82 protein-coding genes and 1 pseudogene are annotated in these 52,722 nt (G+C 35.4%); 69 read left to right on the forward strand and 14 right to left on the reverse strand.

Annotated features, from left to right (window positions below; translation table 11 throughout):
• The 16 genes and pseudogenes from AC3WVA_RS27690 to AC3WVA_RS27765 form a co-directional block, all read left to right on the forward strand.
• Positions 1 to 185 (forward strand): annotated as a pseudogene (locus AC3WVA_RS27690) (dUTP diphosphatase); the annotation flags it as partial.
• A 38-nt stretch (positions 186 to 223) separates the two neighbouring features.
• A complete protein-coding gene (locus tag AC3WVA_RS27695; RefSeq protein ID WP_492322342.1) occupies positions 224 to 454 on the forward strand; it encodes a hypothetical protein in 231 nt (76 codons plus the stop codon).
• Positions 455 to 491: 37 nt separating this feature from the next.
• The gene (locus AC3WVA_RS27700; RefSeq protein ID WP_492322343.1) at positions 492 to 908 is read left to right on the forward strand and encodes a hypothetical protein; all 417 of its coding nucleotides are present in this window, start codon (positions 492 to 494) and stop codon (positions 906 to 908) included.
• 54 nt (positions 909 to 962) lie between these two features.
• Positions 963 to 1,205: a hypothetical protein gene (locus AC3WVA_RS27705; RefSeq protein ID WP_492322344.1), complete on the forward strand. Its 243-nt coding sequence runs from the start codon at positions 963 to 965 to the stop codon at positions 1,203 to 1,205.
• A gap of 36 nt (positions 1,206 to 1,241) precedes the next feature.
• Positions 1,242 to 1,433, forward strand: a complete 192-nt coding sequence (locus AC3WVA_RS27710) for a DUF6877 family protein (RefSeq protein WP_492322345.1) — start codon at positions 1,242 to 1,244, stop codon at positions 1,431 to 1,433.
• Between the two features lie 74 nt (positions 1,434 to 1,507).
• Entirely contained in the window at positions 1,508 to 1,717 is a 210-nt protein-coding gene (locus AC3WVA_RS27715) for a hypothetical protein (RefSeq protein WP_492322346.1), read from the forward strand.
• A gap of 44 nt (positions 1,718 to 1,761) precedes the next feature.
• The gene (locus tag AC3WVA_RS27720; protein ID WP_492322347.1) at positions 1,762 to 1,938 is read left to right on the forward strand and encodes a hypothetical protein; all 177 of its coding nucleotides are present in this window, start codon (positions 1,762 to 1,764) and stop codon (positions 1,936 to 1,938) included.
• 1 nt (position 1,939) lies between these two features.
• The gene (locus AC3WVA_RS27725; RefSeq protein WP_492322348.1) at positions 1,940 to 2,356 is read left to right on the forward strand and encodes a RusA family crossover junction endodeoxyribonuclease; all 417 of its coding nucleotides are present in this window, start codon (positions 1,940 to 1,942) and stop codon (positions 2,354 to 2,356) included.
• Positions 2,357 to 2,593: 237 nt separating this feature from the next.
• Complete coding sequence (locus tag AC3WVA_RS27730) at positions 2,594 to 2,965, forward strand: ArpU family phage packaging/lysis transcriptional regulator (RefSeq protein ID WP_000441079.1); 372 nt, start codon at positions 2,594 to 2,596, stop codon at positions 2,963 to 2,965.
• 921 nt (positions 2,966 to 3,886) lie between these two features.
• The gene (locus AC3WVA_RS27735; RefSeq protein ID WP_000475602.1) at positions 3,887 to 4,087 is read left to right on the forward strand and encodes a hypothetical protein; all 201 of its coding nucleotides are present in this window, start codon (positions 3,887 to 3,889) and stop codon (positions 4,085 to 4,087) included.
• Positions 4,088 to 4,182: 95 nt separating this feature from the next.
• Complete coding sequence (locus AC3WVA_RS27740; RefSeq protein WP_021729068.1) at positions 4,183 to 4,440, forward strand: DUF2829 domain-containing protein; 258 nt, start codon at positions 4,183 to 4,185, stop codon at positions 4,438 to 4,440.
• A gap of 82 nt (positions 4,441 to 4,522) precedes the next feature.
• Entirely contained in the window at positions 4,523 to 4,762 is a 240-nt protein-coding gene (locus tag AC3WVA_RS27745; RefSeq protein ID WP_492322349.1) for a hypothetical protein, read from the forward strand.
• Between the two features lie 31 nt (positions 4,763 to 4,793).
• Positions 4,794 to 4,994, forward strand: a complete 201-nt coding sequence (locus AC3WVA_RS27750) for a hypothetical protein (protein WP_492322350.1) — start codon at positions 4,794 to 4,796, stop codon at positions 4,992 to 4,994.
• Between the two features lie 6 nt (positions 4,995 to 5,000).
• The gene (locus AC3WVA_RS27755; protein WP_492322351.1) at positions 5,001 to 5,204 is read left to right on the forward strand and encodes a hypothetical protein; all 204 of its coding nucleotides are present in this window, start codon (positions 5,001 to 5,003) and stop codon (positions 5,202 to 5,204) included.
• A 44-nt stretch (positions 5,205 to 5,248) separates the two neighbouring features.
• Entirely contained in the window at positions 5,249 to 5,485 is a 237-nt protein-coding gene (locus tag AC3WVA_RS27760; RefSeq protein WP_492322352.1) for a DNA translocase FtsK, read from the forward strand.
• Between the two features lie 208 nt (positions 5,486 to 5,693).
• A complete protein-coding gene (locus AC3WVA_RS27765; protein WP_492322353.1) occupies positions 5,694 to 5,942 on the forward strand; it encodes a hypothetical protein in 249 nt (82 codons plus the stop codon).
• A gap of 47 nt (positions 5,943 to 5,989) precedes the next feature.
• Here the strand turns inward: AC3WVA_RS27765 and AC3WVA_RS27770 are convergent, their stop codons facing one another.
• Positions 5,990 to 6,169, reverse strand: a complete 180-nt coding sequence (locus AC3WVA_RS27770) for a DUF8096 family protein (protein ID WP_492322354.1) — start codon at positions 6,167 to 6,169, stop codon at positions 5,990 to 5,992.
• 368 nt (positions 6,170 to 6,537) lie between these two features.
• Here AC3WVA_RS27770 and AC3WVA_RS27775 point away from each other — a divergent pair, with 368 nt between their 5' ends.
• The 27 genes from AC3WVA_RS27775 (at position 6,538) to AC3WVA_RS27905 (ending at position 29,583) form a co-directional block, all read left to right on the forward strand.
• Positions 6,538 to 6,852: a hypothetical protein gene (locus AC3WVA_RS27775; protein WP_492322355.1), complete on the forward strand. Its 315-nt coding sequence runs from the start codon at positions 6,538 to 6,540 to the stop codon at positions 6,850 to 6,852.
• Positions 6,842 to 7,195 carry an HNH endonuclease gene (locus AC3WVA_RS27780; RefSeq protein ID WP_492322356.1) on the forward strand — a complete coding sequence of 118 codons (354 nt, stop codon included), beginning with the start codon at positions 6,842 to 6,844 and terminating at the stop codon, positions 7,193 to 7,195. Before AC3WVA_RS27775 ends, AC3WVA_RS27780 begins: the two co-directional genes overlap by 11 nt.
• Positions 7,196 to 7,199: 4 nt before the next feature.
• Complete coding sequence (locus AC3WVA_RS27785) at positions 7,200 to 7,427, forward strand: hypothetical protein (RefSeq protein WP_492322357.1); 228 nt, start codon at positions 7,200 to 7,202, stop codon at positions 7,425 to 7,427.
• 160 nt (positions 7,428 to 7,587) lie between these two features.
• A complete protein-coding gene (locus AC3WVA_RS27790; protein ID WP_492322358.1) occupies positions 7,588 to 8,121 on the forward strand; it encodes a phage terminase small subunit P27 family in 534 nt (177 codons plus the stop codon).
• 9 nt (positions 8,122 to 8,130) lie between these two features.
• Positions 8,131 to 9,837: a terminase large subunit gene (locus AC3WVA_RS27795; protein WP_492322359.1), complete on the forward strand. Its 1,707-nt coding sequence runs from the start codon at positions 8,131 to 8,133 to the stop codon at positions 9,835 to 9,837.
• A gap of 11 nt (positions 9,838 to 9,848) precedes the next feature.
• A complete protein-coding gene (locus AC3WVA_RS27800; RefSeq protein WP_492322360.1) occupies positions 9,849 to 11,072 on the forward strand; it encodes a phage portal protein in 1,224 nt (407 codons plus the stop codon).
• Complete coding sequence (locus AC3WVA_RS27805; RefSeq protein WP_492322361.1) at positions 11,059 to 11,805, forward strand: head maturation protease, ClpP-related; 747 nt, start codon at positions 11,059 to 11,061, stop codon at positions 11,803 to 11,805. Before AC3WVA_RS27800 ends, AC3WVA_RS27805 begins: the two co-directional genes overlap by 14 nt.
• On the forward strand, positions 11,806 to 12,948 hold the full coding sequence (locus AC3WVA_RS27810; protein ID WP_492322362.1) for a phage major capsid protein: 1,143 nt from the start codon (positions 11,806 to 11,808) through the stop codon (positions 12,946 to 12,948).
• On the forward strand, positions 12,923 to 13,225 hold the full coding sequence (locus AC3WVA_RS27815; protein ID WP_492322363.1) for a fibronectin type III domain-containing protein: 303 nt from the start codon (positions 12,923 to 12,925) through the stop codon (positions 13,223 to 13,225). The genes AC3WVA_RS27810 and AC3WVA_RS27815 overlap by 26 nt, the downstream gene beginning before the upstream one ends.
• Before the next feature lie 14 nt (positions 13,226 to 13,239).
• A complete protein-coding gene (locus tag AC3WVA_RS27820; protein ID WP_492322364.1) occupies positions 13,240 to 13,500 on the forward strand; it encodes a head-tail connector protein in 261 nt (86 codons plus the stop codon).
• Complete coding sequence (locus tag AC3WVA_RS27825; protein WP_492322365.1) at positions 13,497 to 13,820, forward strand: phage head closure protein; 324 nt, start codon at positions 13,497 to 13,499, stop codon at positions 13,818 to 13,820. The genes AC3WVA_RS27820 and AC3WVA_RS27825 overlap by 4 nt, the downstream gene beginning before the upstream one ends.
• Positions 13,813 to 14,247, forward strand: a complete 435-nt coding sequence (locus tag AC3WVA_RS27830) for an HK97-gp10 family putative phage morphogenesis protein (RefSeq protein ID WP_492322366.1) — start codon at positions 13,813 to 13,815, stop codon at positions 14,245 to 14,247. Before AC3WVA_RS27825 ends, AC3WVA_RS27830 begins: the two co-directional genes overlap by 8 nt.
• Positions 14,244 to 14,603, forward strand: coding sequence for a tail completion protein gp17 (gene gp17, locus AC3WVA_RS27835; RefSeq protein ID WP_492322367.1), 360 nt, complete (start codon positions 14,244 to 14,246; stop codon positions 14,601 to 14,603). Before AC3WVA_RS27830 ends, gp17 begins: the two co-directional genes overlap by 4 nt.
• A gap of 2 nt (positions 14,604 to 14,605) precedes the next feature.
• Entirely contained in the window at positions 14,606 to 15,190 is a 585-nt protein-coding gene (locus tag AC3WVA_RS27840; protein ID WP_440032924.1) for a major tail protein, read from the forward strand.
• A 57-nt stretch (positions 15,191 to 15,247) separates the two neighbouring features.
• Positions 15,248 to 15,595, forward strand: coding sequence for a phage tail assembly chaperone G (gene gpG / locus AC3WVA_RS27845; protein ID WP_440032923.1), 348 nt, complete (start codon positions 15,248 to 15,250; stop codon positions 15,593 to 15,595).
• A 191-nt stretch (positions 15,596 to 15,786) separates the two neighbouring features.
• Positions 15,787 to 20,778, forward strand: coding sequence for a phage tail tape measure protein (locus AC3WVA_RS27850; protein ID WP_492322368.1), 4,992 nt, complete (start codon positions 15,787 to 15,789; stop codon positions 20,776 to 20,778).
• Entirely contained in the window at positions 20,775 to 21,614 is an 840-nt protein-coding gene (locus AC3WVA_RS27855; RefSeq protein WP_492322369.1) for a phage tail family protein, read from the forward strand. Before AC3WVA_RS27850 ends, AC3WVA_RS27855 begins: the two co-directional genes overlap by 4 nt.
• Before the next feature lie 12 nt (positions 21,615 to 21,626).
• Positions 21,627 to 23,270: a phage tail protein gene (locus AC3WVA_RS27860; protein WP_492322370.1), complete on the forward strand. Its 1,644-nt coding sequence runs from the start codon at positions 21,627 to 21,629 to the stop codon at positions 23,268 to 23,270.
• Between the two features lie 54 nt (positions 23,271 to 23,324).
• The gene (locus AC3WVA_RS27865; protein WP_492322371.1) at positions 23,325 to 25,172 is read left to right on the forward strand and encodes a hypothetical protein; all 1,848 of its coding nucleotides are present in this window, start codon (positions 23,325 to 23,327) and stop codon (positions 25,170 to 25,172) included.
• A gap of 10 nt (positions 25,173 to 25,182) precedes the next feature.
• Positions 25,183 to 25,509 carry a hypothetical protein gene (locus AC3WVA_RS27870; protein WP_492322372.1) on the forward strand — a complete coding sequence of 109 codons (327 nt, stop codon included), beginning with the start codon at positions 25,183 to 25,185 and terminating at the stop codon, positions 25,507 to 25,509.
• A gap of 2 nt (positions 25,510 to 25,511) precedes the next feature.
• Positions 25,512 to 25,646: a hypothetical protein gene (locus AC3WVA_RS27875; protein WP_375868484.1), complete on the forward strand. Its 135-nt coding sequence runs from the start codon at positions 25,512 to 25,514 to the stop codon at positions 25,644 to 25,646.
• Positions 25,647 to 25,713: 67 nt separating this feature from the next.
• On the forward strand, positions 25,714 to 25,884 hold the full coding sequence (locus AC3WVA_RS27880; RefSeq protein WP_492322373.1) for a hypothetical protein: 171 nt from the start codon (positions 25,714 to 25,716) through the stop codon (positions 25,882 to 25,884).
• Positions 25,885 to 25,955: 71 nt separating this feature from the next.
• Positions 25,956 to 26,720: a hypothetical protein gene (locus tag AC3WVA_RS27885; RefSeq protein ID WP_492322374.1), complete on the forward strand. Its 765-nt coding sequence runs from the start codon at positions 25,956 to 25,958 to the stop codon at positions 26,718 to 26,720.
• A gap of 358 nt (positions 26,721 to 27,078) precedes the next feature.
• Positions 27,079 to 28,035, forward strand: a complete 957-nt coding sequence (locus tag AC3WVA_RS27890) for a tyrosine-type recombinase/integrase (protein WP_492322375.1) — start codon at positions 27,079 to 27,081, stop codon at positions 28,033 to 28,035.
• 44 nt (positions 28,036 to 28,079) lie between these two features.
• Positions 28,080 to 28,568 (forward strand): phage holin family protein, encoded by a 489-nt coding sequence (locus AC3WVA_RS27895; RefSeq protein ID WP_492322376.1) that lies wholly within the window; start codon positions 28,080 to 28,082, stop codon positions 28,566 to 28,568.
• Positions 28,569 to 28,570: 2 nt separating this feature from the next.
• Positions 28,571 to 28,783: a hypothetical protein gene (locus AC3WVA_RS27900; RefSeq protein ID WP_098823172.1), complete on the forward strand. Its 213-nt coding sequence runs from the start codon at positions 28,571 to 28,573 to the stop codon at positions 28,781 to 28,783.
• A complete protein-coding gene (locus AC3WVA_RS27905; RefSeq protein ID WP_492322377.1) occupies positions 28,783 to 29,583 on the forward strand; it encodes a GH25 family lysozyme in 801 nt (266 codons plus the stop codon). The genes AC3WVA_RS27900 and AC3WVA_RS27905 overlap by 1 nt, the downstream gene beginning before the upstream one ends.
• A 38-nt stretch (positions 29,584 to 29,621) precedes the next feature.
• On the opposite strand, the gene AC3WVA_RS27910 is transcribed toward AC3WVA_RS27905, so the two are convergent.
• Both AC3WVA_RS27910 and AC3WVA_RS27915 read right to left on the reverse strand, forming a co-directional pair.
• Positions 29,622 to 29,978, reverse strand: a complete 357-nt coding sequence (locus tag AC3WVA_RS27910; protein WP_492322378.1) for a YolD-like family protein — start codon at positions 29,976 to 29,978, stop codon at positions 29,622 to 29,624.
• A 94-nt stretch (positions 29,979 to 30,072) separates the two neighbouring features.
• Positions 30,073 to 30,294: a helix-turn-helix domain-containing protein gene (locus AC3WVA_RS27915; RefSeq protein WP_000467326.1), complete on the reverse strand. Its 222-nt coding sequence runs from the start codon at positions 30,292 to 30,294 to the stop codon at positions 30,073 to 30,075.
• A 299-nt stretch (positions 30,295 to 30,593) separates the two neighbouring features.
• Between AC3WVA_RS27915 and AC3WVA_RS27920 the strand changes: the two genes are divergently transcribed.
• The 4 genes from AC3WVA_RS27920 (at position 30,594) to AC3WVA_RS27935 (ending at position 33,840) form a co-directional block, all read left to right on the forward strand.
• Entirely contained in the window at positions 30,594 to 31,889 is a 1,296-nt protein-coding gene (locus tag AC3WVA_RS27920) for an FtsK/SpoIIIE domain-containing protein (protein ID WP_492322379.1), read from the forward strand.
• On the forward strand, positions 31,861 to 32,406 hold the full coding sequence (locus AC3WVA_RS27925) for a replication-relaxation family protein (RefSeq protein WP_492322403.1): 546 nt from the start codon (positions 31,861 to 31,863) through the stop codon (positions 32,404 to 32,406). Before AC3WVA_RS27920 ends, AC3WVA_RS27925 begins: the two co-directional genes overlap by 29 nt.
• Before the next feature lie 19 nt (positions 32,407 to 32,425).
• Positions 32,426 to 32,914 carry a hypothetical protein gene (locus tag AC3WVA_RS27930; RefSeq protein WP_317461009.1) on the forward strand — a complete coding sequence of 163 codons (489 nt, stop codon included), beginning with the start codon at positions 32,426 to 32,428 and terminating at the stop codon, positions 32,912 to 32,914.
• A gap of 335 nt (positions 32,915 to 33,249) precedes the next feature.
• Positions 33,250 to 33,840: a DUF3967 domain-containing protein gene (locus tag AC3WVA_RS27935; protein ID WP_492322380.1), complete on the forward strand. Its 591-nt coding sequence runs from the start codon at positions 33,250 to 33,252 to the stop codon at positions 33,838 to 33,840.
• Between the two features lie 112 nt (positions 33,841 to 33,952).
• On the opposite strand, the gene AC3WVA_RS27940 is transcribed toward AC3WVA_RS27935, so the two are convergent.
• The 5 genes from AC3WVA_RS27940 to AC3WVA_RS27960 form a co-directional block, all read right to left on the reverse strand.
• The gene (locus AC3WVA_RS27940; RefSeq protein ID WP_492322381.1) at positions 33,953 to 34,510 is read right to left on the reverse strand and encodes a DUF4652 domain-containing protein; all 558 of its coding nucleotides are present in this window, start codon (positions 34,508 to 34,510) and stop codon (positions 33,953 to 33,955) included.
• Complete coding sequence (locus AC3WVA_RS27945; RefSeq protein WP_492322382.1) at positions 34,500 to 34,985, reverse strand: restriction endonuclease; 486 nt, start codon at positions 34,983 to 34,985, stop codon at positions 34,500 to 34,502. Before AC3WVA_RS27945 ends, AC3WVA_RS27940 begins: the two co-directional genes overlap by 11 nt.
• Positions 34,986 to 35,117: 132 nt before the next feature.
• On the reverse strand, positions 35,118 to 35,402 hold the full coding sequence (locus tag AC3WVA_RS27950) for a DUF5388 domain-containing protein (protein ID WP_492322383.1): 285 nt from the start codon (positions 35,400 to 35,402) through the stop codon (positions 35,118 to 35,120).
• Between the two features lie 106 nt (positions 35,403 to 35,508).
• A complete protein-coding gene (locus AC3WVA_RS27955) occupies positions 35,509 to 35,868 on the reverse strand; it encodes a hypothetical protein (protein ID WP_000369031.1) in 360 nt (119 codons plus the stop codon).
• On the reverse strand, positions 35,861 to 36,688 hold the full coding sequence (locus AC3WVA_RS27960; RefSeq protein WP_492322384.1) for a ParA family protein: 828 nt from the start codon (positions 36,686 to 36,688) through the stop codon (positions 35,861 to 35,863). Before AC3WVA_RS27960 ends, AC3WVA_RS27955 begins: the two co-directional genes overlap by 8 nt.
• Before the next feature lie 1,565 nt (positions 36,689 to 38,253).
• On the opposite strand from AC3WVA_RS27960, the gene AC3WVA_RS27965 reads away from it, so the two are divergent.
• Positions 38,254 to 38,841 carry a GNAT family N-acetyltransferase gene (locus tag AC3WVA_RS27965; RefSeq protein ID WP_492322385.1) on the forward strand — a complete coding sequence of 196 codons (588 nt, stop codon included), beginning with the start codon at positions 38,254 to 38,256 and terminating at the stop codon, positions 38,839 to 38,841.
• A 327-nt stretch (positions 38,842 to 39,168) separates the two neighbouring features.
• Here the strand turns inward: AC3WVA_RS27965 and AC3WVA_RS27970 are convergent, their stop codons facing one another.
• From AC3WVA_RS27970 to AC3WVA_RS27990, 5 genes are all read right to left on the reverse strand, one after another.
• Positions 39,169 to 40,326 carry an FRG domain-containing protein gene (locus AC3WVA_RS27970; protein WP_492322386.1) on the reverse strand — a complete coding sequence of 386 codons (1,158 nt, stop codon included), beginning with the start codon at positions 40,324 to 40,326 and terminating at the stop codon, positions 39,169 to 39,171.
• Positions 40,327 to 40,405: 79 nt separating this feature from the next.
• Positions 40,406 to 40,990, reverse strand: coding sequence for a hypothetical protein (locus AC3WVA_RS27975; RefSeq protein ID WP_492322404.1), 585 nt, complete (start codon positions 40,988 to 40,990; stop codon positions 40,406 to 40,408).
• Positions 40,991 to 41,357: 367 nt separating this feature from the next.
• Positions 41,358 to 42,098, reverse strand: a complete 741-nt coding sequence (locus AC3WVA_RS27980; RefSeq protein ID WP_492322387.1) for a ribonuclease — start codon at positions 42,096 to 42,098, stop codon at positions 41,358 to 41,360.
• Positions 42,099 to 42,122: 24 nt separating this feature from the next.
• On the reverse strand, positions 42,123 to 42,605 hold the full coding sequence (locus tag AC3WVA_RS27985) for a PH domain-containing protein (protein ID WP_492322388.1): 483 nt from the start codon (positions 42,603 to 42,605) through the stop codon (positions 42,123 to 42,125).
• A 314-nt stretch (positions 42,606 to 42,919) separates the two neighbouring features.
• Positions 42,920 to 43,237, reverse strand: a complete 318-nt coding sequence (locus tag AC3WVA_RS27990; RefSeq protein WP_492322389.1) for a helix-turn-helix domain-containing protein — start codon at positions 43,235 to 43,237, stop codon at positions 42,920 to 42,922.
• A gap of 561 nt (positions 43,238 to 43,798) precedes the next feature.
• On the opposite strand from AC3WVA_RS27990, the gene AC3WVA_RS27995 reads away from it, so the two are divergent.
• From AC3WVA_RS27995 to AC3WVA_RS28005, 3 genes are all read left to right on the forward strand, one after another.
• Positions 43,799 to 45,025: an AimR family lysis-lysogeny pheromone receptor gene (locus AC3WVA_RS27995; RefSeq protein WP_492322390.1), complete on the forward strand. Its 1,227-nt coding sequence runs from the start codon at positions 43,799 to 43,801 to the stop codon at positions 45,023 to 45,025.
• The gene (locus AC3WVA_RS28000; protein ID WP_316252165.1) at positions 45,022 to 45,177 is read left to right on the forward strand and encodes a hypothetical protein; all 156 of its coding nucleotides are present in this window, start codon (positions 45,022 to 45,024) and stop codon (positions 45,175 to 45,177) included. Before AC3WVA_RS27995 ends, AC3WVA_RS28000 begins: the two co-directional genes overlap by 4 nt.
• A 146-nt stretch (positions 45,178 to 45,323) precedes the next feature.
• Entirely contained in the window at positions 45,324 to 45,455 is a 132-nt protein-coding gene (locus tag AC3WVA_RS28005) for a hypothetical protein (protein ID WP_269062143.1), read from the forward strand.
• 18 nt (positions 45,456 to 45,473) lie between these two features.
• Here AC3WVA_RS28005 and AC3WVA_RS28010 read toward each other — a convergent pair whose 3' ends face one another.
• A complete protein-coding gene (locus AC3WVA_RS28010; RefSeq protein WP_353771845.1) occupies positions 45,474 to 45,809 on the reverse strand; it encodes a helix-turn-helix domain-containing protein in 336 nt (111 codons plus the stop codon).
• A 250-nt stretch (positions 45,810 to 46,059) separates the two neighbouring features.
• Here AC3WVA_RS28010 and AC3WVA_RS28015 point away from each other — a divergent pair, with 250 nt between their 5' ends.
• From AC3WVA_RS28015 to AC3WVA_RS28100, 18 genes are all read left to right on the forward strand, one after another.
• Positions 46,060 to 46,263, forward strand: a complete 204-nt coding sequence (locus AC3WVA_RS28015) for a helix-turn-helix transcriptional regulator (RefSeq protein WP_098682809.1) — start codon at positions 46,060 to 46,062, stop codon at positions 46,261 to 46,263.
• Between the two features lie 81 nt (positions 46,264 to 46,344).
• Positions 46,345 to 47,112 carry a phage antirepressor KilAC domain-containing protein gene (locus tag AC3WVA_RS28020; protein WP_492322391.1) on the forward strand — a complete coding sequence of 256 codons (768 nt, stop codon included), beginning with the start codon at positions 46,345 to 46,347 and terminating at the stop codon, positions 47,110 to 47,112.
• The gene (locus AC3WVA_RS28025) at positions 47,113 to 47,235 is read left to right on the forward strand and encodes a hypothetical protein (RefSeq protein ID WP_267876745.1); all 123 of its coding nucleotides are present in this window, start codon (positions 47,113 to 47,115) and stop codon (positions 47,233 to 47,235) included.
• Complete coding sequence (locus AC3WVA_RS28030) at positions 47,225 to 47,365, forward strand: hypothetical protein (RefSeq protein ID WP_170877240.1); 141 nt, start codon at positions 47,225 to 47,227, stop codon at positions 47,363 to 47,365. The genes AC3WVA_RS28025 and AC3WVA_RS28030 overlap by 11 nt, the downstream gene beginning before the upstream one ends.
• Before the next feature lie 203 nt (positions 47,366 to 47,568).
• Positions 47,569 to 47,745: a hypothetical protein gene (locus AC3WVA_RS28035; protein ID WP_195756696.1), complete on the forward strand. Its 177-nt coding sequence runs from the start codon at positions 47,569 to 47,571 to the stop codon at positions 47,743 to 47,745.
• Positions 47,745 to 47,969: a hypothetical protein gene (locus AC3WVA_RS28040; protein WP_492322392.1), complete on the forward strand. Its 225-nt coding sequence runs from the start codon at positions 47,745 to 47,747 to the stop codon at positions 47,967 to 47,969. Before AC3WVA_RS28035 ends, AC3WVA_RS28040 begins: the two co-directional genes overlap by 1 nt.
• Complete coding sequence (locus tag AC3WVA_RS28045; RefSeq protein ID WP_492322393.1) at positions 47,970 to 48,713, forward strand: DnaD domain protein; 744 nt, start codon at positions 47,970 to 47,972, stop codon at positions 48,711 to 48,713. It begins immediately after the preceding gene.
• A complete protein-coding gene (locus AC3WVA_RS28050; RefSeq protein WP_000615479.1) occupies positions 48,655 to 49,527 on the forward strand; it encodes an ATP-binding protein in 873 nt (290 codons plus the stop codon). The genes AC3WVA_RS28045 and AC3WVA_RS28050 overlap by 59 nt, the downstream gene beginning before the upstream one ends.
• A 22-nt stretch (positions 49,528 to 49,549) precedes the next feature.
• A complete protein-coding gene (locus tag AC3WVA_RS28055) occupies positions 49,550 to 50,023 on the forward strand; it encodes a hypothetical protein (protein ID WP_492322394.1) in 474 nt (157 codons plus the stop codon).
• A complete protein-coding gene (locus AC3WVA_RS28060) occupies positions 50,010 to 50,201 on the forward strand; it encodes a hypothetical protein (RefSeq protein ID WP_492322395.1) in 192 nt (63 codons plus the stop codon). Before AC3WVA_RS28055 ends, AC3WVA_RS28060 begins: the two co-directional genes overlap by 14 nt.
• A complete protein-coding gene (locus tag AC3WVA_RS28065) occupies positions 50,198 to 50,479 on the forward strand; it encodes a hypothetical protein (protein ID WP_492322396.1) in 282 nt (93 codons plus the stop codon). Before AC3WVA_RS28060 ends, AC3WVA_RS28065 begins: the two co-directional genes overlap by 4 nt.
• A 10-nt stretch (positions 50,480 to 50,489) precedes the next feature.
• Positions 50,490 to 50,915: a nucleoside permease gene (locus tag AC3WVA_RS28070; RefSeq protein WP_492322397.1), complete on the forward strand. Its 426-nt coding sequence runs from the start codon at positions 50,490 to 50,492 to the stop codon at positions 50,913 to 50,915.
• Between the two features lie 24 nt (positions 50,916 to 50,939).
• Positions 50,940 to 51,254 carry a hypothetical protein gene (locus AC3WVA_RS28075; protein ID WP_492322398.1) on the forward strand — a complete coding sequence of 105 codons (315 nt, stop codon included), beginning with the start codon at positions 50,940 to 50,942 and terminating at the stop codon, positions 51,252 to 51,254.
• Positions 51,255 to 51,258: 4 nt separating this feature from the next.
• Positions 51,259 to 51,576: a hypothetical protein gene (locus tag AC3WVA_RS28080; RefSeq protein ID WP_492322399.1), complete on the forward strand. Its 318-nt coding sequence runs from the start codon at positions 51,259 to 51,261 to the stop codon at positions 51,574 to 51,576.
• Between the two features lies 1 nt (position 51,577).
• The gene (locus tag AC3WVA_RS28085; RefSeq protein WP_492322400.1) at positions 51,578 to 51,997 is read left to right on the forward strand and encodes a hypothetical protein; all 420 of its coding nucleotides are present in this window, start codon (positions 51,578 to 51,580) and stop codon (positions 51,995 to 51,997) included.
• A 9-nt stretch (positions 51,998 to 52,006) separates the two neighbouring features.
• Entirely contained in the window at positions 52,007 to 52,138 is a 132-nt protein-coding gene (locus AC3WVA_RS28090) for a Fur-regulated basic protein FbpA (RefSeq protein WP_492322401.1), read from the forward strand.
• 64 nt (positions 52,139 to 52,202) lie between these two features.
• Positions 52,203 to 52,370, forward strand: coding sequence for a hypothetical protein (locus AC3WVA_RS28095; RefSeq protein WP_440032878.1), 168 nt, complete (start codon positions 52,203 to 52,205; stop codon positions 52,368 to 52,370).
• 13 nt (positions 52,371 to 52,383) lie between these two features.
• Positions 52,384 to 52,722 (forward strand): dUTP diphosphatase (locus AC3WVA_RS28100; RefSeq protein WP_492322402.1); only part of this gene is annotated, 339 nt, incomplete at its 3' end.

Here is a 52,722-nt window from a genome sequence, read left to right on the forward strand (position 1 = left end):
GGGTGTTGGTTGATAACACTGAAGTACCAAAAGCGACAAACATGCAAGCTCATGTAATTGAAAAGGGAACCCGCATCGCCCAAGGCGTCATAGCGCCAGTATTAACAGCTCATTTTGTTGAAGTGGACGAGCTTTCAGAGAGTGATCGTGGCACAGGTGGATTTGGGAGTACGGGTGTAAAGTAAGACCAAATTTGAATTTTATTAAGAAATGAGGTAATTAAATGTTAGATTTCGGTGAGTTGTTTTCCAAGATTGATAAGGTTCAAGAAGGGCAAGACTTAGATTGTAGTTGTACAGAATGTTATTGGAATTTTTATCATCCAAACACTCAAAATTCTAAAATGTGTACCTCTGAAAGTTTAGCTGATTTCAAAATGACACCTAATTCAACTAAATGTAAAGGTTATTGGAGTTATACAGAAGCATGTGGTCATCCTAAAGAACAAAACTAAACAAAAGCGTTATTTGAGTACAAAAGGGGATTAGGTTATGAGTATAAACTTTAGAAATTTTAAAAACAGAGAAGTAGTAGTATTTGAAGACGCGCAAGGAAGTAAATTATATGTGTCTCCTAAATCTAAATCAGTTGAGTTTTTAGCCGATACTGACCATAGTGGAAAGTTCTTATTTGATAAAGAAGAATCTACAAGCCTTATAAACTACCTAACGGAATTAGGGAAGCGAGTAAAACCTGATTTCGCACCTAAGTATGGAAATTCAGCTGGGTCAGATATGTATGAATATTATGATCGAAAATATGACAACAACGGGTATTGCAATGCAACTAGAAGATTGGACACTGTAGTTATAAACTTTGATAAACCATATGGGTCAGAGGAAAGATTGTACCTAATGACAATGCCGAAATTAGCTGACCTCTTGTGGGCGATTAAAAAGGTGGAATGAGAGTCCGAGGAAAACTAAACAAAATAGTTATTTGGCAGAAAGGATGGATGACACTTGTCGATGTATACGACAGCGAAAACTTGGGATGAAATGATGAAAGTAGTAGGGTCTTTAGAACCACCTTCATGCTTATCAGTAAATTATGATCCTGATAATGATGAGTATAAAATATGGTGCGGTAATCAGCCTTATTATTTTTATCAGGATGAGATTGAAAAACTTGATGATGAAAAACGTGCCCTAAAGAAAGAAATTAAGAAATTACGTTCATTAGTTAATAACCTGATAGAAGATTAGTATAAAAATTTCATTTTGTAGAAAAGAGGAATGGATATGACATACCTACAGCAGATAAACGAAATCGCTAGTAAGTTGCCATTCACAGTGGTTATGGATATTCATAAAAGGATTGGAGATTGGTTTGCAAGTGGCGGTAGTGGCGATGAAAATGACCCATATATATTACAACAATTAAGATATGCTGAACGAGTTTTAGAAAAACAAAGAGCAGCTAGCAAAAGCTAACTGCTCAGGTAATAGAAATGGGTTGTCTACAGTATTGACGGAATATTGAGTTTTATTTAGGGGGGTAGAGGGAAATGAGGCCACGTAGATTTGAGTATTTAATTTCTTATAAGTATTACCAAAAGAACAGTAATGCGGATTGTACGTATGTATTCAATAGTCGTTCGAAGTTAAATAGTAGAAAAGATGTCCTAGATTTAATGGATATATTAAAGGAACAATGTAACGCTCATACAGTTGTAATCAATAACATTCAATTACTTAGGGAAAAGAGAGCTTTATAAAACCAAACAAAATAATCCTTTTAATAGAAAGCGAGGTTAAAAGAATGGAAGGTAACGTAAAGCTATTAGGTGCAGACGGAATGTGCGGAATGGAGTTCACAGGGGATAAGGTTAATGTTTATAACGATGCAGGATACGTGATGGAGAGTATGACAACAAAGGAACATGTTCAGGAAGTTATTGATTTTCTTGAAGAGTGTAAAGAACAGATGGAGGCATAACATGATTAAATTCACAGTACTAGGAGAACCTGTGGCTCAAGGCAGACCAAGAGCAGGGATTCGCAACGGAAAGATAAATATGAGAGACCCAATGAAATCAAGAAATTTTAAGCAGTATGTAGGATTAGTAGCATCGCAGTATGCACCAGAGAAATTGTTAGAAGGGCCATTACAACTTGAGGTGAAGGTGTACAAGCCTTCTCTCAAGTCATTCTCCAAAAAGAAAGCATTAGCAGCAGAAGAAGGGTTGTTAAGACCAACAACAAAACCAGATGTTGATAATTATGTGAAAGGAGTAAAAGACTCACTTAACAAGGTAATATGGCATGATGACAGCCAGGTTGTAGATCTAAAGGTAAGTAAATGGTATTCAGAGAAACCACGTGTCGAAGTAACTATAAAGGAGCTGAACGGATGACAAAGATATATGTTTGGGATCGTATTGAAGGTAACGATAGAGTTATAGATGTGTATTTTTCTAGACCAGCTCAATTTAGTTATATCGATTGGATTTAATGGATAACGGAACCATGCAGAGTAGATTGGTGGGGGCTACTTTACTAAGCATGTTTCCCTTATTCAACAAAGAGATAGTAAAATTTCACGTACCTGATGTGAATGTAAAAACCAAAATTCGAAATAGGGGGATTCCTTCATGGAGAGACAATTAACATTATTACCGGCTATTGATGATAAGAAAGTACAAAAGGAAGTAGTAAGCGTATTAAAGGAATACAGAGCACTCAAAATGAGATTCAGTAATGATGTGGAGCAGGAAGGGATTAGTTTATTCCCTGAGTTACGTGATTCAAGAAATACGAGTAAATGGAAGGTGCAGCAGGTAGAAAAGGCGCTTAACAATTTATTAGATGAGGATGAGCGTAAAATCGTTGAGCGTAAGTTCCTGACGAACGAGAGAGTAAAAGATTCAGATGTTTATCATGATCTACTACTCAAGAAGACATATTTCTATGAGAAGAAGCAGAGTGCGGTTAAATTGATTGCTACTGCGCTAGGAATAATCTAAAAACAGCGAACAAAACGCGAACTTTTTGGGGGACTAAATAAAATGCTAAAAATTATAAATTATAGGTACAAGCTCTTTGAAAACCGCATATCGAAGAGGATTAGTACTCCTTAACGTATACCGCGGCAGGGCGGGCATGGGCGGTAAGAATCTCGCCGTAAGGGTGGTAAGATTCCCTTAAACGATTAACAATGACATATTCCAGTGTGGCGGGTGTGAGATTACTCGCATTCGTCATGCTGTTTTACTTCTCATTGAGTGTATAAGCGTACCGCCTTTCGTTTGTAGGCTCATAGGTAGTAAAAACACATCTGTCATGTGATTTCTTGATTTCAATGTTAATATGGATCTTTTTACAAATTGGGATATTGGTCTGTTAGATTAAATGAACTGTGAGTTATAAAAGAAGTTTCAATTGATTTATAAGGAGTTGCTCACGACAATTACTAATGTAAGTCAAGGTTCTTCTTTTAAACGATTAAACGAGCAGAGAGCATCCGCTCTTTGTTTTAGTCAATATAGACAGTCTACTGTCCTCCTTGTATATTGGCTAAAACAAGGCGTCGGAAGAAACACATACGTCTTGATATAAATCCTTTATAATTCGATATCGGCTTGCAAAGGCAGTAGCTGAAGTATTGGCCGGCTCTACGGAGCATAAACGAGAAGGTCTTTTCCTTCTCCAAGCAACCGAACACGATAACCAGGATAGCTAAAGAGCTAAAAAACTGAGTCACATTGTATGTATCGGTTGTTTTGAGAAGGTTGAGAGTACTCAGCCTTGAAATGATTGCGAAATTCCCCTTTCGTGAATGTTTCTCCCATCCCCTTTAAAGCTGTCACTTCGGTGATGGCTTTTTGTTTTGTAGGATATTCTTTTATTCTGTCGAATAGATAAGGTTAGAGAGGTGGGATGAAGAAATGTTCAAGTTAACGGAAGAGCAATATGAATTGTTTATTAAAGTACACGAAAGGCATATGCAAGCATTCGGTACTAAAAACCAGAAAAAATACGCTTTAATTAATGTGAAGGATATTGTCTGGGATGAAGAAGAAGATTGTTTAAAGGTCTACTATGAAGATGAATGGTGGCACTATACAAGAGAACTGGAATGGTATTAAGGCATCCGTAATGGGTGCTTTTTTCTTTGTTATATAGAAATTACACATTAAACGTGAAATTGAACAAAATGGACATTTGGTTAGTAGGATGAATGATGGACTTTGGTTCGGCATTAGAATTATTAAAACAAGGCGAAAGAGTTGCACGTGAAGGTTGGAATGGGAAAGATATGTTCTTGTATCTAATTAAAGGCAATGAATTATCTAAGGGATTAAAATACGGATATGGTGAGTATGTAGGAGAACCTTCATTTGTAGATACTGTTGCAATGAAAACTGCACAAAATACAATTGTTGTTGGTTGGCTAGCTTCACAATCTGATATGTTGGCAAATGATTGGGTTGAATTGTAATTGATTAAACCAATAGCAATTATCATAGGCGATGCCGTGATCTGGGTGGCGTCTTGTTTGTTGTTAAGGAGGAGATAATGGAATGCTTAAAGGGTTAGGAGCAGTATTTACATTAGCTATATTAGGGATTTTGATTCTGTCGTTTGGAGCATGGTCAGCCATATGGTTAGGGATTGCTTGGATTATTAGCTTTGTATTTAAACTAGATGTAAGCTACATGACAGTATTCACAGTTAGTTCAATTGTATGGGCATTAGCTATTGTGGTGAAAAGTTTATTCGCTTATTTAGGTAAGAAAGCAGCAGAACGTTTTTGGAATTGATTGTTGTTAAGGAAAGATAAGGGGCGAGGGGATGAAGATAACCAAGACAGAATTAAACAGACTTTTATATGAAGCTCGTACAGAAGGTTTTACATCAGGATATGAACGAGGATATGAAGTTGGTCATAGAGCCGGAATGATGCAAGATAAGGAAGGCGTTATGGTTACCGAATCAGGCATGTTTGTATTTGGGGGCTCTGTAAGGGTTAATCGTGAAAACGATAAGGAGTGATGGACATTGCTGCACGCGGCAGTTATTTTGTATTCGTTAAGCCTAGTAACTCCATTTGTATCATGGTTAATCATTAACGCATTGTTTGACGACCCGTATGTTTCATATAAAGAGTTATTAATTGATTCAATTAGAGTTCCATTTGAAGGGATAGTAATTGGATTTATATTAGCGACGATTTTCTTATATATCCTGCATTTCTATATTTAACAAAACAAACGAACACAACGAACAAAAATAGAGGAGGGAGAAACATGTTGGACAGCAAGACCGAAGAGGTAGTAGAAAGTGTGTATGAGCACGCTAAACAATTTGTCATTGAACAGCAAAAAGTATCTGTATCTTTCATTCAACGTAGATTTCGAATCGGTTACACTGCAGGGGCTACGATAGTAAAACGTTTAGAAGAAGAAGGTATTGTTGGTCCTGAAAAACCTAATTTACATCCAAGAGACGTATTAGTAAAAGAATATAGACCTAGACAAAAATAGAGATAGCTTACAAATTGTAGTTATATATAGATGAATAGACATTTTTGTCTTATAAATTAGAAATAGATATAGGTATATGTCTTTCTGTAATAAGTCTATATTCTTCCCTATTTACCTATTCATACATTTTAACTAATTTATTATGATATAGATGTTGATTAATAGTGCGTTAGATAAATTGAATGTTAAATTTATTTGAGGTGATTTCGTGCTGATCTATACAGTTATGATGTGGGACCAAGCTTATGCGGATATTAAGTTAGCTACCGCAGACAGAGAAGAAGCGTTAAAAGAATTCGAATCATGTGTAGCGTTCTCGCTGCAGGTTTGGGAAAAAGGTGAAGTGCTAATTGAAATGATAAATAGTGAAGGTGAATACTTTGCTGATGGTGGATTAGAAAGATATCCGGAAAAAGGGCAAAAGTTATTTAAGGAGATAGTTGAGCAATTGAAGTAGCGAATCTGCTGCTTTTTTAGTTTAAAAAGAAAAAAGCCCTACCTGGGCTAGATACTTTTCTTCATGCCGCAATTGCGGCATTCTCTTAAATAGATGAAATTTTTAACGGAACTTTTGAATGCGGAATTGCCGCAATTATCACAGCGACCGCTGATCTTATCGGGATGCTCTGTGTATGTGTATATCTTGTTTAGATCGTACTTTTGTTCATGCTCTTTATTTTCCATTAGTCTCACCTACATATCAATCTGAATTAATACAGCTTTACCATAATAACATGAAGCGTTCATATAATGGATGTTTTTATTTGACAAAGAGAACCTACAAACCTGCAGATTCTCTTGATAATGATTTATGGAGCAAGACCCGAAAATATAATACAATAATTCGAAAATGAGTTCAAGTAAATAAAAAGAACCCGCTGGAGTTCGGGTCCTTTTCAGAAGTGATGATGTATTCTCGGCTTGGGAACTGAGAAAAACACAAAAATATAATACATCGAGTTTTAGAGAATTTCAATACTAAATTTGGGATTACCATGAGGGGGAGTTATAACGAGTTTCTTCCTATTAATATATAAGGTGGTGGGTGATAAATGAAAACAAATGTAATGTGTAGTCAATGCCAACATGAATACAAAATTAAAGAGATTAAAAACAAACGTATTATTGAAGATATAGAAGAACATTACTTTGTATGTCCTGAATGTGGTGTAGAGCAGAATTGCTTCTATGCTGATAAGTTAGTAAGGAAGTTAATGCAACATCAAAAGAATCTACGCTTTAGATTACAGAAGGCCACAAGTGTTAAGCGTAAACAAAAGGTATGGGATGAATTACAAGAGACTAATCAGAAGGTTACGGTGGCACTGGATAGAGTGAGAGAGTTGGTCGAATCGAATGCCAAGTAAACCGAAGAAGCCGTGCGCTCATCCGAGATGTCCAGAGCTTACAACCCAACGCTATTGTGATACCCATAACAAAAATGCTACCCGTTATTATGACCGGGTACAACGTGACAGTAGGTCCACTACGTTTTATAACAGTACAGCTTGGCAAACAGTAAGACGACAAGCATTGTTACGAGATAATAACTTATGCCAACAATGCTTTAAAGAAGGAATACTGAAACCTGCTGATATGGTCCATCATAAAGTAGAAGTTAAAGAGAACTGGGAATTACGTTTGGATATAGATAACCTAGTAAGTTTATGTAATGCATGCCATAACAAGGCTCATGGGAATAGGCGGTGATTAAATGGAAAGAAAAATAGGATTGGATCTAATAGTGAACACAGGACATACTGTAGCGAAGATGAGGATTGTTGCACAGCACTTGAATTCATTAGCAGATGAGTTGAGTACTGTTGAAGATGATTATTGTATTAAAGATGCTATTAAGCTCGAAGAATACTTTGCTGATGATAAAGAAGTAGGACGAAAGGTATGTCCGAATTGTGGAGAAAAATATATTTTCAAAATCTAAAACAAATCCGTAATTGTATATAGCCCCCCTTATGAACATTTGAAGGCGGGCGACCCTCCAGACCGCCGCCCCGCTTCACGCGCAGAAAATTCCCTAAATGAAATTTTCAAAAACGGCGGTCAGGGCTCCCTAAACTAAAAATCTGAAAGGAGGTAAGAAGATGGCACGGCCAAGGCAACCAATTGACTTGATTGTATATAAAGGAAAAAAGAACTTAACAAAACAAGAAATTGAGGAACGGAAGTCGCAAGAAATTAAAGCGCCTAATAATAGGATAAAAGCACCGACTTACCTCCCAAAAGATTTAAGAAGAAAATTCAAAAGGATTTCTGACGAGCTAGTAGAGATCGGGATTATGTCTAATCTTGATGTCGATGCACTAGCTCGTTATTTATTGTCTGAAAAAATGTATTGGCAAGTAACAGAAACTTTGTTAGATACTTCACCAACAAAAATAGAAAAATTTATAAAATCTGATCAAGATGGTAATGCAGTCGAAACTATAGAAGATACCGTTTCAAATGATGTTTATACAGATTTACTCATTAATCAGGATAAGCTGTTCAAACAATGTAGACAAGCGGCCAGTGATTTAGGACTAACTATCACTTCGAGATGTAAGTTAGTTATGCCAAAGAGTGGGCAAGAACCACCAAAAACAGAGGAAGAACAGCTATTTGGCAATCGATTGTAGGTGAGAGCGATGAAAAATGAAATTGTATCAGCTCAAAGCCTGTATTTGCGAATTTATCAGTATGCAATAGACATTGTAGATAAGAAATTACCAGCATGTAAGAAGCATATACGAGCATGTGAATTGTTTTTACGTGACTTGAATTGTATCCAAGATGATAAATTCGAGTACTACTTTGATATCGAAGAATTGTATCGTTTCTATAAATGGTCATCTATGTTCAAGCATACGAAGGGTGTCCTTGCAGGAAAAAAAATAGAACTAGTTGATTTCCAATTATTCGTTGTCGCAAATATCTTTTGTTGGAAACGCAAGGACAACGATAGAAGGAAAATTAAAAAGGTTTATATTCAACTCGCTCGTAAGAATGCAAAATCACAGTTATTAGCGATAATTTGCTCCTATGAATGTTTCTTATCTAAAGAACAACAAGAGGTTTATATAGCTGGATGGGGAAGGGATCAGTCTTCCTTAGTTTACAATGAAGTATTAAGCCAAATCGCTGTGGTAGACATGCTAAAAGGGAAATTTACTGATAGCTACGGAAAAATCACTCATATAAAGAGCGGTTCAATTATCAAACCATTATCAAAAGAAGCAAGAAAAACTGGTGATGGAACGAACCCAGGTGTTTCTGTAATCGATGAATATCATGCACATGATACTAGTGAAATATATGATGTACTTATTTCAGGTATGGTAGCACGGCCAGAAGGATTAATGGTAGTCATTACAACAGCAGGTTTTGACCTTTCGAAACCATGTTTTACTGAGTATCAGTATGTAAGCAAGATATTGGACCCTAATTTACCTGTTGAAAATGAAGAATATTTCGTAATGATTTGCGAGCTTGATGAAGGCGACGATATAAAGGATGAAAGAAATTGGGTGAAAGCTAACCCTATTGTTGCTAATTACGAGGAAGGTCTTAAATTCCTGAGGAGTGAGCTTCAAATCGCCCTTGACGTTCCTGAAAAAATGCGGAATTTCTTAACTAAGAACATGAATATTTGGGTTGATATGAAAGACAGCGGATATATGGATATGTCTAAATGGAATGATTGTGGTGATGATAACCTTCAATTGAAGGATTTTGAAGGTCACGAAGCTATATTGGGCATCGATTTATCAGCGAAAATTGATTTAACATCGCTCGGGATCATTATTAAGGCAGATAAATACAACGTATTTAGTCATAGTTTTATGCCGGAAGATTCAATGAGAGAAAAAGTAAAGAAAGATAAGGTCCGTTATGACTTATGGCACGAACAGGAATACATTACTACAACTCCTGGCAGTGTTGTAGATTACAATTTCATAAAAACATATATAAAGAATTTAGAAGAAGAATATGGAATCATTGTTAAAGAAATTTGCTATGACCCTTGGAATGCAAGCCAATTTGCACAGGACCTCGAATCTGAAGGGTATATGATGATAGAAATCAGGCAAGGAATAGGCACTTTAGGCGAGCCATCTAAAAATTTCAGAGAAGAAGTGTATTCTAAAAACGTTGTTCATGATAAAAATCCTGTTTTAGATTGGGCGATTGGGAACGCGATAACTAAAGAAGATCATAACGGGAATATTATGCTGGATAAAGCTAAATCAATTGAGAGGATAGACCCTATAGCTTCTTTAATTAACGCTCATGTTAGAGCTATGCTAATGATTTCCTCAGAACCTGTAGTTGAAGTGTGGAATTTTAATGACTAGGAGGTGAAAATATGGGTTTTATGAACAATATAAAGAATGTTTTCCGAAAAAGAAAGATTACAGATGAAAATTTCGCAAAATGGAATCGTCCAAATAATAAACGGAGTTGGCAAAACCATGATGTTCTAGCAAATAACGAAACTATATTTGCAGCTGTTTCACGGTTATCTAATTCATTGGCAACATTGCCATTGAAGTTATATAAAGATTTTTATCCTATTACTAATAACAGAATGGCAGATTTAATGAATACTTCCCCGAATCCCAATATGACAAGCTTTGATTTCATTAGAACAATGGAAGTATTCCGTGATATTGAAGGAAATGCATATGCTTTAAAGCGTTATAATAATCGATTTCAGGTTGAAGCATTAGATATTTTGGACCCAACTAGAGTGGAACCGGTATTAGAAGAGAAGTCAAAAGAACTTTACTATGAAATACATGGTGACGATGGGCAACGGTATTATGTTCATAATATGGATATGATTCACGTTAAGCACATTCATACTTCTGGTTATAAAGGTATCAAGCCAATACACGTTCTAAGGGATTCTCTTGATTATGATGCACAAGTAAAAGAGTTTAGCTTAGCGCAAATGGAAAATGGAATTAAAGCGTCATTTGTATTAAAGATAGCAACTAATATGAGTGACGATAAGAAGAAATCAATGCTTAAATCGTTCAAAGAGTTCTATTCTACAAATGGAAGCGGCGTAATTATTGTAGATAATGGTTCGGATTTAAAAGAAATAAGCCGAGATTTTATTGACACAAAGGTATTTGAGGTGGAACGAATAACACGTTCTCGAGTGGCTACGGTTTACAATATACCGCCTCACATGCTCGGAGATTTTAGTAATGCTAACTTTTCAAGTATGGAACAACAATCATTAGAGTTTTTACAAAACACGTTGATTCCAATTGTAAGAATGTATGAACAAGAATTTAATAAAAAGCTTCTATCCGTTGAAGAGCGTTCACGAGGACTTACTTTTAAGTTTAACGTGAACGCTCTTTTACGTGGAGATATTCAAACTAGAGGTGAATTTTACTCGAAAGGGATTCGCTCAGGTTGGTTCAAACCTAATGAAGTTAGGGCATATGAGGAATTACCGCCTGTAGATGGTGGTGATGTACTACTTATTAGTGGTGACTTGTACCCAATTGATACACCTATTTCAGAAAGAAATAGTAAAAGAACAACTGAATCGAAAGGAGGTGAGGGTAATTAAGAAGTTCTGGGAATTTAAAAACCAAACAGATGATACAGCAGATCTTTATTTATATGTAGAAATTGCTTCATGGGGTGGAGGCTATTATGCTCATTCAGCAAAAAGCTTCAAACAAGAGTTAGATAATATGGGTGATATCAATACACTCAACGTTTATATTAACTCCCCTGGTGGTGATGTATTTGAGGGTGTTGCGATTTACAATATGCTAAAACGCCACAAGGCACATGTAAATGTACATGTGGATGGATTAGCCGCGTCTATTGCAAGTGTAATTGCAATGGCAGCAGACACGATTCATATGCCATCCAATGCAATGATGATGATTCATAATGCATGGTTATATACAGCAGGCAATTCTAATGATTTACGTGAAGCTGCAGACATGCTAGATAAAGTAAATACATCTATTAGACAGTCGTACATGCAAAAAGCTGGTGACGGTATTTCAGAAGAAGATTTAACGAAGTTAATGGATGATGAAACATGGTTAACAGCGCAGGAGTGTTTAGATTATGGTTTATGCGATGTTGTTGAATCGGCGACTGAGATTGCAGCAAGTGTAAGTAAAGATATGTTTAATCGATATAAAAACACTCCAAAAGACTTATTAGCTCAAACTAATAAGTCAAATAAAGACAATAATGTTCAAGACCAAGAATATAGAAAACAACTTATCACTGAAGCGAAAGCTAGTAGCGAAAAAGTGAAGTTAATTTTAGGAGGAATTTAAATGAATTTATACGAACTAAAAGCGAGTTTGAAAACAGTAGGCGATCAATTAGTACAAGTGGAAAATGATATTGTTGCTAAAGCAGCTGACCCGAATGTACCAATTACAGAAGTACAAAACTTAAAATCAATGAAAAATGAATTAAGTGAACGTTTTGAAGTTCTAAAAGCACAACACGATGAAAAAGAGGCAGCTCAACGCGAAGCTATTCAAGCGAAGCAAGAACAAGGTGTTCCTGGACTAAAAAGTGAAGATCCAAAAGCCCGCAAAACAGCAGCAAAAGCAGAACTAGTTCGTGTTACAATCCGTGGAGGTTCTTTATCGCAGGAAGCACGAGCGGCACTAGGGGATAAAAATTCAACTGGTGGAGAAAAGATTCTTCCAAGTACAATGACTAATGAATTATTGCATGAACCATTTGTTAAAAACCCATTAAGAGATGTATCTACATTTACAAGTGTAACTAATCTTGAAATCCCTAAAGTTACATTCACATTAGATGACGATGACTTTATTGCTGATACAGAAACAGCAAAAGAATTAAAAGCAGAAGGCGATGTTGTAGTCTTCGGACGTAACAAATTCAAGGTTTTTGTTCCTATTTCAGAAACTATTTTAGCAGCTACAGATACAAATTTAGTACAAACTGTTGATCAAGCTTTAGAAAGTGGTCTATCAGCAAAAGAGAAAAAAGTAGCATTCGCTACAACACCAAAAACTGGTGAAGAATCTATGTCATTCTATAAAGCTGGCATTAAGTCAGTAAAGGGCGACACGTTATATAAAGCTATTAAATCTGCAGTTGCAGATTTACATGAAGATTTTCGTGAAAATGCAACAATTGAAATGCGCTATGCGGATTATATGGAAATCATTGAAACACTTGCTAATGGTAGCACTACCCTATACAACGCTCAACCAGAACAGGTTTTAGGTAAACCAGTTAAATTCTGTGATTCAGCAGTAAATCCTGTTGTTGGTGATTTCAGATACTCTCACTTTAACTACGACCCGCAAATGCTTTACGATCGTGACAAAGATGTAAAAACAGGTATTGAATTATTCGTTTTAACCGCATGGTTTGATCACAAAATTAAATTAAAATCAGCATTCCGCATTGCAGAAGTGCAAGTTACACCCTAATCCACCCCAAGCGCCAACAGGATTAAAAGTTGATTCTACTACAGTAACAACGGCCAACATCAGTTGGTCTCCTGTTGTGTACGATGGGGGCATTAAAGAATATCAAGTATTCCGTAATGGAAAACAAGTAGGAACTTCGTTAACAGCGACTTATAAGGATACTGGTTTAACTGGTGATACAACGTATTCATATCAAGTTAAATCTGTAGGTAACAATGGATTGATTTCTCCATTAAGCGCTGAATTATCAGTGAAAACAGCGGCATCTAGTGGCTGATAGGTGGTATGCATATGAACGATATGCTTGAACAAGTAAAAGCATATTTACGAATCGAAGGGAGTGAGGACGATATGAACCTCACTCTTTTACTTGATTCTGCAAAAGAATATTTTACTAATGCTGGAGTTTCTGAGAAGAAGGATTCAGCTTTATATAGATTGTCAGTAATAATTTATGTAGCAATCCAATATGATCCTGATTCATATAGGAAATTGGAAAGATCTTTGCAAAGCAATATCCTTCAAATGAAATATGAAGGTGAAGCTTTATGACATTAGCTAAAAGGAATAAACGTCTAGCATTTTATATGAAAGATCCAGATGCAAAAAACGATGATGGCGAACCGATTGATGGATATAAAGAATCATTTACTACTTGGGGTTCATTCATTTTCTTGAAGGGAAGAGAATACTTCCAAGCGGCAGCAACAAACAGTGCTGTTCAAGGAAAAAGTGAAATTCGATATCGAGAAGATGTTACTGCAGATATGCAGATTAAATATAAAAATCAAATGTATGAGATTGTTTCAGTAATTCCTACTGAAAAATATACACTACTAATCATGTGGAAGCGCGGTGGTATGAATGGCTAATAGTGTAGATTTAATGGGATTTGATCAATTAATATCCGAACTTAGTAATTTGGGATTAAGAGGGGACAAAATAGAAGTCAGGGCGCTTGCAGCAGGGGCTGAACCTATTCGTCAGTCAATATCAGAATATGCACCAAGAAGTGCTAGCCCGAAACCGGCTTCTAAAAGCGAACCATGGCGTACAGGCCAACATGCCGCTGATAACATTCGCGTTACAAAGGCAAAGAATGAGGATGGCTTGAAAACAGTTAAGATTGGTATAGATAAGGCTGACCGATCTCCTTTCTTCTATATGAAATTTGTAGAATGGGGGACCTCAAAAATGCCAGCTCAGCCTTTTATAGAACCTGGATTTAGTTCTTCAAAAACTGAAGCCGTTCGTGCTATGACAGATATTCTCAGAGACGAAATGAGGTTGAAGCTTTGAAGAACTTACGTCCAGTTATTTTACAAGCTCTTGAATATAATCAAGAGCTTGTATCTGTTTTAGGGGGAAAACGAATCTATTATAGGAAAGCAAGAAATGCAGATGAGTTTCCTAGGATTACATTTTTCGAACTAAACAATGTACCAGATTCGTTTGCAGATGATGAAATAACATCAAGTGAAATCACTTTTCAAATAGATATTTGGTCAAAAAACAGTACAACAGCAATTCATTCAAAAGTCGATATGATTATGAAGGGTATTGGTTTTACGAGGTATGCAATTGCTGATTTATATGAAGATGATACACAAATATTTCATTACGCAATGAGATTTAAAAAAGTCGAGGAGGAATAAATATGGCTTTAGTCGGTTTAAAAGATTTACATTATTCAAAGGTGAAAACGGATGATAAAACAGTTCTGGAACACGATACAGTAAAAAATATTATTGGGGCGATCAACGCTAGTATTAAACCTAAAACATCTTCAGAAACTTTATATGCTGATGATGGACCAGCCGATACAGTTTCATCTCTTGGTGAAGTCGAGGTTGAATTTGAAGCACAGGACTTACCGTTAGATGTTCAAGCTGATTTATTAGGGCATACCATTAAAAACGGTGTACTTATAAAAAACGCTTCTGATATCGCTCCATATGTAGCTCTAGGTTTCCGAGCTTTGAAATCAACAAACAAATACAGATATATCTGGATGTTAAAAGGCCGTTTCGAATTAGTTGAGGAATCATACGAAACAAAAGGTGACAAGGTAAACTTCCAAACACCAAAAATTAAGGGCTCATTTATCAAAACAGATAATAATGGCGATTGGCAGTATACAGGTGATGAAGATATGACTGATTTCACTGCCGATATGGCAACGAATTGGTTTAAAAAGGTGTTTAATCCTAACGCATCAACTGGTGGAACGTTAACGAAGTAACGAGGGGGAATATCCCCTCGTTTTTTATTTCTTTATTAATGGAAGGAGTTATAAAAAATGCAAAAGATGAAAGTCACGTTGTTTATAGATGGAAAAGAAAAGGCGTTTTACTCACCTAGTTTCATTTCAGGTCGAATTGGACGTGAAGGGGCAGATTTAGAGGAAAAGTACCTAAGAAGCCAACAAATCGAATTTGAAGAAACGCAAACAGAAGTTTTAGATATCCTAATTGATTTTGTTTGTAGAGGATTCGGGAATCAATTTACTACAGATGAATTTTTGGATGGAATTGATACGCGATTTATGTATAAAACAATTGCAGCATTCTTTAAATACATCACAACTGGTGTAGTCGAAGCTATAGGTGCAGACGAAAGTGAAGAAGATATTGACCCAAACGAATAAGTGGAGAGACTACAACTTTAAAAGATTTCTTTGAAGATATGTATCTCTCCTTAATGGATCAGGGCTATAAATTAAACGAGATAGATGAAATGGATATCATATATTATTTGCGTTTGGTCAGAAAGAAAGCGAATAAACAAACAGAAAAACAATTTGCATACATCGACCAGATATTTTAAGGAGGTGAGGTGTTGGCGAATGAAATAAATAATTTAGTCGTTAGGCTTTCCTTAGATAACGTTGATTTTCGACAAGGTATCGCTACTTCCGGTCGCGCGGTAAAAACTTTACAAAACGAATTGAAATCAGTAAGTACAGGTATGGGTGGATTCGCAAATGCAAGCGATCAGACTAGAGCGAAGGTTGATGTACTAAATCGTATTATTGAGGCCCAAAAAGAAAAAGTTAAAAGTTTAAGGGCAGCTTATGATCAAAATAAGGCTAAACTTGGTGAAAATGATGCAGCGACTATGCGTTATGCATCACAAGTTAACAAAGCAGTAGCTGATTTAAATAGATTCGAAAATGAATTGAAACAAGTAAATAGGCAAGCAGAACAAAAGGGTATTGATAAACTTTCAAATACGATGAAGGCATTACAAGCTGAACTTCAATCAGTAAGTACAGGTATGGGTGGATTTGCGAATAGATCCGAACAAGCACACGCGAAGGTTGATGTTCTAAATAGAATGGTTGATACCCAGAGACAGAAAGTACAGCAGTTAAGTGATGCCTACAATCGTTCGCAACAAGCTGAGGGAGCCACTAGCCAATCTACGCAAAGATACGCAGAACAATTACACCGAGCAACCACTGAATTAAATAGGTTCGAGACAGAATTACAACAAGCTAACAGACATCTTGATGAACAAAGTAATAGGATGATGAATACTGGCAGACACCTCGAAACAATGGGGAACAACTTGCAAAATGCTGGTATGCAGATTGGATTAGTATTTGGTGGTATGGCGTATGCAATGGGGCGCGGATTGAAGTCGGCCGTTGAAGAGTCTATAAACTTCGAACAACAGATGGCCAACGTAAAGGCTGTATCTGGTGCTACAGGACAGGAAATGGAGACTCTTTCCAAATTAGCTGTTAAATACGGGGAGGATACAAAGTACTCATCTGTAGAAGCAGGAAAAGGTATTGAGGAATTAATAAAAGCTGGGGTTTCACTTACTGATATCATCAATGGTGGTCTTGAAGGAGCGCTTAACTTAGCTTCTGCTGGAGAATTAGAACTTGCAGATGCTGCTGAAATTGCTTCAACAGCATTAAATGCATTTAAGGCTGATAATTTATCAGTATCTGAAGCAGCTGATTTGTTAGCAGGTGCCGCGAACGCCTCTGCAACCAGTGTAGGTGAATTGAAATTTGGTTTATCAATGGTATCAGCGGTTGCTGCTGGTGTGGGGCTTAGTTTTAAAGATACTTCAACAGCGTTGGCACTATTTGCGCAAAACGGGTTAAAGGGTTCGGATGCAGGTACTTCATTAAAAACCATGTTAGCTAACTTAATTCCTAAGTCAAATGAAGCTTACGATTTATTTAGTGAGCTTGGATTGATATCAATAGATACTGGAAAGGCTATGCAATTTCTTGGAGAAAAAGGAATTCAACCAGCTTCAAAATCATTTAAAGATGTAACAGGTGCTTTAGAAAAATACGCAGCAAAACAAGCTGGAGTTAAGGTTGGTTCCGAAAAGGCAGAAAAAGCATTCCAAAAATTAACGTTTAGCACGGGGATTATGCATAATGCCTTCTTTGATGCGAATGGAAATTTAAAAGGTATGGCCGATATTGCAGAAGTTGTTCAGATGGCAATGCAAGGTCTTACAGCTGAGCAAAGACAATCGTATATGTATACGCTTTTTGGATCAGATGCAATTCGTGCAGCTAATATCCTTTATAAAGAGGGCGCAGACGGCGTTAAAAATATGTATACCGAAATGTCAAAGGTTACAGCGTTAGAAACTGCTCAAACAAAGATGAATACCATGAAAGGTAGAATTGAAGAACTGAGCGGAGCGTTTGATACTATGAAGAAAACGATCGGTGACGCTCTAATGCCAGTTGTTAGCACCATGGTTAGTGGCCTTCAGTTTCTTGTTGATGGATTTAACAATCTTTCTCCTGGCATGCAAAAGTTCATTTCAATAAGTGCGGGTGTCGTTTTTGGATTAACTGCAATTGCAGCTGTAGGAGCTACAATCTTAGCAGGGATAGGTGGAGTGATAGCCGGTGTTGGTATATTAACAACTTCTATTGCAAGTGCTGGTGGAGTTGTAGCGATATTAGGGACGGCATTTACTGCATTAACAGGCCCTGTAGGCTTAACGGTATTAGGTATAGCTGGTGCAACAGCAGCTATTGGATATTTTATTAACGAATCACAAAAAGCAAGTGAAGAAACTTCTAAATTCGGTGGACGAGTAAGTGAAGGGACAAAGCAAGCTGCGGGCGCGTATATAGATTTAAAAGATAAAGCTATTAATAGCATGATCGATTTAAAACTAAAAACAGGCGCAGAAGCAAATAAAGCTGCTGATGAAACTATTAAGGCTTTCCAACGTATGACAAATGAAGTCATCAAAGAATTAGAAGGAAAGAAAAGCGAATTTAATAAAATGTTTAGTCAGTTAATGGGTTCTGTCCCAGAGGGTGCTCAAAAAACATTAGAGCAAGTGAAAAATAATGTAATTGAATCTATTAATAAAGAAATTGAAGTAGCTACGCAGGCTGAATCGATTTTAGAAGAAGGCATAAAAAGGTATCAAGGAGATACCATGAAAATGCCGAAAGATTTTGCTCAAAAGTTTGACCAAGCTTTACAGGTAGCAGATAAAAATGTTCAACAGTTTTATTCGAAAGCAAAAGAAATTACATCCATCTCAAAAGAAATCGAATCTGGTGGCATGTTATCAATAGATGCAGGTAGAAAACGATTCGAAAGTATTATAAAGGTTTATGATGATGGTGTTAAATCATTAGAAAAACAAACTAAAGGTTGGCGTGAAAATGTAGAAAAAGCTTTCAAAATGGGCGAAATAAAACCTGAAGAACGGAAAGCTACATTAGATGCAATTGCTTTGTATGAAGCAGAACACGTATCTACTTTACAAGGCATACGCGGTGATGGATTTAAAAAATTAGAGGAACATTTAAAGGCAGAAGATGCCTCTCTTGTATTTGCAAATGCTAACAAAATAGAGGCGGAAAAGAAAGGGTGGGCAGAGAAAACAAAAGCCTATCTTTTCGGAAGAGAGACATACGAAGAAGTTTCTCAACGTTTTAATAGTCAACAAGAAAAAGCTGAAAAAGATCATAAAGATAAATTATTAGCATTCGAATTACAATATGGTAAATCTAAAATTGAAAGTATAGGAATGTATGTTGGAGAGTTGCAGAAAGGAACAGAATCTTCTCGACTATTGGCTGAATCTATGGCAAGAGAAATAGATGGGAAGATGAAAATTGATTTAGGGCCAGCGGGACAATTTACAATAGATACTTTCCTAGACAAGATGAAAAAAGGCGAAATAGATAGTAATGCAGTAGCAACTGCAAATGTTAATAAGTTAAAAGATGTTTATAAAGTAGATCTTTCTCAAAGTGGTATTGAATCCATGCAAAAATGGATTGATGGTATTAAAACGAAAGATACCAGTCAAGTAAGAGAATTTCTAAACAAGAATATGCAAGGTGATACAACTATCGATCTTGGAATCTACGGAAAAATGACAATGGATTCGTGGATAACAGGACTTCAAAATGGGACATTATCTTTTGATACGGTATTTCAGTTCTTCCAACAGAATGTTAAAAATGGTGTGAAAGTTGATGCTACACAAGAAGGACAAAACAACATTCAAACGTTAATTAATGGGATGCAGATTGGAGCGTTATCTTTACCTCAGGTTGCACAGACTATGGGGTTAGATATTAAAAGTAATGTTCAAGTTGACCTTGGAGCAGCAGGACAATTTAATGTGCAGACACTTGTTCAAGGAATGCAAAATGGTTCAATCAACGCTGAAGTAGCGGCTAAAGCTATCGCTGCATTAATTCAAAATGGTGCAAAGTTAGATTTAACCCAAGTTGGATTTGATATAAGTCAAACACAAGCTAATGGTATTACTAATAATACAGCTCCAGAAAATGCGGCGACAGGAAAGAAACAAGCGGTGCAGGGAATTATGGGAAGTACCACTGATGGTGGCGGCGGTAGTAAAAGCGGTAGCGAATTAGGGCAAGGTATTATTAGTCAAGATGGATATATAAGAGGAAGCGCTTTGCAAGTTGTTGCCAGTGCTCACGGTGCTTTCAATACCATTAATGGTAACCCAGCTGGAAATCAAGGCGGACAAGGACTAGCGAGTGGTATTGTTAATCAAAATGGAGTTATTAGAGGGAGTGCGCTGGAAGCAGTAGCTTCAGCCCATGGAGGATTCAATACTATTGATGGTAACCCTGCTGGTCAAAAAGGAGGCAGTGGGTTTGCCCAAGGACTTGAAAATACAAAAGGACAAGCTAGTGCAAGTGGTAAAAATGTAGCTGAGTCGGGTAAATCAGGTTTGGGAAGTGTAAGTGCAAATGGTGTGGGTGAAAGCTTTGCAGAGGGATTTGCTTCAGGGATGAGTGGAAAAGGTTCATATATTTCTAGAGTAGCGTCTGGATTAGCTCAAGGTGCATTTGAAGCAATGAAGGCAACATTAAATATAAACTCACCATCAAGGCTTGTACGTGATGGTGCAGGTAAACCATTTGGAGAAGGCTTTGAGGTCGGTATTGCTCAAAGTACTCGAAATGTTGAAAAGGAAAGTGTTAATTTAGCTTATTCAGCCTACAATTCGTTAAGAAAAGGTTTTAATAAGAACTCTCTTTCAAACATAATGAGTTTGTTTAACGAAGGTATTCCTAGTAGCATTAATGTAAACCAGGGTGTTAAATATGTTTTAAATCAATCATCTGATGTAGATGGAAATATTCCAAGTTTCTCAACAGTTTCAGGTCAATCAAGCAAGTCATATACACCTAATAATTACGAATTAGTTCAGAAAAAACCATTGCAAATTGTTATTAATGATAGAGCATTAGCAGAAGTTTTACTATCTCCACTGGATTTATTACAAGGGAATCAATATAGTACAGATCTATTTGTGCAAGGAGTGAAAGTATGAGTGAACAAACATTAACTATTACAAAATCTAATGGACAGAAGTTTTTTATGTCTTCAAATAATGAAATAAAAGTCCTTATGTTCTTGCCATCTTCTCCTATATTTAATGCACAATACGAAAAGATACTTGGCCGTCATGGTGATATTGATTTGCCTGGTGGTAGTTTTGGTTCTCAGGAGAGTATAAAGTCGCGAATATTCTTTCGTTCGAGAGATATTTACGACTTTTATTTATTTAGGGATGAAATATTCCGCTTGTTTGCTTCACAAGAACCTTTCTATATAACTACCAATAGGGAACCAGGAAAACGATGGAAAGTAAGAGTAGCGTCAAGATATGAAATAGAACCAAAAGGAAATGGGTCTTATGGGGTTTTTGACATTACTTTTAAATCAGCCTCTCCATTTTGTGAATCGATTGGGACAACACTAGACTCTTTTACATTTGATTCAGAATTGTGGCAAATTGGTCAAGGCTTGATCGCAGAAGATACAAAGTATATTCATAACACTCCATTTTTCCGCATTTATAACGCAGGAGATGTGACGGTTAATCCCAGATCTATGCCATTAAAAATTAGATATAGTGGTGCTAGTAAAAATCTAGCAATAAAAAATGTAACTACAGGAGATGCGTGGAGTTACGCAGGAGAATCGGCTAGTGGAAATGTTATTGAATTAAATGGCGTAAAGGCAACGAAAAATGGAACGAGTATTTTCGGGTCCACTAATTGGGGATTGATAACTTTAAAATCTGGCTGGAATGAATTTGTGCTAACAGGTGCATCAGGTAGCTTTGAAATTAAATTTGACTTTAGGTTTTATTATTTTTCATAAGGATTGATGATTATGCTTGCAGTTACTGGAATTAATGGACAAAAAGAATTATTAACTGATTATAAAGATGTTAGAAGGAAGAGGAGGGTGAATGGGGAACACTCTCTTTCTTTTTTTCAATATAATACTCAAAATGTTACTCATGCGTACAAGTTGCTAGATAAGCGAGCGAAGATTGAAGATAAATATGGTGACGAATACATCATATTAGGAATTAATAAAACAGGACATAACGGAAAAACGATTTCGTGTCTTCACATATTTTTTGATGATTTTATGAAATATCAATATGACAAACTTGATGGATACACAAACTTTAAACAATGTATGGATTTTATTTTTAAAGATTCTGGTTGGAAATATATAAATCAAGGCGCATTCGAAGCGACGAGATTTGAAAATTTCGGAAGAGATTCAAGACTATCTTTATTACAAACAGCATTAAACCGTTATAAGGCTGAGCTTTCAATTGATAATAAAAGTAAAACTATTACATTCAAAAATCAGATTGGCAAAGAAACTGACGCTCAGTTCCGATATGGGCATAATTTAAAAACATTCGGAGAAGAGACCAATATGAATAACTTTGCTACTTATATACGTGGATACGGGAGCAAAGAAATACCTTCTAACAAACCTGGAGAGCAGCCAACAAAAGAAGAATTTATGGTGGAATATACTTCGCCATTAGCAAAAGTATACGGAGTTATAGATCAAAAACCTGTTGAGGATGAGCGTTTTAACTCGAAAGAAACAATGTTGCAAAGGTTAAAAGAAGAAATAAATGATGTTCCAGAAACTAAATTTAATGTATCTATTGCAAACCTTATAGAAAATGGTCTGCCTCTACACGAATTTAATTATGGAGATTATGTATATATGTTTTATGAAGAGGCTGATGTTTCTATAAAGATTAGGATAGTAGAAATGGTGGACGATCCAACTGATAAAACATTTAGTCCAATTGTTGAATTGTCATCTTTTAAGGAATTGAAAACTAGAAGTCAGATAATGGTTCAATTTCAACAAACACAGAAACAAGTGCAGCAATTGTTAGATGATGGTGGAAACCTAAATTTAGCTTTGAAACGTTTGTATATGAATACTGAAACATTTGCGGATAACACGGGTGTTTGGTATATAGATCCAGAAGATAAAAACAGATACGTCCATATTGGTGCAGGAGGCCTCGATGTTCATCGTGGTCTTATTCGTATTGAACGTGATGATGGATTCGCAACTATTATTGGTGGTGCTATCCAGTATGGATTTGATATCGCTGGTCACTACCCTCCATACCGTGGAATTAACGTTACGGAAGATGGTTGGTGGTTAACATCTACCCATGATGTCTTAGATAATTGCCAATTCTATACTTTTGAACATAAAACAAGATATGTTAAATTGGCGGCACAAATATTCACCGAAGCTGGCGGTGAGGTTGAAATTGCGATAGTTGATGGTGATGGTAGCACTATAAGAAGTAGAGCTACATCGACTCAATCATCACCCCCTAATCAAAACAATGGTGTTGAACTTATATATGATTTGGGTGTCCCAAATGGTGAATTAGAAGCCTTTTATTTACGAATGAGAAATAAAGTAGCAGGAAAGAAAGCATATGCACGGATATTCCGTGTTTGGCTTGAAGGATAATAAAAAACTATTAAAAAACGAATTTTATAGGAGTTTTAGGGAGGTGCAAAATAATTGGGACTATTGAAATTAAGACGCTTTGGTAATACATGGCTTCAACGTCTATTTCGGAATGAATACAATCAAAATTTAACGGATATAGAAAATGCAGTTAACGGACAATATTCATTTGTCGATCAAGTATCCAAGGAACTGCAAAGCCGTGTGGACAATCTTGTAATCAATGCGGGTGGTAACAGTAATCCAGAAGTTATTGATGCACGAACTGATGTATTTGGAGTTACATCAGTTAATTTACGAGAACGTTTAAATAAATCACAATTAAATGCAGTAAATCTTGCAGAAAAAATCGAAAAACTGGCAAAAGAATCTCAAAGTCACGGGATTAACATTTCATGGTATGGGGCAAAAACAGTTCAGGAAGATGAGGCGTTTGATAATACAAAACCATTTCAAGACGCGATTGATTATATAGCTAATACTGTCCCTAATTTCCCTTTTGCTGGGGGCACGGTCTTTATCCCATACGGTACTTATTATTTTGAAACAGTTCTAATTAAGTCGCCGCATATAACGATAACAGGACCAGGAACTCTAAAAGGAACAATTAAGATTAAATCCGTAGAAAGACCGAACCCTAGTTATGATAATAATATTATTGATTTATTTACTAGAATTGTCGGCCTTAGATTTATACATGATAAATACAATATAACGGATGCGATTGTAATTCAAAATACACGTTGTGTAACAATTGAAAATTGTTATTTTGAAAACTATCATCGTGCTGTCTATGGGGAAGCGCTATTTGAAGATGTCCCTTATCAACAAACAGCTAGAATTCAAATAAAGGATTGTTTTTTTGTTAATGTAGAGTATTGCGCAAAAACTAGTTGGAAACCATGGCACGAAGGCGTTTCATCTAATTGGCGTTACAATCAGCACGGTGATTGGCAATTTATGGGGTGTCACGGTTATTTAACGTTGAGAGGTATTACACACGTTCATTTTGAAGGACAAGACGGATTTATTATTTCAGATAATTTCTTCTTCCATCAATTGTATCGTCTAAAGTCAGATTCCAAATGTCATAATATTTATGTAAAACAAAGTAACTTTGGCATTATTTCAGATAATCAATGTTTCGAAGCTGGTTGGAATTCGATTCATATTGAAGATCCAAGAACATTGACTGTAACTGGAAATAATATTGCATGGCCTGGTCAACGAATACCTGGAGATGGTGTTTATATAGAAACAATAGACAAATCCACATACCCAGAAGCTAATATTATCGTTGCTAACAATCCAATTACTTATCCAACACGTTGTGGTATTAACATGGGATATCGAGTAATCAACGCGAAAGTCCATGCAAACAGTATAACGGCTACAGGTAACGCTAAATTTTATTACGGAAATGATCCATTACCAAATGCCTATTCTATTTTCATCGCTGAATTAGCAGAAGACTTTGAAGGCAAACAACGTGTGACTACAACTCTTAACAGTTATGATGGTTCACTTTTCCAAATTCGTGGAATATCATTCGGAAACATGCCTTTATCATTTGTCGACAATCAAAGAACATTCGGGAATATAAACGTTACTCCACGTACTATAAACGGTGAGTTTAATGTTTCAAGTCTCATAAATAAAAATACCAATCCGATTAACGAAACGTACCCATTCATGTTTAAAAATGTACAAGGTAGTATCGATAAGATTACCGGTGCAAAGTTAGGGCAAGAAATTACACTCATCGTTGCTGGGGCGGCTAATCTCACTTTAAATAATACAGGAACAGGACCTGACCTCTTAAACATTGGTTCAAAAATTGAGTTAACCCAAAGTCAATATGTACGCTTGAAAAAGACAGACACATATTGGATTAAAATTTGAGGTGAATGTTATGAAGAGACGATATTATGTATGGGATAACAGCAAAATATACATTAAATTTGTTGATATAGAAGAAATTAAGCAGTATAAAACACCAGATGGACAATTATTTATTGATCTAATTGAAGCACAGATACATGATCCTGACGGCAATATCGAAACAGTAGTAACTTATGAGCCACCACCAAATTCAACATTAATTGCACCAGTAGATTTGACAAGAGTTTGGGAATGGACAGGACAAGACTGGAAAGAAAAACAATCAAAACCAACTGCGCTTGAGCGTTTAGAGGCTGTAGAAAATGCATTAATGGAATTAATAATGGGAGGTAAGTAATTATGTATCAATTTATTTTAAATATGTGGATTATGAGAAAAGCGGACGAAACATATGTGAGAGCTTGTGCCACAAAAGGTTATTTTACACAGCAAGAGGTGGATGCAATCTTAATCACTCCACAAATAACGTTATAACTGTGAATTTGAAATTAAAGCGTGTAGCAACAGGCTTTTTTATTTTGGAGAGGAGTTGGATTTCATTATGTATGAATACGGAAATGGAATTACAGATGTAAAAGAATTTATAAAAACTATTAAAGAACCTCGTGAATATGATTATGTCATAGATATAAATTTTAATGAAAATAGTAATAGTCCTATTGGATGGATATATTTAAAAGATAAATGGGTTTCATTTTCTAGCGTCAAATGAAATATTTATTAAAAAGATATTGGATATGTTTCCTCTCTGCAGTATATTGAACTGTAGAGAGGAGAGAATCTATGTACGAAGAACATCCTTTGTTTAAAAAACCTGTAAATGAAAAAGTTAAAATTTGGAGGTATATGGATTTTACTAAATTAATTGATATTCTTGAGCGTAGAAGTTTGTTTTTCACAAGGGCAGATAAATTTGAAGATCCGTTTGAAGGAAGTAATACTAAAAAAACATTAGAGCTGCGTGAAGATTTTTATAATGAAGCTTTTAGTGATGTAGATCCGCAAGGTGCACTAGATATTATTGTAAAGTCATCCGAATTTAATAAAAAGAATAAAGAGTGGACAATTATTAATTGTTGGCATATGAATGAATACGAATCAGATGCAATGTGGAAATTATATTTGAAAAGTAATGAAGGGATAGCGATACAATCTACATTTAGTAGACTTTGTGAAAGCGTTTCTGAAGTAGAACATCCTATTTTTATAGGGAAAGTTAATTATATTAATTATGAAGAAGATGCTATTCCATTTGGAAACACATTGTCTCCTTTTGTGTTCAAACAAAAATCATTTGAACATGAAAGGGAATTGAGAGCGTTAATTAATAAAATTCCAATTAATAAAGGTAGGATTGATTATCATGGTCAGTCATTTAATTACGGTGATTATATACCAGTTAATCTAGAAACCTTAATTGAAAATATATATATTGCTCCAAATGCTCCAAAATGGATAGTAGAATTAGTTAAATTAGTTTTAGCTAGATATGGTTTTGAAGATAAACGGGTTATACAATCATCTCTACAAGGTGAACCTTTATTCTAATATTTTTAGTAGATAAGGACTTTAGTAAATTCAATTCATAAATTAAGAGGAGCGACTTCGCTTCTCTTTTTATATTGCAAGAAATTGAACACATTAAATTCACATAGAAACCATTAAGATTTAACAATACTAATATAATCTATACGAAACTTATCTAAGCGAGGTAGATATTATGAATATGGTTAATGAAAATAAATTTGGAAAAGCTATAGTGCTAGGCGGTATAGCGTCGGCAGTTATTTGGATAATTATAATCGACACAGTATTTGCGGTAATGCAGTAATTTAAACAAAATACGGCTTTTAATAAAAAGTATGCAGTGGCATGCTTTTTTTATTTTTCTCAGGAGGTGGTTGTAGTGAAACGAATTGTAGATCCTGAAATTTATGAGAAATACGTTAACCCCGATAATAAAAACCTAATTAGAGACTTCCTGATTGAAAAGAAAGCGCAAGGTAAGGCGAAAAGCACTTTAAAACAATATGAGTGGGATTTAAAAATCATTTTGTTTTTAATTTATCAGCATTTTGATAATAAACATATTACAGAATTGACCAGAAAAGATATTCGTAATCTTTGTATCGTATTCCAAGAGATGGACATGTCTAATGCTCGCGTTAATGGACTAATGAGTGCGTTACGGTCCTCGTTAGAATTTTGTGCTGACGATGATGATTATGAATACGAATTTAATATCGGTTCAAGGGTAAAGGGTTTACCTAAAAATCCAGTTCGAGAAATTACATTTTTAAAAGAAGAGCAGATTGAATGGTTACTTGATGAGTTGGAGAAGAAAAATCAAACGCTTATTGCTGTTTATCTAGCGATTTCTTATTACAGTGCAGCAAGAAAGAATGAAGTACATCAGGTATTAAAAGAAGGGTTAGAAGAGCGATATTACACAAATACTGTAGTGGGAAAAAGAAGTAAGAAGTTCAGGTTATATTATAACGAGCGAACTAGAATTCTAATTTTGAAGTACCTTGAAGGCAGAGGTGAAGACAGTATCAATCAGTTATTTGTGAAGACATATAGAAATGGTGAAAAGCGAGTAGTCAATAAGAGTACCTTTAATTACTGGTGCGATATTTTATCCAAAATGTTAAGTAAAAGAGAAGGAAAAGTTATTACAATCAACCCTCATGCTTTTCGCCACTCTAGACTTGATAATCTTCGTGAACAAGGCATACCGTTAGAGAAACTGAAATCTCTAGCTAATCATAGTGATGTATCAACAACTGAATCTTATTTATCAGATCGTAGTGAGAATGATATTGCAGATATATTCGGTATGGATGTTAGTTGTTTTAAGTAGGGACACAAATGTGTCTTTTTTATTATATAAAAGGAGGTGAACAATTGGAGCGAGTTCATGACATTTTCAGAAGTCTTAATATAATCGATATTTTTAATACAGCACAATTTAAAGCAGCTTCATTTGTAAGCGGTGGAGTAGGGACGTTCCTAAGTTTGGTTTATGGAAAAACTAATATAATCTGGATATTCATTCTGATGATGGTTGTTGCACTCGATTGGATTACCGGAAGTAAAGCGTCAAAGTTAGATGGGTCGTATTCATCGGCATATGGAGTTGAAGGCATCGCGCGTACCGTGGTGCTTTTTTTATTGCCATGTTTAGCTCACATGTTTGATATTGCTTTTAAATTACCTGATTTCTTTTTCTTTATGGTAACTGGCGGTTTAACATATCACATTTTCAATAGTTTCACAGCTAATTGCGTTCGTGTTGGTTGGGACAAATGGATTCCAACATGGTTATTAGAAAGTGTAGCGAGTGAAATTGAAGCGAAAATAAAACGTTCTGATACAAGGAAGCGGAGGAAATAACGATGCAAGAGAAATTCAAGAATTATGGATTATGGGTAGCATTATTCGCGTTGGTAGGGATGGTATTAATGGATACTGTTCCTCACTTTAACTTAGGAAGATATCAAGAATACGTAGATATGATTTTATACATTTTGATCGCTGCAGGTGTTGTATCTAATCCTACAGCTGGCAGATGGTTTGCTGATAAACGAAATGAAGGAGCGGATAAGTAATGGGATATATTGTTGATATGTCTAAATGGAATGGAAGTCCTGATTGGGATACGGCAGCAAAACATATAGATTTCGTAATTGCTCGTGTACAAGATGGTTCTAACTACGTGGATCCAGTATACAAATCTTATGTAGCCGCTATGAAGATTCGTAATATTCCTTTTGGCAATTATGCGTTCTGTAGATTTGTATCGATTAATGATGCAAAGAAAGAAGCGCAAGACTTCTGGAACCGTGGTGACAAGAGCGCTACGGTTTGGGTAGCTGATGTAGAAGTGAAAACAATGGATGATATGAGAACAGGGACACAAGCCTTTATCAATGAGTTATACCGATTAGGCGCTAAGAAAGTTGGTTTATATGTTGGCCATCATATGTACGCTCCATTTGGTATGGCAAATGTGAAATGTGATTTCGTTTGGATTCCGCGTTATGGTGGTAATAAACCCGCATATCCTTGCGATATTTGGCAATACACTGAAACAGGAAATGTACCTGGTATCGGCAAATGTGATCTTAATTCACTTATAGGAAATAAGTCTTTAGCATGGTTTACTGGAGCGGCACAGGAGCAAGTACAAGCGGAGGTACCTAAACAAAACATCATTCAAACAGGAGCATTTTCACCGTATGAAACTCCTGATGTGATGGGGGCTTTAAATTCTTTGAAAATGACAGCTACATTTAACTTAAAATCTGATGGTTTAACATATTTCGTTACAGAACCAACTAGTGATGCACAATTAAATGGTATGAAAGGTTGGTTGGATAAAAAAGGTTGGTGGTATGAAGTTAAATAAAAAGAGGGATTCCCCACATTTGGGGAGTCCCTCTTTTTTTATTCAGTTACATCAACAATTTCATCAAACTTAAATTCAGTGTTTAAATTAAATGCATCTGTGCAATGCACCATATTAGTATGTAAATCAATTCGTATAACAGTTATGTACATATTGCTGATAAATCCATCCCGATAAAATGAAATAAGTATATCTTCCTGCCTCTGCATGGAATCAATTAGAGCACGTTCAATACGTTCCTTTGTATCTTGCGTAAGAATTGGTTTAGGTACTTTGTTTAACTCACCCATTATCTCTCTAATTCCCGCGAATTGCTCCGGCATACTGGCAAATGGTTGCCACTTTATCATTCCTCTCCCGCGTAACTTTGGTGCACCCCAACTTTGATTTTCCATGATGATCCCCCGATTCGTGTATGTAATTTATACTTATTATACACGAACGTACGTTCTTTTTAAAGCGTGAAAATAGCCCCGTTTTTTTACGAAGCTACATCCAAAATTCATTTTCATTTATATTTTTTCCTAACTTCTTCAATCCCCTTGTTATTTGGGATATAGTCGAAAATTTAGGTGTGTATTCTTTATCGTTACACACTTTCGAAATTGTACCCCTACTTAACTTAGCGGCCTTCTCCAATTCCCCTTGTGTGATCCCTTGCTTGTCTAGCCATTTACCAAATTTACTACGTTTTTTGCCTAATCCAAACACCTTTACCACCTCGTGAATAGCTTGCCCTTTTCGTCATTTTTTTAAACACGAGAAAAAAACTGACATAAAGACCAAACAGTACATAATACTTTTTACCATACCAAACAAATTGCGATTCTCAGTTCCAAATTGCTAGCCTTTTATAACTTCGTTTCACCTATTCTGAATAGAATTCGTTTGCAGAATACTGCTTCAGACATTGAAAGATTAGTATTTTCAATGATTCATAGCTATTATTCTCTCTTCTAATTAGCAGGGACTGTTTTTGCTAAAACATACATGAGAGGTGGTGCGAGTTTGTGATATTTGAGTTAGTAAGTTCAGCTGCAGTTGGTGGTGTAGTCTTTCTATCAAAAATGCATCAAAAAGGAGCGACAAATGACGCTTCTAAGATTCAAAGAATTTGCGCTAACTGCGGATTAAAAGTAAAAGAAGGAAAAGAAACCAGGACTATACAGTTGCTTCGCAAAACAAGAAATGATTGGGGAGTTGAATATGCATATAGGATTCCACTTGGTCTTAGCTTCTCCGATTTCGAGCAAAAGATGCAACATTTAGAGGATGGATTAAACCACAAGAGCAAAGTTTATGATTTCAAACTACAAGACTTCAAATCTCTTCGCCTAAGAAAAGATATTTTAAAACAAATACAAAACATCATAAACAAGAAAAAACTCGTTAGAAAGGAAATTGAGCTGTCTTACGATGGATTGCTAAAAATACGAGTTTATGAAAAAGGGATTCCTGATTTTGTGAAGTTTGAAGAAGATATGATGAGGCAGTGCAGAGGATGGGAAGTACCTATTGGTTATACAAGGGATGGATTAGTGAAACACGACTTTGACCAGTTATCGCACATGATCTCTGCTGGCATGACGGATATGGGGAAATCAAATGTATTGAAGTTGATTATTACATCACTGGTTCGCAACCAATCAGAAAATATAAAGCTATTCCTTATAGATTTGAAGGGTGGCCTCTCTTTTAACCGATACAGATTCTTAAATCAGGTCGAATCAATTGCGAAGAATCCAGAGGAAGCCCTAGAAACTCTAAGGGAATTGCAAGATAAACTGAATGCTAGAAACGAATACTTACTAGAAAAAGGATACGAAGATATAAAAGAAGGCGGGGATCCAGTACGATACTTTGTCATTGTAGATGAAGCAGCCGACATGACGCCATATCAGGAGTGTAGGGACATCATTGTAGATATAGGTCGTCGTGGCAGGGCGGCAGGATTCCGCTTGGTATATGCGACGCAGTACCCTACAAATGAAGCTTTGCCATCGCAGCTACGTCAAAATATTGGTGCTCGTGTTTGCTTTAGATTACAGACAGAAGCAGGTAGCCGTGCCGTTTTAGATGAGGGCGGCGCAGAGAGTCTTCCCAACATAAAGGGAAGGGCTATATATCAAACGAATGAGAAGAAGGTCCTGCAGACGGTTTATATCGATAATAAGCAAATAGATAACATCATAAAGCCACACATCAACATCAGAGCGAGAAAGGAGCATGAAGATGCAAAAACTAGCCATGAAGGAAGCGAGAACGGAAAGTATACTCTTGAGCTTGAAGAAACTCGGCTTTCTTAGCAGGAAGCAAATCCAGGTACTCCACGACCTTGGCGGTGACAGAAATGCTTCGCGTGTGATGAAGAGTCTTGAAGAGTATGTGTCTAGCTTTAGGGATGGGGAGAAGGTTTACTATCTCAACAAAGAAGGGCGGGAACGTATCGGAAGTAAGAAAATACTCAAGCGTTCGAATCAATTCCGCCACTACATCATGCGAAATGACATCTACATTGCTTACGAATGCCCGAAAACGTGGAAACAGGAAGTGAAAATGAATGTAAAAGGTATCGTTTCCATAATTGCAGATGCACTATTTACGGATAATGGCCGTTATCACATTGTAGAGGTGGATCATGAGCAAAAGATGAGCGCGAATCGTATCAAGATGCAGAAGTATCGTAAATTAATTGAATGCAAAGTGTTTGAAAAGACACCTAAGTTTATTTGGTACACCACGACGGAATATCGTAGAAAACAACTTCAGAAGCTTTGTGAGGGATTGGATTGCAACATATTTACGGTTACTGATTTCCATTAAAAATAGGGAGATGGTCCATATGGCAGCAGAGACAATGAGCATCAAGGATTTTATGGATGGTAACTATGGAGCAAAGAAAAAATGGAGCTTGTTCAAAAAGAAAGCAAAAAAATACGCACCTGTCGCAGTGCGCGTTTCATTAGTGATCGGTAGTGCTATTATATTCAGCAATATTATAGATATTCCGCATGTATTTGCGGATGGCAATAACCCAGATGTAAATGAAGTCTTTAAAGATGTGCAATCCAAAGACGGGGCAATAAAGAATTATATAGATGGCCAGTTATACAATCGTATTGTAAATGCATTTGAACCGGTTATTTTCCTAATTAAAGCAGTGTCCTATCCAATTGCATCCGTTGTAGCGTTATGCGGTGGGTTGTTTATTATGGTAGGTAGCCAGGAACGGGGATTCTCGCTTATTTCAAGAGCAGGGATTGGCTATATAGTGGTTCAAATGATTCCATTGTTTATGAGATTACTTGTTGAAATTGCTAAAGCGATATAAAGCTTTAATAAACTTTATATGAATTAAATAAATTATAATGGGTGTATCAGAATTTGAGGGGGATGAATTTGATAATTTTCACCATGGTATTTATTATATTGGGCGGCTTGTTTCTTATATCTGCAGGTTCAATATCTAATAGACAGGGATTTAAACTAGGGCAACCACTAATGGGATGTGGAATAATACTTATTGTCTTTGTAGTAATTCTTATATTTATATGGCCTTAGGTCCTAAGTATAAAATTTAACAACTAAGCCCTAATTAGGGCTTTTTTATTTGCAGGAATTCCCTAAACATCATGGAATACTGTCACTAGGAGGTGTTGTGACGTTATGACGGACGAAATTGTTTATTCTGCTAGTGAAGTATATAAACGAATAGGAATAAGTGATAGCACCCTTAGAAAGTACATGGAAGTATTGCAACGCGAAGGATACGCAGTAAAGAAAGATAAGCGCGGTAGACGGGAATATTCAGAAGGTGACATTATAGTTATTGAGAGATTAATTGAACTCAGTAAGCATGACGGTATGACGCTAGAGAAAGCAGCGAAGATGATTGCGCAGCAAATAGAAAAAGTTAATCCGGATCTAATTCAAGAAGAGGCTGAGGAAACGGATTTAGTGCCATTCCACATTAAACAGCAATTACAGGAACAGTACAGCGTTATGGCGCAAGAAATGAATCAAAGCATGTTAGCGATGGAGAAGCGATTGAGTGAGCAGGCGAAGCAAAGTAACGAGGAAATTAAAGCGAGCGTAGAAGCGCATAATGAGCGAGTGGAAAAACGTTTGGAAGCGCGAGACGAGACACTGATGAAAACACTACGTGAGATGCAGGAAACGAAGAAATTGATGCAGGAGTTTCGTGATGAGGTTGCTGCTGCGAAAGAGAAGAAAAAGCCGTGGTGGCGGTTCTGGTAATGGTCTGTGTAAAATACGAATGGATAAAAAAGTAGAATTATACACTTTTCTATCCATTCGTATGTTCCTTGAAAAGCACTAATCAAACAGGCTATAACTATCACATATTAATTTAAAAGTAACTACCATTTTTTTTGATTTGTGTGTTTGGTTCTGCTATCCTAATTTCACCATCAATACTAAGTAAGGTAATTTGTTCTTTAAAACGTTTAAATTCATTCAAAGCGTCATCTGTGTATTGAATCCCTTCAAGTTCTAAAATACCTTCTTTTAATACCATGTCAGTAACTTGTATATGGTTATCATATTTTGTAAGGGGTTTTATTTGTTCATCGATCAGGTCATATACAAATATATTCCCTCCAATAGAAACTGTACCAAATCCATAACCAATAATCACAGCTAAATTTCGATTATCTAACCAAATAACTTTTTTAGGTATATGATCTTTATTATCAGGAGCAATTATTCTTTTGTTTTCAGCTAATAAAAGATCATAAACATATAAACTTCCTAAAGCTTCCCATTCTAGAGGTGCAATATATACCGCTTTTGTTTTATCTGGTGATACAACTATATCTGAGGGTGAATCTGCCTCTAAAACTTCTTCTGATTCATCTTCATTTACAATATAAATAATTCGCTCATCACTATCATATTTAAGATTCATCTATCATATCGCTCCCTTCACTTTGCGTAAGTAAATAGCCTTCTGTTAATACATTTCTCAATTCTGGATAAGTATGTAGAATTTCTTCAATCTGTGCAAGAGGTATTATGTCAATCTTAATTCGTTCGTGTCTAAAGTTTTTTTCTAAACTTGAAACATAATCAATAACACTAGCTGTAGGATCTAGAGGTATAACCATAACCCAATGATCAAATCTATGTGATATAGCTTTTGTTACTTCTTCATAAATTTGTAACGTTGTCGGCATTGTTTTCCATCTTTTGCATTGAAAAATCCATTTCCTTTCGTAAGTTAATCCAAATGGTATGTTTTCACACCAGGTAGCACAGACGTCACGTCCACCGTCACTGCCACCACGACCAAACCATTTCCTATTAGTAAAGTTCATATATCTTAAAGCATGATAAACAAATTTTTCAAAATGACGTGGATTTACCTCAGACCAATTAATCATAAAAAAATCCCCCATACCATTTATTATTTCCTACCACTGTAATTTTAATGTAGTTGTCGGAACATTACTACTTTAAAAATTTATGAGGCTATAAAACGTCAAGTAGACTTTAAGCGTGGAAACTACTATTGTTTAAATTTCGGTCAGTAATTTAAATTTCCTTTTCTGCTCTGCAGTTAATTCTTTTTCTACATAACTATTTATAAGTAAATCAATGATTTCGTGAGTAAATTTCTTGTTGGTAATTTTCATTAGTGCTTCAAGTTCTTCTTTGGATTGTTTAGGAATTTTAATACTACCTTGTTGGTTTTTAAAACTTTTTTTCTCAGGTGTTTGCAATTTCATTTCCGTGTTCGAAGCTGAATCGTCAGTGATAGGTGTAACGGTTACTACAAATGAATTGTTCTTATTATCCAAAGGTATCACCTCTATTTATTTTTATAAATTTATAATCTTATACTTTTATAAATTTATAAAAGTATAAATGTGTTTATTAAGATAGGAATAAAGTTTAACTTCATTCCTATTCTCGACTTTTCTTCACTTCAAGCACTTGTTTTACAGCGTTTTTCACTAACTTTTGCTTTGGCGCAGGTAGTGAAGCGACTTTTTCTTCGATTAACATATTTATTACTTCATAAATTTTCATATCTTCAATTGTAGCCAGTGTAGATATTGCCGTGTGTGTCTCTAATGAGACACGGAAAGATTTTGGTAACTCTTTCGTAGTAAGTTTTCTCTTCGGTTTTTCAAAGAGCTTATCGTCGTCAGGAAAACTACGTTCCTGATTTTCTTTGCTTTCTGGTGTGAAGGTTACTGACCCTTCAGTTTTCTTTCTTCTCATTCCAAGTTGTTCTTTATCTATATTCAATTTGTTATCCATTTACTGTTGTCATTCCTTCCAAAATCTCGATTCTTTTTTCGACTTCACCAGCAATATTCTGGTATACAGTATGAACGTTTTTATCATGAACATCTTTCAGATTATAAGTGATTCCCGTTCTATCAAATCTCTTTAAACGTGCCATCTGTTTAATGATGTTACTGAATACATTGGCCTTGCCAAAAATCTCTTCTGCTTCTTGAAGAATATCTTTATCGATTTCATTCCCATTTTGCATTAGTACAGGTAATGCCCCGATAATTTCTAATGGTAAATTGTAATCATCTGCTAATGAAAATACATGTTCAACGTATTTTTGAGCACCCTTTAATGATCTTTCTTGCGTTTGTAAAATAACCATTACATAGTCACTAGCGACTAAGGCGCTATCTGCAAATTTATTTAATTGTGGTGGCACATCAATAAAAATGTAATCATAATTTTCTTTGATTGTACTTACCTGTTTTGCGAAATATGTATCTTGTGAGAAGTCATCTTCAAAATTTCTGAACAAGAATTTCTCATATGTTTGTAAATCCTCATAAGAAGGAAGCAAGTCCAAATTAGGTAGTACATTAATCAAAGCACTTTGTAAGTTCGCATCTATAAGAGCCATTGCTAATGTTCTTTTAAATTCCGGTTCAATTGAATATACTTTTTTCATTGTGTTGAATAGTAAATCAGTAGCATTTGCTTGTGGATCTAAATCTACTAATAAAGTTTTCTTTCCTTGTTTCGCGAATGTATAAGCTAACATTACAGCGTTGGTTGTCTTTCCAACCCCACCTTTGAAGTTACCAGTTGTGATAACCTTGCACATTTTCCGTCACCTCGTAAAAAAAAGTTTTTTTATACTTTTATAAATTTATAATTTGATTTTATAACACAACATACCTACGGTAAAGTATAAATTTATACTTTTATACTTTTATAAAAAGTTTAATATTAATCTACAAATAGAAGATAGTTTATGAAATGTATTTTTAAAATACTGTATTGCCAAGGTTTATCAGCTTATTTTTTATAAAAGTATAAATTTATATTTTTATAAAAATATAAATTTATAAAAAATATATCATTCTATTTTTGAAAAACTAGTTTTTTATAAAAGTATAAAATTATAAAAGTATAAAAATGAATTTGGATTTTTATATAGATGGGAATGTAACAGGCTTATAGAGGCATTTACAAACAAAAAAGCTTGTTGTAACGTAATAAACAACAAGCATAAATCTACAAAACAAAACACAATTTGCTATTTTACATAAACGAAGATCATGAAGATCGAAAGAGATAAATTAAAAACAACTGAATATGAACACAAAACAAAAAGCCACTCCCAAATGTTAACGGCTACCAACCTTTAACGAGAGTGACTAAGTTCTAGCAAGTGTACCACCACTTGTCTAGATATAAACTGTATTAACCGACAGTGTTAACGTTTAAGTAGTGTACCACCACTAACCTTAAACAACTATGCCTTTTCACGAGGCTTCTTTGATATACCCATTTTATCTATTGTTTGGATAAATATCAACTAGTAAATGCTAGTTTTGATTATTTTGTAGTCCAAAAGATATATAACGGGCATCTCTAATCCTAGAAGTCTTGTGAATGTACAGGTCATTTAGGGATTTAGGATGCCTTTTTGTTTTTTGTTCGCGTGGAATTGCCTGATACCACGTAAATAAAAACTGATAAGCCGTAATTCCGTGCTTCTATATAGAGGGAACGTGTTACGGCGTGGCTGGCTGTTGGTCGTGCAGGGGGTACAGAGTATGCGCCTACAAAAACAGCACCCCTCATTGGAATCCTGTTCTTCTGGTGAGGGAGGGCGAGAACTTGCCCAGGGATTATTCTCTAAAAGGTTCGGGTGGTTATCGTTAGCATTACGGTGCTAGGGAGTACATTCAGTTTGTCGTGTAGGGACGATATTACAAGGACAAGCCATAGAAAAAGGATGTATGCGGTGAAAATCGCTGAGTGAACAGGGTCTATACATACGGATACCTTATAAGTGACCGCATGGCGAAAACAAGACGCTTATCCATCTATTTTGATTGATTACTTTTTTTGTGATCTTTTAAAGTAGGGGATAAATCTGCCTTCCAGCCGTGTTCCATATTCGTTCCCACATGATAAAAACCCTCAAGATCTTCAGTCAAGCTTAATTACGAAGAAAAGATGAAAAACTTAAGATTGTTTAACTCCTGGGGGACCTACTCACTAAGATAGAGGAATAAATAAAGGATTTACTATTTACTTGGTTAAAGGATAAGGGGATGAATGGTAGAATAGTCCTTATTGCAGAATTAGGTTTTACACATGAGATATAGTACGTGAAATTTAACTTGGATTTTAATTTATAAAAGGGAGAGGACATTGATGTTTTTTCGTAAAACTAAATTAAACGAGTTACAGAGAGAATTAGATGAGTTACAGAGGGAACTTTCTTTTTATAAAAAAAGAGATGTACAACAAAGAAGAAGTAATATACGTTGTGAAGAATATCCTCATATTTTGTTAAAAGATACTACTAATTATATAATCATTGATTTATTGAATGATATTCATACTACTGCACTCTATATTTATAAGCTAGATCGTCCTGCTGAGCAATGGATGTTTGATTTAGGATTTGAGCTTCGAGATGAAAGTTTTGCTAAACTTATTGGAACATTAGAATTCGGATCAATTGCTGAAGGCAAAGCAGAGATAAAAAAGCTTAATGTAAATGAGGAATATAGAAATCAAGGATTTGCTACATATATGATGAAAAAAGTAATAGCTTGGGGGCGATCTCAGGATTTTTCGGAACTATATTTGACTGCTTGTACTTCTGTATACAAACTAGGAAATGCACTAAATCAAGATGAATTAGTTTCATTTTATTGCAAATTAGGGTTTGAGAATATTTCTCTTAAATCAAATCGAATGACGTATAAATATTGTGATTCTGGTGTTAAAACTTAATAGGGGGTCAAAACATACTTTAAGCAAATCATTGATGCTACCTTATAAAAGTCATAATACAAAAAGAAAAGACACCCTAAGGTGCCTTCCTCCGACTTGAACCACTTTAATTTTAACAATATGTATTGGACGCCAATCCAAATATTATTTTACCATGTTAAGTAATGTAAGTCATTGAGAAATATGTTACCTCTTTATTTAAACGTAAAAAGTCCTAGAGGGGACTAGGACTTTTTGACAGAATGAAAATGATCTAAAAAAGGACTTATATAACGTAACATATGAATGTTTCATAAATGTATCGTAAAAGTGAACGAAATCTATATTTTATTGAAATTTGTTTCTTATGTAAGAAGCGATATGATCATAACCACCGTAGATAAATTTTTCGTTAATCCCCATAAAGTCAAGTTCCTTAAGTATTTTTTCTTTGTTGTTAATAACAATTATTTTATTAGGCCAAACTCTTTGAAGTGTTGCAATTGGGGTATCATATGTTTCTTCAATGTAATTTAAGTATGTTTGATATATAAATAATCCTTGCTGGTTACGTCCGCGTTCAAAAGTTAATATAGGTGCATATTTGAAATCGGGCATTATAAGATTAAACCACCAAATTGTTGTGCTAAAACTTAGTATATTATTTAGAAATAATTGAAGGTAAGCGGTGTATAAAAAAACTGCAGGGGAAACATCCTCTATTTGTCGATAATACCCCTTTAATTTTCGTTCACTCTCTATAAGACTGTGAATATAATCCCATATGTATAATTTATATGCTTCATTATCATATGGTTCAAGAGTTTGAGGGATAGTATAATCAAAGTAGTTGCTGAAATATTCGTGATGTTCTTGTATTAAGTTCTTAAAATGATTGTAAAATGCACTAGGATACTTTGATTCGTACTTTAAGAATAAATTGTACATGTCTATAAATATATCGTTTCGATCATAAGCGAATACTTCTAATATATTTTCATCTTCATATTTAGCTAAAACATCCGTAATATCAACGAACTTATCTTCAAACGAGTATACAAATCCTTTGTCCTCATCAAATTGATCGTTACCACTTTGTATGTTTTTGAAATTTTGACAAGCGAAATATAACGCTACTAATGGCGAAGTAGTTATATCAATAAGGTTTGTTGGAATCCCATGATGCTGGGAAAAAGCCGAAAAGTGCATTCGTTCATCAGAAGATAACTTATACCAAACTTCTCTTTTGAATTCTTTTTTCATACTAAGGAATGGAACGTCTGTATGTGGTTCTATTTGCGCATTAAATCCTATATTAGACGATACATCTCTTAAACCTGAAGATATTGTATCGCGATAATTAGTGGGTTCACCTCTAAAATAATTATTTGTAAATTCTCCATTGGAGAATAATTGAATATAACTTGATAAATCCTCTACTACAATTTCCTCAGGTGTAGGAAGACCTTTTAATTCTCGTTTTGAATATCTTTTAGAAATTTCCATGATAACCTCCAAAATTAAAATAATAAAAGCACTCTTTCGAGTGCCGCTGTCTACTTCACTACCTTATCCATAACCTCTATTATTGCTGATTTTTCGCTTTCATCTGTTCTTCATAAACAAACTTAGCTGTCATGAAATCATTAGGGAAATCTTTTAATGCGTTTTTCATAATATTTAATTCTTCTTGTGATTTTATTTCGACTCCATATAAGAAATCGTACGCTTTAGTTTGCTCATTAGCAACAAAGTTTTGAGTCATGTAATCATCTTTGAAGTCCTGCTTTGCTTTTTCTTTCACCTTATTTATAGCTTCAGTTTTATTGATATCCTTAACTGGATTTGTAAATGAGCCTGCAGGTTGTTGTTGCTTAGGTTCTTCTTTCTTTTCCGGTTGAGAAGCAGGTTGTTGAGGCTCGGGTTTTACTTCTTCTTTTTTAGGCTGTTCTTGTGGTACTTGTTGTTCTTTCTTAGCCAACTCTTCTTTTAGTTTTTTTACTTCAGCATCTAGAGTTTTGTTTTGATTTTCCAGTAGTGATATATCACCTTTTAATTTATCAATCTCTTTAGATTTATTATCTGTTTCTTGATAATTGGTTTCGGATTTTAGCTGTGAAGTGGCCTGTTCATTACTTGCATAATGGTCAAGAGCGTATACCATTCCCATTATGATCAGCAAGATAAAAGATATAGCAGAAACGCCAAATGTAATCAAAGGTCGCAGAAATGGACGCTTCTCTTTTACCAATTGTTTTTTTCTAACCAAGGCAATAACAAGAAAAATAATTGATGCAATAAGAGTAATTATACAGAACCATGATAGTGTTCCGGCGATAGCTTCACCAACTACATCAAAAGTCCTATAGGGTTCAGTTGTGGCTTCATACATCTTATGGCTGTTATATAGACCTCTTATAAAAAGTATGATTAATATACCTATACCACCAAAAATCAGTTTTTTATTAGATAATTTCATTTGCAGTCCTCCCAAATATATGTATTAATCTGCAAAATAAAAGCACTCTTTCGAGTACCTAATTTCGGCTTACTCCTAATTTGGATTCTACCTCAGTTAAGCTAGCTACAGCATTAATAAGTTTTTGATCTGAAAGCTTAATTGATTTTTGGGATTCTTCCATTCTACTTTCCATAGATGCTAATCCTTTTAGCCATTGATTTACAGCATTAGCAGCATTACTTCTATAATTTATTGCTAAACCAAAGTCGACTCTAAATTTATCCAGTTTCTCTTTTAATGCAGGATCCTGTATCTTTTGAGTGTCTTTAAATGCTGTATTTTTATTAGATAATTCATCATATTTAGTTGCAACAATAGTCATTTTTTCTTTTAAAACATTTGGATCTAAAGACTTTGCGTCTGCACTAGCTTGACTCCATATAGGTTTCCACTCCTGATTCCATATTTTATCGAATTCGTTCATCATAGAATCAATAGTAGGCTTAATTTCGTTTTCATATGTAACTTTATCTGCATTTGCAACTGGCTTAGAGTTTTCTTGCTGTTTCTTTTGTTCTTCGTCAGCTTTCTTTTCTTTTTCTTGTTGTTTACGTTGCTTTTCAGCTTCCTTTTGTTCTTCTTTTTCTTTTTTCACTTTCTCTTTTTCTTCAGCTTTCTGAGCTTTTTCCAATTCTTTTTGTGCTTTCTCTTCAGCTTTAGAGTCATTAGAAGTACTTGCTGTTTCGTTAGATGAGCATGCTGCTAATCCCATAAGTAATGCGCTACAAGTTAATGCTGTAAGTAATTTACGTTTCATTTTGTGACCTCCAATATGTATTGACTATTTCAATTTATTTCGAATAGCCTTTAATACTCCATCAACATTGTAATCAGGAATATTACGGATCGTACGTTTCTTAGTTCCAAACATTTTCTTTATTTCGAGATAAATAATCCCTGTATTCATAAGAGAGATACCGAACGGACCTTGAATAATATCAAAATCAACATCCTTAATGTCCTTATATTTCACTACTTCAGCTTCAGCACCACCAAATAAGCCGCCTTTCATCATAACCAGATACAAATTATGTTCTCCGACAACGATGAATCCTGTTTTGGTTAACTTTGGATCAGCAACTTCAAAGTAATGGATATTTTCTTTAGCCTTCATAACCTTCTTTAAAGCATCGAAAGCAAACTGATAGTACTTACGCTCAGTTTTAGGTAATTCTTTAGATATTTCAACCATTTCGTTTAGTGTAACCGGGTATTCAATAACGCCAAAGCGCTCATCAATTTTAGTGTATTTTGGAGTAGCCATATAATATCCCCTTTATAAATGTAAGATTTTCGAGCTAATCATAGCAAACAACCTATCATAATATTGTCATATTTTGTCGAACAAAAATAAAAAAAGAGAGCCGAGGCTCCCTTTGGATAAATTGGTAAAATATTGTAAAATTTTACCTCTAGAAAATGGAAATGATTTCTTTTATGATGGATTCAAATACAATATCTTTAATTTGAAATATTGAGCGCTGCAACGCTTCGTATTTCGTTTTAGAATCTTCAACAGAGATTCACATTATCTTGATGTGTAAAGATGTTTATGCGTCAAAATAAGGAGTGTGACACCTACATAAAATACTTTTTTATCAAGTATGTATATTCCACTAAGAGGTTTAGCGCTTTCTTTTGTGGTTCTGTGTCTAAATTAGAAATTTGGTCTAATATGACCTCGACTTGTGGTGGGATTCGATATTCTCTACCAACCAGGTTGTCCAAGCTAATGTTATATAAATCAGCAATCTTGATTAGAGTGGAAACATCAGGTTCTGATCGTCCCGCTTCCCAATTGGTATATGTTGAACGAACAACATTAAGATGGTGAGCAACATCGTTTTGAGTTAATTTATTTTTCTTGCGAAAATATACCAGTCGTTCGCTAAGCAATGACTATTCACCGCCCTTTTTTATCTGTGACAATTATAAGCGAACGAAGGAAGTTGATGGTATATATTTGGATAAAACGATTAATTTTGTGACTTTAAATATATACGATGACTCATTTTGAATCACTATAAAATTAATTAGAACAAAAGTTCGATTTTATGGTAATATATGCATGTGAGGTCTTTAAATGAAAATGCAAAATTGCATATTTGTTATCTAATACATTTGATAAACGTTGATATATAGCGTTTATCAGACTTTCTCAACAAAAATCAGATAACTCCATGACCGAATTTTGGGAAATTTGTGTTATTATGAATACAAAATAACCGGAACGAAAAAAAGACTCACAGCGTGTATAAGTAGTGTTCGCAGCACTCTTACACCGTTCGCCCGACTCACCAGGGGAACATCTGCCATAAGTCTCTTTTCGGTCACTTCATGAGTAACAATTACATTATAACATGCCGATATTACTAAAGCATTACTATGGTATGAATTTCCTGTTTAGAATTTGAGAAAAAAGAGCGAAGCGTCTTTGTTCCAAAAGGAGCAAATTTGATGGATCAGACACCTAAACAAAAACAAGAAGAATTAAGAAGAAAAGCATTACTAAAGTTCTTAGGTAACCTTATTGATGAAATTGATTTCCAAAGAAGGAATCAAGAAGACATTGCAAAAGATTTAGGTATTTCTGGAGGTTCATTATCAAAAAACTTATCCGGCAAGAGTCAATTTAACTTTTGGAATATGATTAAGTTACTTAACATCTTGTACAATGATAACGTTTTAAAGAAAAAAGAGATGCTGCATATGTTTTGTTCTGTTACAAAAAGTAAACAAAACATGAGAATCGCAATGGAGTACGCGAATGCTAAAGGTGACCTGGAATTATTAAAATCAATTGTAGATAGAGAAAAAACGTCCTCGTTGGCGATGAATAGAGAATGGGCTTATGTATACGAATTGGTATGGATGCGAAGCAAGGGTGTCGTTAGTGGGAAGGTTTTGTTAGAGAAATTAGAAGAACGTAAGAGAAGTAAAGTAATTAAGACGCAAGAAATGAAAGTTTTATATGGAATATTAACCTTCTATACGATGTACGATTTAGAAAAATTCAATTCATTGTTTGAGTATGCCGAAGTATTGCAGCCGAAAGTAGAAGAGATTTCAGATGATTTTATCAGAACAGCATACGCAGGAAGAATTAAAGAAGGGTTGTCGTACGCATATTTAATGCAGGATAACGTCGATCAATCGAGGGAATTGTGTCACGAAATACTCAATTTAGAAGACAAACAAAACTGTTTTTCTCTTTTAAGGGCATCAGCTTTAGTATACCTTGCAGAATCCTATACTTTCGAAAGTTACGAAAGAGCCACATGGTATATTAACAAATCGTTAGAAATGTTAGGAGAATGCCATTTCGAAAGAACTATAAAAAGAAGAGAAAACATCCTAAATACTCACGCATTTATCAAATTGGTTAATGATGTAGATCTACATGATATACAGATATTCCATCCTGCAGAAGAAGCGTTCCTAGCTATCAGGAAAGGTGATTGCAAACTGGCTGAAAGTATTTTGAACGGATTAAAAGAGAAAAATGGATATTTAATGCCTATTGAATATTGCTACTTAGGAGTAGCGACTAGCGATGTTAGTTTTATAGAAAAATCACTCACGATGTTCGAGTGCGAAGGTAATAGATTTTATTGTAAATTGCCGAGAAAAATGTTGGTAGAATTTAATAAAAATGGTATAATATATATGGGTGATGCTAAATGAAAAAAATCTTATCGCTAATCACAAGCGTAGCGTTGGCTGGAGGTTTTTTATTCGCTCCTGCTGACAACAAAGAACAACCGAAGCAAATCGCTAAGGATGATTCGAAAGTAGTATTATATTCAGAAATGGGACCCGGCGGTGGCATGGGTTAATATATAAATAGTTTGAATGCGATTGTCTCTATTGAGGCAATCGCATTCGCTGTTTTTAGGGATATTTCCTAAATATCAAATTCTATATTTAAGAAAACATTGTGAATTATTCACAAACTACATAGATAAAACTGGGGGTTTTAGGGATGAAAAAAGAGAGCTTAGCTGAAGTATTATGGAAGACACTTGTAATGGGAGAAATCACAAGTGATGAGAACAAGAAACAAGAAGTTTCTAATATAGAGTTACACATTATGGACAAAAAAAATGATTGTTAGCATTTCGCTGACAATCATTTAATCATCTGAACCAAGGGCTGCTTGCATCATTTTATATAGCATCTCTTGTTCATGTTTAGGTTTTTGTTCTAATTTCTCAAGTAATACATCAAATTTCTTTCGTAAATCAGAATATTGATCCCCGCTTAATTGAGGGTCATCAGATAGCCCTAGCAAATAATCAGTTGTACAATTTAGAGCTGTAGCGATTTTTGTAATAGCTTTTCTGCCAGCGTCTTTCTTATTGTTTTCTATCTCTGATATTGTTGATTTCTTTAAATCTATACGATTCCCTAATTCTTCTTGTGTCCACTTCATTTCTTTCCTTAATTGTTTTACCCTATCCCCACGCATATGAGTTCCACCCTTTTATATAAATTATAATAATGTACATTTGATAATGTGTAAGTGTGTTACTAACTAACTATAACAGTAATTAAGTACATTTTATTATAAAAGTTCGCTCGGAGCAAACTTTTTTCGGAATACAAAATTTATATAATTAAATTATAGGATTTAAAATAAATAAAAAAATTTTAAAAAATAGTTCACTTTTTTCGAACTTTTTGATATAGTATTATTTGTAAGCGAGGTGAACAGGAAAATGATTTTTGACAACAAAAAATTGTCGGCTTTGCTTGATGAAAATGAAATGAGACAAATACAACTAGCTAAAGAGATAAAACGCTCTAAAAGCACGGTTTGTGAATATGTTAAGGGTACTAAATCACCAGGAAAAGAAGCGGCTTTCGCTATTTCTAGAGTATTTTCAGTACCTGTGGAAGATCTATTTAAAAGGGTTGAATAAATCGAACTTAATAACGTTAAAATCAATATTTTTTTAAATGTTAAGTTCGATTTTTTCGAACAAATAATAAGGAGTGAAAGTATGAATACACTACAAAAATTTGAAAATGAAATTTTTGAGGTATCAGCAAAATTCGAAAATGGCGAAGTATTGTTCGATGTAGAACAAGTTGCTAAGAGTTTAGGAATAGTTGATGTCAAAAACGGAAGAAAGTATGTGAGATGGAGTAGGGTTAATTCTTATCTTCCTAAGAATTCGCCACAAGTGGCGAAAGGAGATTTAATTCCAGAACCTTTAGTGTACAAGTTAGCCTTCAAAGCAAGCAACGAAATAGCAGAAGCTTTTCAAGATTGGTTAGCGATTGAAGTGCTTCCATCTATTAGAAAGCACGGGGCATACATGACAGATCAAGTCCTGGAACAAGCGGTAACAAATCCAGACTTTGCAATCGGTCTTCTCACTAAATTAAAAGAAGAGAAAGAAAAGCTTGCAGCAGCACAACAACAAATCATACAACAGCAACCACTAGTAACATTCGCAGAAGCTGTACAAGTATCAACAAACCTAATAACCGTCAAACAGTTAGCGAACTTAATGAGACAAAAAGGAATCGACACAGGTCAAAACAGGCTCTTCGAATGGTTTAGAGAAAACGGATACCTTTGCAAGAAAAGAGGTAGCCTGTACAACACGCCAACACAGTATTCAATGGACTTAGAATTATTTGAATCACAAGAATATGTAAGAACAAATAGCGTAGGTGAATTCGTAACATCATTTACTACAAAAGTTACTGGGAAAGGTCAGCTTTACTTCATTAATAAGTTTCTCGGAAAGGAAGCGATCTAAATGATGGAAGAAAGCACATTATCACTAGCTATCGTAGCAGCTGCAATATGTTTATCTGTATACCTGGTACACCGAATAGATGTATGGGACAAGAAAACGGGATGGTCAAGAGATGACAAATAAAGAACAGCGTGATGAATACGAACAAAAGAAACTAGCATGGATCATAAAGGATTTAAGAGCTAAAGGGATACATAACAGCGCAGATAAGGTTGAGGAAATGCATAAGGAGTTTATAACTCTAGCTAAATAGGACAAGCGTTGTGCTTGTCATCATGATCAGGAGCGGACGCCTTTCCCCCTCCACCTCGTTTCTGGTCATGATGATGCGTACAGCATCAAAACAAAAGAAAACCATTCGACTACGCCTAATCGAATGGTTCGTGAAACTTTAGATTATTATGTACCTCTAGTATACACGCTCGTTTCTTCTAAGTAAATAAGGAGTGAAAGTCTATGTTAGATAAAAATCAATCGAAAGTCGTCCTTCCGTCATGGGTATGGGAGGGCGTGCGAAACGAAAAAGAAGCAAAAGCAAAGGCGATTGAGTACATTACTCCTGATCGCTATCCAGGATACAAAATCATTGATATTCAAGGCGATATAGCGTTATGCGAAAGGGAGAATGCGTGATGTTCCAGGTGCCAGTAAGACGTGGATCAATGAAAGAAATGTTAATAGCAGTTCGCGATTTAGAAAAACGAGGTTATGACTATGTAACACAAATCAAAACGGTATATAAAAGCGGTAAGTTTTATGAACAAAGCGGTAGAAGTTTTCAAGGCAAACAAGAATTTAGAACAATAGGCTACGTGGATAATGTCAGCTACGAGTGTTGGATGAAGAAGGTGAACTAAATGAATTTTATTGATAAACGAAAAGGATTTTTCATGATAGAGAATGACGCAATAGACAATTGTGATTTGGATGTTTATGAATTTAAAGCTTACGCAGTAATCGTAAGACATGCAAATCGAGATACGCAATCAGCATTCCCTTCTTTAACAACTTTAGCTGAGAAAGTTGGATGTGGAAGAAAGAAAATAGTGCAATGTATCAAGTCATTAGAGGAAAAAGGCTACATTCAAAAAGTTAATAGGAAAGATGATCAAGGTAATAACTTATCCAATATATATTATGTCCTACCTACACCTAGTGTCCCAGAGAAACTAGTAGTGTCTGAGGGAAACCAGGGTAGTGTCCCAGAGAAACTAGGGGTAGTGTCTGAGGGAAACACTAACAATACTAATCTTAACAATACTAATTTAACAAAAAGTAGTAGTAGTAAGAATCCCTTCTCTTTTTATGAAAATAACATTGGAATGCTAAATCCATTCATGGCAGACAGTATAGAGCAATGGATTAAAGATACTAGCGAAGAACTTGTTATAGCTGCTATGGAACGCACATTAAAGCAGCAAAAAAAATGGAAATATGCTGAGGGAATCTTAAAGCAGTGGGCTAACAATAATGTAAAGACATTACAAGATGTAGAAGCTTCAGAAGCTGAATATAAAAACCGAAACAAAGGAGCGAAGCAAAATGATCCAGTTGCAAGCAACGGAACAGTTTACTACAACAAAACTGAATTTGACTTCTAATATGTGTGAAGTATGTAAAGCAAAAGGAATAAAACAAAGAACAATGATATTCCAAGGAGAAGAAGTTTGTCCTAAGTGTTATTTACAAAAAGACCACGATAGATTGTTTGAGGAATGCAACCAGTATTACAAAGGTGAGGAAGAACGAAAAAGAAAAGCTTATTTTCATAACCACAGTTTAATTAGTGATCCAACAATAATGCGGGCAACATTTGATAGTTTTATTCCGGAATGTGAAGAGGAAAGCATCAACAAAGGTATAGCTTATGAGCATGCTCATAACTTTATCAAAAATCTAAAATACACAGTAGTTGCTTCTGGAGATGCAGGAAGAGGCAAAAGTCATTTAATGCATGCTATTGCTGAAGAGGTTAATGAGAATGGTAAACAAACAGTTTTATTTATAAGTGAGAGTGTGTTGTTTAAAAAGTTAAAGGCTACATTTAATAAAAATGATATATCAGAGGATGATTACCTACAAAAAATAATTGATGCGGATGTAGTAATATTTGATGATTTTGGTTCTACATTAGGAGATTATCGTGACATCAATTTAAAAGCATTGCAATTTCACAATGCAAAAGGTGAAGGGGATATTACAAGTCTTCAAAGGGCGACTAAATATATGAATGATACGTACATGACTATATTCGATGGGAGACAAGGGAAAGCGAACGGAATCGCTACAAATTTAGTGGGTGCGGCTATCTCATACTGTTACGATCAACGAATCACATCCCGAATACTTGGTTGTAAGTCCGCCATGACGTTTAAAAATACGCCAGATAAACGACAGAAACCATTACCTTTCTAATTTAAATAAGGGGGATATGAAAATGTTTTTTGATAATATACAAGCTCCATCTAAACCTTATTGCGATATATGCGGTGCAGCTATTGATAACATCGATATTCAAGAAGTACATGTTGAAGAAAAAATGATAACTGCTTGCTCAATATGCTACGGTGATCCAACTGTTAGAAGGATCGAAACGAAAACATTGTTTGATTTAATCAAAGCGGTAGGCAAGCGCTACGGGTACCGTAAAAGTGTAAGGGAAGTGCAACAGCAAATAGAAGAAGATAAGACAGATATAGAAATTGATGTGCTTGAAAAAATGGAAGGGCAATTACTGCGACAGCCAACAGGAGAAAAGATTGAATTTTCAGACAAAGAATTACTTTACATCTTCAACAAACTGCGTTTAATTATTGCCGGTGATAATAGCATGTCATTTGCAATAGCTCAGATATCAAAGCAAGGTATCGAAGTTGTAATAAGAAAGGATGACGATTATGTGCGTGTGTAACGGAACTGGAGTAATTCAAAACGTTATTGGAATGGGTATGTATCAATTTGGACCATGCGTTTGCGAAGCTGCGAATCAAACACCTGAGGAAGTGGATAGAAAGCGCCATGCCGTTATAGCGAGGTTAATGGAAATTCATCGTATGCAGCAAAAAGAGAAGACAGGCGTTGTGGCATGAGAAGCGGTCAACTCTCTTTTGAGGATGTAATAGGTAGCTTTGACTATAAAGCTACTAGTACTTCTAAACAATTTTTATTTGGCAGTAGTCATAACGCTATAACGCCTACGTTTGAAGTTCACTTCTATGATCAGGATGAGAAACAGAAAATTGATTGGTTTGAAGTGAAAAGTGAAGAAGATGCAAAGAAAGAAGCAATAGCAAAGCACGGGAGAATCCAAATTATAAAAGCTGTGGAAAGTAATCGATCGCTTGCAGAAATTATGGAGTTAGATTAGGGGGAGCGAAATGAAAAAGGGGATTTTAAATCAGTCAGATTATAAACGAGCTGAAGAAAATGGAGTAAACAAAAATACATTAAGAAATCGCGTTTACAACTGCGCTTGGGATAAAGAAGAAGCTATAACAACACCGCCTGGTAAGAAACGTGAATCAAAACAAAGTGAGTCGGAAAAATGGCTTGATGTAGCGGTACAAAGTGGAATGAATCCAAACACATATTATAGTCGATTGAACTTAGGGTTCACTCCAGAAGAAGCAGCAACAAAGCCTGTTAGAAAAACATCAGATTTTATTAAGGAAATGGCTAAAATTGCAGAGGGGAATGGCATTAACTATCAAACGTTTCATTCACGAATCCGTAATTATAAGTGGGATATCGAATTGGCGGCCACAACGCCACCTATTGAGACAGGGAGACGTTGTTCAAATTAATGATTTTTAAGGGGTGTGAATTGAATGGGTGTATATTTTCCAGTACCAAGTTGGGATGAGTATGAAACTGCAAAGAAGAATGGGATACCAAGAAAAAATGTAGATCAAAGGGTTCAGTATTTAGGGTGGACGATTGAAAAAGCAATTACAACGCCATTATTACCAAAATGTAATAGACCTAAATATAAGGGGTATGCGGAGCTTGCAGAGAAAAATGGGATTCCATATAAAACCTTTACTGCGCGGGTCAATGGATTGGCATGGACGCTAGAGCGAGCTGCAAGTACTCCAGTCAGAAAGAAAACAACATTATTCCGTCATAACTCGCAAGGGAATTAAGGTGATGGAAAATAACTATCTACCAGTTCCAACTTGGGAGCAATATGAAATCGCTAAGAATAACGGTATTAGCAAATGTAATGTAGATCAACGGATTATACGAGGCTGGAACATATTAAAAGCTATTACACGTCCGGTGAACGAATCGTTTACGAAAAAGTATAAGAAAGAATTAGAAATAGCGGAGAAAAACGGGATTGGATATAAGTTGTTTCGCCAACGCGTTCAGGATAAAGGATGGGAACCGATTGAAGCAGCTACAGTCCCAAGATTGACCAAGAAAGAAGCGGCGGAAATATCGTCAAGGGTAAGGAGGAAGTGATATGAAGCAATATAGTCCGGTTATTACTGATGAGGATTATGAGAAAGCTGCTAAGAATGGTATTAGCAAAATGAACGTGTATCTACGAGTTAATAAGCGCGGGTGGAAAATAGAACGCGCTATAACGGTACCGGTTAGAAAGAAAAAGTACGGGATAGGAATAAACGCTGGGCTGAAAAAACTAGCAGAACAAAACGGAATTAGCCATACAACATTATATAAAAGGCTTAAAAGTGGTATGGATCCATTTGAAGCAGTAACAACACCGAAAAAACACAAGCAGTGGGAATCTTTAAGAAAAATAGCTAAAGAAAACGGGATTAGCACATCCTCATTTTACGCAAGGATGGAAAGAGGAATGGATCCGTACGAGGCGGCAACAAAACCACCACGTAAGTATAAAAAGAAACAAATCAGCTAGGGAGGCAACATGAGTGAGCAAGACAGGTTAATAGAACGATTGATTCAGATGAATATATTCAAGCTAGCCGACGGGCGTGACTTATTTGAAGGTAGTTGCGAGGAACTGGCGGGGCTACTAAAAGGAGTGGATGAAGAATGATGGAATTGCAAAACGGTGTTTATGAAATTACTAAATTATTAGCGGAATCTAAAGGTGGCAAGTAATGAAAAAAGAAACTGCGGTGCAGGTGCAAAGTGAACTTGAGGTAGTAGAGAGTGAGATTCGTAAGATGGAGTATCACTTGGTTGGCTTGAATAACGAGAAGCGGAAGACAAAACTCTCTTTGGAAATGTTGAAGAAACAGAAAGAGAAATTGAAAAGTTACTTATAAGGAGCGGGACATGATGAATTTAAGAACAAAGATTAAGCGAGTAAGAGATGTGGAGTTGCCACAATATGCGAAGCCAGGAGATAGCGGTTTTGATCTTGTAGCAGCAGAGGACACGGTTATCTGGCCAGGAGAAACAAAGGTTGTACCAACTGGATTAGCTTTTGAGATTCCACCAGGATATGAATTACAGGTGCGCCCGCGTAGCGGTATGACGCGTAACACAAAGTTAAGAGTTGTACTTGGCACAGTGGATAGTGGATACCGTGGAGAGGTTGGGGTGTTGGTTGATAACACTGAAGTACCAAAAGCGACAAACATGCAAGCTCATGTAATTGAAAAGGGAACCCGCATC

It is taken from the genome of Bacillus sp. EB106-04-02-XG92 (genome assembly GCF_058791995.1).

Excerpts from the sequence above, each read along its gene's own strand:
- AC3WVA_RS27760 (WP_492322352.1), top strand. The coding sequence starts at position 5,249 with ATGTTGGACAGCAAGACCGAAGAGGTAGTAGAAAGTGTGTATGAGCAC.
- AC3WVA_RS27960 (WP_492322384.1), bottom strand. The coding sequence starts at position 36,688 with ATGTGCAAGGTTATCACAACTGGTAACTTCAAAGGTGGGGTTGGAAAG.
- AC3WVA_RS27860 (WP_492322370.1), top strand. The coding sequence starts at position 21,627 with ATGCTTGCAGTTACTGGAATTAATGGACAAAAAGAATTATTAACTGAT.
- AC3WVA_RS27830 (WP_492322366.1), top strand. The coding sequence starts at position 13,813 with ATGGCTAATAGTGTAGATTTAATGGGATTTGATCAATTAATATCCGAA.
- AC3WVA_RS27905 (WP_492322377.1), top strand. The coding sequence starts at position 28,783 with ATGGGATATATTGTTGATATGTCTAAATGGAATGGAAGTCCTGATTGG.
- AC3WVA_RS27975 (WP_492322404.1), bottom strand. The coding sequence starts at position 40,990 with ATGGGAATGGTATACGCTCTTGACCATTATGCAAGTAATGAACAGGCC.
- AC3WVA_RS28000 (WP_316252165.1), top strand. The coding sequence starts at position 45,022 with ATGAAAAAAATCTTATCGCTAATCACAAGCGTAGCGTTGGCTGGAGGT.
- AC3WVA_RS27840 (WP_440032924.1), top strand. The coding sequence starts at position 14,606 with ATGGCTTTAGTCGGTTTAAAAGATTTACATTATTCAAAGGTGAAAACG.
- AC3WVA_RS28010 (WP_353771845.1), bottom strand. The coding sequence starts at position 45,809 with ATGCGTGGGGATAGGGTAAAACAATTAAGGAAAGAAATGAAGTGGACA.
- AC3WVA_RS27715 (WP_492322346.1), top strand. The coding sequence starts at position 1,508 with ATGAGGCCACGTAGATTTGAGTATTTAATTTCTTATAAGTATTACCAA.
- AC3WVA_RS27855 (WP_492322369.1), top strand. The coding sequence starts at position 20,775 with ATGAGTGAACAAACATTAACTATTACAAAATCTAATGGACAGAAGTTT.
- AC3WVA_RS27730 (WP_000441079.1), top strand. The coding sequence starts at position 2,594 with ATGGAGAGACAATTAACATTATTACCGGCTATTGATGATAAGAAAGTA.
- AC3WVA_RS28090 (WP_492322401.1), top strand. The coding sequence starts at position 52,007 with ATGAGTGAGCAAGACAGGTTAATAGAACGATTGATTCAGATGAATATA.
- AC3WVA_RS27695 (WP_492322342.1), top strand. The coding sequence starts at position 224 with ATGTTAGATTTCGGTGAGTTGTTTTCCAAGATTGATAAGGTTCAAGAA.
- AC3WVA_RS27800 (WP_492322360.1), top strand. The coding sequence starts at position 9,849 with ATGGGTTTTATGAACAATATAAAGAATGTTTTCCGAAAAAGAAAGATT.
- AC3WVA_RS27700 (WP_492322343.1), top strand. The coding sequence starts at position 492 with ATGAGTATAAACTTTAGAAATTTTAAAAACAGAGAAGTAGTAGTATTT.
- AC3WVA_RS27780 (WP_492322356.1), top strand. The coding sequence starts at position 6,842 with ATGCCAAGTAAACCGAAGAAGCCGTGCGCTCATCCGAGATGTCCAGAG.
- AC3WVA_RS27940 (WP_492322381.1), bottom strand. The coding sequence starts at position 34,510 with ATGAATCTTAAATATGATAGTGATGAGCGAATTATTTATATTGTAAAT.
- AC3WVA_RS28055 (WP_492322394.1), top strand. The coding sequence starts at position 49,550 with ATGTTTTTTGATAATATACAAGCTCCATCTAAACCTTATTGCGATATA.
- AC3WVA_RS27825 (WP_492322365.1), top strand. The coding sequence starts at position 13,497 with ATGACATTAGCTAAAAGGAATAAACGTCTAGCATTTTATATGAAAGAT.
- AC3WVA_RS27795 (WP_492322359.1), top strand. The coding sequence starts at position 8,131 with ATGAAAAATGAAATTGTATCAGCTCAAAGCCTGTATTTGCGAATTTAT.
- AC3WVA_RS27970 (WP_492322386.1), bottom strand. The coding sequence starts at position 40,326 with ATGGAAATTTCTAAAAGATATTCAAAACGAGAATTAAAAGGTCTTCCT.
- AC3WVA_RS28095 (WP_440032878.1), top strand. The coding sequence starts at position 52,203 with ATGAAAAAAGAAACTGCGGTGCAGGTGCAAAGTGAACTTGAGGTAGTA.
- AC3WVA_RS27750 (WP_492322350.1), top strand. The coding sequence starts at position 4,794 with ATGAAGATAACCAAGACAGAATTAAACAGACTTTTATATGAAGCTCGT.
- AC3WVA_RS28050 (WP_000615479.1), top strand. The coding sequence starts at position 48,655 with ATGATCCAGTTGCAAGCAACGGAACAGTTTACTACAACAAAACTGAAT.
- AC3WVA_RS28060 (WP_492322395.1), top strand. The coding sequence starts at position 50,010 with ATGTGCGTGTGTAACGGAACTGGAGTAATTCAAAACGTTATTGGAATG.
- AC3WVA_RS28085 (WP_492322400.1), top strand. The coding sequence starts at position 51,578 with ATGAAGCAATATAGTCCGGTTATTACTGATGAGGATTATGAGAAAGCT.
- AC3WVA_RS27720 (WP_492322347.1), top strand. The coding sequence starts at position 1,762 with ATGGAAGGTAACGTAAAGCTATTAGGTGCAGACGGAATGTGCGGAATG.
- AC3WVA_RS28070 (WP_492322397.1), top strand. The coding sequence starts at position 50,490 with ATGAAAAAGGGGATTTTAAATCAGTCAGATTATAAACGAGCTGAAGAA.
- AC3WVA_RS27930 (WP_317461009.1), top strand. The coding sequence starts at position 32,426 with ATGGCAGCAGAGACAATGAGCATCAAGGATTTTATGGATGGTAACTAT.
- AC3WVA_RS28005 (WP_269062143.1), top strand. The coding sequence starts at position 45,324 with ATGAAAAAAGAGAGCTTAGCTGAAGTATTATGGAAGACACTTGTAATG.
- AC3WVA_RS28080 (WP_492322399.1), top strand. The coding sequence starts at position 51,259 with ATGGAAAATAACTATCTACCAGTTCCAACTTGGGAGCAATATGAAATC.
- AC3WVA_RS28075 (WP_492322398.1), top strand. The coding sequence starts at position 50,940 with ATGGGTGTATATTTTCCAGTACCAAGTTGGGATGAGTATGAAACTGCA.
- AC3WVA_RS27785 (WP_492322357.1), top strand. The coding sequence starts at position 7,200 with ATGGAAAGAAAAATAGGATTGGATCTAATAGTGAACACAGGACATACT.
- AC3WVA_RS27740 (WP_021729068.1), top strand. The coding sequence starts at position 4,183 with ATGGACTTTGGTTCGGCATTAGAATTATTAAAACAAGGCGAAAGAGTT.
- AC3WVA_RS28015 (WP_098682809.1), top strand. The coding sequence starts at position 46,060 with ATGATTTTTGACAACAAAAAATTGTCGGCTTTGCTTGATGAAAATGAA.
- AC3WVA_RS27965 (WP_492322385.1), top strand. The coding sequence starts at position 38,254 with ATGTTTTTTCGTAAAACTAAATTAAACGAGTTACAGAGAGAATTAGAT.
- AC3WVA_RS27885 (WP_492322374.1), top strand. The coding sequence starts at position 25,956 with ATGTACGAAGAACATCCTTTGTTTAAAAAACCTGTAAATGAAAAAGTT.
- AC3WVA_RS27775 (WP_492322355.1), top strand. The coding sequence starts at position 6,538 with ATGAAAACAAATGTAATGTGTAGTCAATGCCAACATGAATACAAAATT.
- AC3WVA_RS27980 (WP_492322387.1), bottom strand. The coding sequence starts at position 42,098 with ATGAAACGTAAATTACTTACAGCATTAACTTGTAGCGCATTACTTATG.
- AC3WVA_RS27745 (WP_492322349.1), top strand. The coding sequence starts at position 4,523 with ATGCTTAAAGGGTTAGGAGCAGTATTTACATTAGCTATATTAGGGATT.
- AC3WVA_RS27810 (WP_492322362.1), top strand. The coding sequence starts at position 11,806 with ATGAATTTATACGAACTAAAAGCGAGTTTGAAAACAGTAGGCGATCAA.
- AC3WVA_RS27900 (WP_098823172.1), top strand. The coding sequence starts at position 28,571 with ATGCAAGAGAAATTCAAGAATTATGGATTATGGGTAGCATTATTCGCG.
- AC3WVA_RS27725 (WP_492322348.1), top strand. The coding sequence starts at position 1,940 with ATGATTAAATTCACAGTACTAGGAGAACCTGTGGCTCAAGGCAGACCA.
- gpG (WP_440032923.1), top strand. The coding sequence starts at position 15,248 with ATGCAAAAGATGAAAGTCACGTTGTTTATAGATGGAAAAGAAAAGGCG.
- AC3WVA_RS28020 (WP_492322391.1), top strand. The coding sequence starts at position 46,345 with ATGAATACACTACAAAAATTTGAAAATGAAATTTTTGAGGTATCAGCA.
- AC3WVA_RS28065 (WP_492322396.1), top strand. The coding sequence starts at position 50,198 with ATGAGAAGCGGTCAACTCTCTTTTGAGGATGTAATAGGTAGCTTTGAC.
- AC3WVA_RS27870 (WP_492322372.1), top strand. The coding sequence starts at position 25,183 with ATGAAGAGACGATATTATGTATGGGATAACAGCAAAATATACATTAAA.
- AC3WVA_RS28030 (WP_170877240.1), top strand. The coding sequence starts at position 47,225 with ATGACAAATAAAGAACAGCGTGATGAATACGAACAAAAGAAACTAGCA.
- AC3WVA_RS28040 (WP_492322392.1), top strand. The coding sequence starts at position 47,745 with ATGTTCCAGGTGCCAGTAAGACGTGGATCAATGAAAGAAATGTTAATA.
- AC3WVA_RS28025 (WP_267876745.1), top strand. The coding sequence starts at position 47,113 with ATGATGGAAGAAAGCACATTATCACTAGCTATCGTAGCAGCTGCAATA.
- AC3WVA_RS27770 (WP_492322354.1), bottom strand. The coding sequence starts at position 6,169 with ATGGAAAATAAAGAGCATGAACAAAAGTACGATCTAAACAAGATATAC.
- AC3WVA_RS27935 (WP_492322380.1), top strand. The coding sequence starts at position 33,250 with ATGACGGACGAAATTGTTTATTCTGCTAGTGAAGTATATAAACGAATA.
- AC3WVA_RS27710 (WP_492322345.1), top strand. The coding sequence starts at position 1,242 with ATGACATACCTACAGCAGATAAACGAAATCGCTAGTAAGTTGCCATTC.
- AC3WVA_RS27875 (WP_375868484.1), top strand. The coding sequence starts at position 25,512 with ATGTATCAATTTATTTTAAATATGTGGATTATGAGAAAAGCGGACGAA.
- AC3WVA_RS27820 (WP_492322364.1), top strand. The coding sequence starts at position 13,240 with ATGAACGATATGCTTGAACAAGTAAAAGCATATTTACGAATCGAAGGG.
- AC3WVA_RS27880 (WP_492322373.1), top strand. The coding sequence starts at position 25,714 with ATGTATGAATACGGAAATGGAATTACAGATGTAAAAGAATTTATAAAA.
- AC3WVA_RS27735 (WP_000475602.1), top strand. The coding sequence starts at position 3,887 with ATGTTCAAGTTAACGGAAGAGCAATATGAATTGTTTATTAAAGTACAC.
- AC3WVA_RS28045 (WP_492322393.1), top strand. The coding sequence starts at position 47,970 with ATGAATTTTATTGATAAACGAAAAGGATTTTTCATGATAGAGAATGAC.
- AC3WVA_RS27945 (WP_492322382.1), bottom strand. The coding sequence starts at position 34,985 with ATGATTAATTGGTCTGAGGTAAATCCACGTCATTTTGAAAAATTTGTT.
- AC3WVA_RS27955 (WP_000369031.1), bottom strand. The coding sequence starts at position 35,868 with ATGGATAACAAATTGAATATAGATAAAGAACAACTTGGAATGAGAAGA.
- AC3WVA_RS27910 (WP_492322378.1), bottom strand. The coding sequence starts at position 29,978 with ATGGAAAATCAAAGTTGGGGTGCACCAAAGTTACGCGGGAGAGGAATG.
- AC3WVA_RS28035 (WP_195756696.1), top strand. The coding sequence starts at position 47,569 with ATGTTAGATAAAAATCAATCGAAAGTCGTCCTTCCGTCATGGGTATGG.
- AC3WVA_RS27995 (WP_492322390.1), top strand. The coding sequence starts at position 43,799 with ATGGATCAGACACCTAAACAAAAACAAGAAGAATTAAGAAGAAAAGCA.
- AC3WVA_RS27790 (WP_492322358.1), top strand. The coding sequence starts at position 7,588 with ATGGCACGGCCAAGGCAACCAATTGACTTGATTGTATATAAAGGAAAA.
- AC3WVA_RS27985 (WP_492322388.1), bottom strand. The coding sequence starts at position 42,605 with ATGGCTACTCCAAAATACACTAAAATTGATGAGCGCTTTGGCGTTATT.